Source organism: Polyangiaceae bacterium (assembly GCA_020633235.1).
Taxonomy (GTDB): Bacteria; Myxococcota_A; Polyangia; order Polyangiales; family Polyangiaceae; genus JACKEA01.
This window is the reverse complement of the sequence record JACKEA010000008.1, coordinates 1-55,047: the sequence shown is the minus strand read 5'-3', so window position 1 is coordinate 55,047 and position 55,047 is coordinate 1. Positions and strand designations below refer to the sequence as shown.

Genomic DNA, 55,047 nt, shown 5'->3' with positions numbered 1-55,047 from the left:
CGCAGTCCCGGAGAGCTCGGCCACGAGACCCTCCTTCTCGAAGCTGAGCTTTTCGATCTTCGCGCTGACGCGACCGTTTTCGGGCTTGCCCAGGGCGATCTTCGCCTTGGGTGACAGCGTCTGCCCGGTGATGCTGCCCACACGCAGGCCCTGTAAGTTCGCCTCCCCGCCGTCGGTGTCGAGCAGCAGCGCCACGTCCGCGTAGCTGTAGGCACCGCGGCAGGACAGCGGCGACGTCGACAGAACGAGCCTCTTGTGCGCGGTGTCGTACAGGGCCGCGCGCACGGTCTGCTGCTGCCCTCCGACGCTGAAGCTCAGGTCCTTCTGTGGTCGTGCGGGCCCTGGCGCCGCCGGACCCACGATGCGCTCCGCCACCTCACCGCAGCCCTCCGCCACCACGTCCCCCTTCACGGTGAGCGTCGCGCCACCCCAGCCTCGCAGCTCCTTGTCGATGCTGAGCCGCACGGGCTTCTTCGGATCGCTCTGGGCCACGGGTGTTCCGGACGGAACGCCACCTAGGGAGCTCGTGGAGGCGTAGTAGGTCTCCACCATGCCCCACTCTTTGCCTTTCAGCGATGGCGCCACGATGAAGCGAAACACCGTTTCGTCCTGGGACAGCGAATAGCCGCCTTCCAGGTCCTTGCAGCTGCGAGGGTGCGTCGAAACCAATATCGTCAGAGCTTCGCTGTAGGGGCGCTTGGCCGCCACGGCGTAGCGAAACTTCACCGCGCGCGTTCCGCCCTCCACCGCGAGCACGCCGGGCAGCTCGAAGGCACCCGACTCCTGGGGCGAGGCGCTCGCCGCGGGCGCGCTCGTTGCCTCCCCGGGCACGGGCTTGTTCGAATTGCAGGCGCAAGCAGCGAAAAGCACGAACGCGGCGAGGCGAGATGACATGGCGTCCCCTGTACGCCGTCCACGTGGTCGCTCTTCCTGCCGTTTCCGCGGCGAGCCAACAAACCTGGGATCCGTGGTCAGGTCTTCTTGTCGGTTCGCCGCGGAAGCCATCGCGGGCATGACGTCATGCGCGTCAAGATGACCGCAGGTTCCCCGGGACACGAAATCCGCACCCGGGACTAGCGCGACTCGCGAGCGTAGTTGGGCGGGTGCGTGCCAGCTCCGCCTGGACTAGGCTGGACGCGACCGTGAAAGCACGTTCCCTGTACGACAGCGATGACACCAGCTGGCTCGCGAAACCCGACAGCGAGGTCGAGAGCCAATGGGTGGAACGAAAGCGCTGGACTGACCCCCGTGAGCTTGCGCGGCAGGTCTCCGCGTTCGCCAATGGTGAAGGTGGGCTGATCGTCATCGGCGTCGGGCCCGACGGTAGCATCGCGGGGCTTTCCTCCCGACGTGATGCCACCAACCAGCTGCTCGCGAATCTGGACAACATGCTCTCCGACTGCCCCTACGAACATCGGTTCGTCGACGCCGGCAGCGAGGAGCTTCTCTACATCTATGTTGGATGCCAGCCCGATCGCGTTGTGCGTCTCGCGAATGGCAAGGCTTTCCGCCGCGTCGGCTCCAGCACTCGGGAACTCGGTGCAGAAGAGATCGAGGAATTGCGCTTTGCCCGCGGCGAGCGGGCCTTTGAGGACCGCCCAGCACTGCCGCTCTCGGACGACGTGCTTGACGATGCTCTAGTCGACTCCTTCCTACGAGCACTTCGCGAGCGAAACGGCCTCAAGCTAGACCAGTCTCGCGACGATGCGCTCAGGAACCGAAAGCTGCTCGCGAGACGCGATGGGGTCGAGTACTTGACGTTTGGTGGGGTGCTTGCGCTGGGCCGTGATCCAACGACGGTTCTGCCTGGTGCCCGCCTACGCTTTTTGCGATTCGACGGCGCCGAGGAACGATTCGGTAGTGAGCGAAACGTAGTCAAGGATCAGTGGTTCGAAGGACCGATCCCGCGCATCGTCGAGAAGTTCCGCGAGTTCTTTCGCACACAAGTCCGCGAGTTCGACCGACTTGGGAAGGACGGCACGTTTCGCCGGGACCAAGAGTATCCCGAGGCGGCTTGGGAGGAGGCAGTGGTCAACGCGCTCATTCATCGCTCCTACAGCATCAAGAACGCTTCGGTCTTCGTGCGCATGTTTGACGACCGGCTGGAAGTCGAGAGCCCAGGCGGCTTGCCACCGCCGTTTTCGTCACCCGCAACCATCGACGAGCTCTACAGCAACCCACGAAACGCTAACCTGTGCCACGCGCTGCAATACCTCGACTTGGTGCGACTTGCGCAAGAGGGCACACGTCGCATGCAGCACGAGATGCGAGCGATGGGTCTACCGGACCCGTCCATCGAGGAAGTCGCCGGAGGCATGCGCGTTCGCGTGACGCTCGCAAACGACATCGAGCGGCGACGTGCAAACGTGGACGCGCAGGACGCGCAGCGCCAGTGGTCTGCGATAGCTACCGCACTGCAGGATGACCTTGCGATCTATCGGCGGAAGGCACTCCAGGATTGGCAAAGCCTCCGGGACCGTGGGCTGAAGGTGCCTCGAGCCGTCATTGCTTCAGCACTTGCGAGGCTCCAGACCTTCCAGCCTGCACCAGATTTCAATGAGCTGAGCTGGGTGCTCCAGCTGTTGGCGGCGAAGGACCTGGAGCCGATCGCGCGGGACTTGGTTGCCTGGGCGCTCGACAACCCCAAGGGGCCGCAGGCGGAGCTACTGGTCGACGCCCTCACTCCTCTCGACTCTGTCGCCAACGAAGTGCTAGTGGACCTCGAGCAAGGCGAGATCGGCCCGGAGGGTCAAGGGAGTCACGCCGGCCAAGACCTCGCATTCCGGCTCCTTCGCGCTCGTCTCAAGCGCCTGCCGCTTCCCGATCGCTCCTGGGTTACTCGTGCTTCAGCGGTCGCGCTCCAATACTCCTGCCGGCAAGCGGACGCGCTCTACGAAGACATTCACGGTGCTCCGCCTCGGCGCGACTGACTCGCGCCCAGTGCTATCCTGTCGCGTCATGTCGAAGCCGCAGACCATCGCGGCGGGCGTGGAGTCGTTCGCGGCACGCACGCCGACTCTTCCGCCCGCCACTCACACCCAGAGCTACGCCCTCGGTGAGCGTGAGGTGATCTTGGTGGAGCCGGCCACGCCCTTCGAGGACGAACGGCGCGAGTGGCTCGGCTGGGCTCGAGAGCTCGAGAGCACCGGACGCAGACCGATCGCGTTGTTCCTCACGCACCACCACGCGGATCACGCCGGCGGCGCGGAGTTTTTCGCTCGGGAGCTGGGACTGCCGCTGTGGGCCCACGCCCTGACGGCGGAGCGGCTTTCGAACGTGCGCGTGGATCGCCGGCTCGAAGACGGCGAAGCGCTCACGCTGCAGGGCCCTACTCCGCAAGCATGGGAAGTGCTCCACACTCCGGGCCACGCTCCCGGACACTTGTGCCTGTTCGAGCGACGCCTTTCCATGCTGCTGGTGGGCGACATGGTGGCGAGCGAAGGCACCATCCTGGTGGCCCCGGGCGATGGCGACATGCGGCAGTACCTCGCGCAGCTCGAGCGGCTCGAAGGTCTCGGCGCGAAGGTCGCGCTGCCGGCTCACGGCGGTCCCATCCACGACCCGGGTCAGCTCTTCTCGTACTACGTCGCGCATCGCAAAATGCGGGAAGACAAAGTGCTCGGCGCCGTGCGCCGCACGCCCGGATCGTCGGCCGAGGAGCTCTTGCCGCTGGTGTACGACGACACTCCGAAGGCGGCTTGGCCCTGGGCCCTGATGAGCCTTCGGGCGCATCTCGACAAGCTCATCTCCGAGGGCGTGGTAGAGGACCAGGGCGAGAGGTTCTCCGCCGCATCATGAATCCCGACTCCGACGACTTCTCCCGCGCCTTCGTGGCCGCCAGCTACCTACTCGAGCGGCGCGACACCCAGCTCACGGAGCCGCTCTTGGATCCTTCGAAGCGCGCGCTGGAGCTGGCTCACTCCCTGAACCACGCCGAGCGCCCAGCGCGCGCAAAGCTCCTGGCTGCGGAGCTCGCACGAGTCGTGCGTGCTCTCGCCGCGCGGAGGCTCGCGTGACGCTGCCGCAGGGTCGCGTGCTGCGGGGCGCCACCGAAGCAGAGCCCATTGCCGTGCCTCCGCCCGCGCGCCTGCCCTACGGCCGCCGCGTGGAGCGTGCCGTCGTGGACGCCGAGGCTCGCGCCCGCGAGATCGTCGCCGGAGCGGAGGCGCGCGCGCAAGAGATCTTGGCCGACGCCCGTCGCGAGATCGCGGATCTCAAGCTGCGTGTGGAGTCGGAAGCGCGGGCGGAAGCCGCCGCCACCATCGCCGCGCGGGCGGTGCAGCTCCGGCGGCAAGAAGCGGCCGCCGACGAGCGCTCTCTCGATCGTAGCGTGGAGCTCGCTCGGGTGCTTTCGGAGCGGTTGCTCGGACAGGCGTTGGCGCTGGATCCGGAGCTCGTCACGGGGCTCGCACGACAGGCCCTGTCCGAAGCCCGCGGCGCGCGCCGCGTGCGCATCTTCGCCCACCCGGAGGACGCGGCGATTCTGCGACGAGACGCCAGCACCTTGGGGCTGGCCGAAAGCGCGGTGAGCATTACAGAGGATGCGAACCGCGCCCGTGGTCAGCTACGGCTCGAGACGGACATCGGCGTGCTGGACGCCGAGCTCGCTCCCCAACTCGATCGACTGGCCAAGCGCCTCAGAGAGACCCTTCGTCGATGAGCGATCGCCTCGGAAGCTTCCCGCCGCCATCGTCACCTATCCTGGTGCAACGCGAAGAGCCCGCACCGCGTGAGAGCGAGATCCCGGAGCCCGAGGAGCCGTCCTTCGACTGGCGCACGAACGCGCTGCTCTTCGCCCTCACGGTGCTGAGCGTCTTCTTCGTCGGCCGCAGCTGGACCGCCACCGATGGCACTCAGGGTCTGGCCTCTTGGGCCAGCGCCTGGACCTTCGCCGTTCCCCTGCTCGCGATCTTGCTGTCCCACGAGTTCGGGCACTACATCGCCGCGCGCATCCACCGCGTGCCGGCTTCGCTGCCGTACTTCCTGCCACTGCCGGTGCTCAACCCCTTCGGCACGCTGGGCGCGGTGATCATCATGCCGCGACGCATCCGTTCCGCGAACGCGCTGCTCGACATCGGCGCCGCGGGTCCCCTCGCCGGCATGGTGGTGGCCATCCCAGTGATGCTCTACGGCCTGTCCCTCTCCCACCTGGGGCCCGTCGGAGGCGGAGACGGCACCTACATCCAAGAGGGGCAAAGCCTCCTGTACTGGGGGCTCAAGGCGCTCGTCTTCGGTCACATCCCAGCCAACATGGACGTGCAACTGCACCCCACGGCGCTGGCCGCGTGGGTCGGCTTCCTGATCACCTTCCTGAATCTCATTCCCGTCGGCCAGCTCGACGGCGGACACGTCGCCTACTCCCTCTTCGGCCAACGGCAGAACCGCTTCGCTCGCTGGCTGAAGTTCGCGCCGGTGCTCCTGCTCATTTACAACTTCGTCCTGCACATGCTGCCCGCGCTGCGCCAGGCCGCAGCCGGCGGCATCTCGAGCACGCCAATTCAAGTCTGGATGCCCGGCATCAGCTCGGTGATGAACTGGTTCTTCCTCGCCCTGCTCATCTTCTTCATGGGCCGCGCGGGGGGCGGCAAGCACCCGCCCGTGGACGAGACCCACGCCGAGCTTTCCCCCGTACGCAAGGTCGTCGCCGTCGTGACCCTGCTCCTGTTCGTCGCGCTGTTCATGCCGTCCCCCTGGGTCGTGTACTGAGCGCCGTTCTCGGTTCTCTTGTTGGTCCAACGCGGAACCGCGCGGAGCGTGGTTCCGCGCCGTCCCGACAAGAAGCTGCCCCAAACACGTTCCTGAACGCTGCGGCGGGGCACGCCCGCGCTTTCAGTCCTTCTTGAAACGCTGGCGCAGCGCTTCGCAGACCTTGGGCGGCGCGTAGCGGCTGATATCGCCGCCATGCATCGCGATCTCCCGGACCAGGGAGGCGGAGATGAAACCGTAGTTCGTGCGGGTCGGCAGGAACACTGTGTCGATGTCGGGTCGCAGATCCGCGTTCGCGTGAGCGATCTGCAGCTCGTACTCGAAGTCCGTCCCAGCGCGCAGGCCGCGCACGATGACGCGAGCGCCAATGCGCGTCCCGTAGTCGATGAGCAGCCCGTCGAAGGAATCGACTTCCACGTTCGGGTACGGCGAGCAGATCTCGCGCAGCAAAGCCAGTCGCTGATCCGTCGTGAAGCACGGTGTCTTGGACGGATGGCGCCCGAGCGCGACGATCACCTTGGGAAAGAGGTTCGCCGCGCGTTCGACGAGATCGAGATGGCCGTAGGTGGGCGGGTCGAAGCTACCCGCGTAGATCGCGATGTGGCTCGCACCCATGGCTCAGGGAGCCTTCTTGGGGGCCGGCTTCTTGGGGGCCGGCTTCGGCGCGGGCGGGGCCGGCGCGTCGTCCGGCGCGTCGACGCCTTCTGGAGGCGTGAGCTCGTCGTCCGGGAGCGGCATGGCGTCGTCCGGCGGCGGCCCGGTGGGGATGGCTTCCTGCGGCAGATCCTCGAGCCACATGGTGCGGCCGCCATCCACCAAGGTGACGCGGAAGGGTGCCAGCAGTCCCGAGCCGACCAGGCCGTCGAGGTTGATGTCGAGGCCCTTCTCGAGGTCTCCCACGGGCGCACCATACACGCCGGGCACGTCCGGCAGCTCGAAGGCGCCGAGGCGAAGCAACGGCAGCGTGCCCGCCCGCAGGTTGCCCAGGTTGGGGACGTCCCTCAGGCTCGCCAGCTTCACTCCGGCTTTCTTCCAGCCGCCGTCGTCCAGAGCCAGGGGAAAGCTCATGCTGGTGTCGACCATCAAGGTCGCGAAGGGCGCCGTCTGCTCGGAGCCGAAGGCTCCGCGCAGCATCATGCCCCCACCGCGCACGTAGCTGAGGCGAATGGTGGTGGCGTGGGGGGGCGGCGGCGGCTCGAAGGTGCGGACCACGAACTGTCCGCCCGTGAAGTCGAAGGTGGGGTGCAGGTGGCGGAGCAGGTTCACGCCGATCAGGATCTTGATGGGCGCGTTCAGCTGCCGGGAGATCCCGGAGAGATCCTTGGCCAGCGCGGGAACGTCCTTCACTTCCACGCGCTCGCCGAAGCGCAGCGACAGCCAGGTCGACTCCCCACCGTGACTCGAATCCACGACGGCCTCGGCGGTGCCGGTGGCGATCAGACCGAGCGCGGGCTCGCCGTTCACTTCCAGGGGGACGACCAGAGAAGTGGCGGAGACCTGCGGCATCTCCGACACCGCCAGCAAGCCTCCGCTCAGGGTGAAGGGCTTGCGACCGGTGCCGCGCCGGGCGAGCTTGGCGACCTCCGTCGCCCAGGTGTCCTTCACGTCGGGATCGGCGATCAGCCGCTCGAGCTCGTCAGCGGCCTTCTCGATCTGTCCGTCGTACCAGTAGGCGCGGCCCCGAATCGACGCGGCCTCGCTGGAGTCGATGGCTTCGAGCAGCTGGATCGCGCGGTCGTATTCCAGTCGCGCCAACGCGATGCGAGCGGCCAGCACCCGCACCTTCTCTTCTTGGGGCAGGAGCCGGAGCGCGTTTTCCACCGCCAGCTCAGCGTCCTCCATGTCCGCCGTGCGGTATCCGGTTTCCGCACGATCGAACCATTTCTTGGCGGTCGGCGGCCACGCCGCTTCCCCCGTTGCGGCAGCCCCACAGCCCGCCACCACGACGGCCATCAAGGTGCCGGCCAAGAGCCCGCGAAAAGCCTTTTCCATAGTCCTCTCGAAGCTGCTGGGTGCAGCGGCCGTGGGGATAGCCCATTGCGGCCGCGCGGTCGAGGCCCGAGCCTCGTGCTAAGCTCCCGCCGTGGACGGCAGCCCGCACAGCCCAAGGAACGGTCGGGACGTGCTGTCGCTCCCCGTCTTGCTGCTCAACTTGTACTTTGCACCGGTGAGCGTCACGACGGCGCGGCGAGCCATCGTTCTGCTGTTCGGAGGTTCGGCCCGGGCCCTGGACGAGGCCGGCGAAACCCACGATTTCCTTCGCTGGCGCCACATGCCGGTGCGCGATCTGGACGACGCGCTGCCCATCGTCGGAGGCGCGCTGCGGGTACCGCGGGTCCTGCACTTGGTCCGCTACGACCGTGCGCCCCGACCAGTGGTGCGGCTGACGCGGCGCAACGTCATGTTGCGGGACCAGCACACCTGTCAGTACTGCGGCCGGCGGCCCGGGGTTCGGGATCTGAATTTGGATCATGTCCTGCCCCGTTCCCGCGGCGGCGCCGACAGCTGGGAGAATCTGGTGACCTCGTGTCGCTCGTGCAATCTGCGCAAGGGACGCCGCACGCCGGACGAGGCGGGAATGCGGCTGCTCCACATGCCCCATCGGCCGCGCTGGTCGATGACCGCACAGATCCTGCTCACGGAGCGGAAGCCCTTCAGCGAGTGGGAACCGTTCCTGAAAGCCGGCTGATCTCACTGGTTCACGGGCCGGAAAGGCACCTTCCCCGCTCTGCTGAGAAACCGGGATAAGATGCCCGGCATGCAGGCCTGCACCGTCACTCAGCTCACCACCGGCTTGGTTCTCGTCGCGCTGTTCAGCTTCGGCGGGTGTGCGGAGAAGCAACCTCCACCGGCAGCTGCTCCCCCTCCCGCTACCACCACCGCGGAGACGCCAACGGCTGCCGGAGGCGATGACACGGGGGGCGACGATACGGGGGGTGACGACACGGGCGGCGACGACACGGGCGGCGACGACACGGGCGGCGACGCAGAGACGCGCACCACCGAGGTCATCCGCCAAGTGGTGCTCGCCAACCGCAAGCCCTTCCGCGACTGCTACGAGAAGGGAAAGAAGGACCTTCCTACCCTCACCGGCACCATGACGCTGCACTTCACCCTCGACCCGGAGGGCAAGGTGAAGAGCGCGGAGCTCAACCAAGAGCGCAGTGATCTGAAATCGCCCACGGTGGTCAACTGCGCCCTGGCGGAGCTGAAGAAGCTCAAGTTCCCCGCTTCTTCCCGGGGAATGGAAACGACGGTCAACTACCCGTTCGATTTCAAGCCGTGACCTGAGCTCGTGAGTCCCCAACCCGATAGGCGCTCCAAGGGACGAAACAGTCTCGCGGACGTGGCACGTCCCCTGCACGAGGGCGGCGTGATGATGCGCCGCCGCCCCCTCGAGCCACTGCTCGACAAGCTCGCCAAGCTCCAGATCGCGCGGCCCTGGCTGGTGATCCTGTTGGTCGTCCTGAGCTTGATTCCCGCTGCTTTCGCCGCCTCCCGCCTGGAGCTGCGCACCGCCTTCAGCGAGCTCCTGCCGGACGACAAGGCAAGTGTCGTCGAATTGCAACGCGTGAACAAGCGGCTGGAAGGCATGTCCACGCTGACCGTCGTGATCGAGGGCGGCGGGGTTGCGAAGCTGAAGGCGATGGTGGACGCCGTGTCTCCGCGCATTCGCGCGATGGGGCCCGACAGCGTCAGCGCAGTCGACGACGGTACGCGCGAGGTCCAGAAGTTCTTCGAGAAGAACAAGCACCTGTACGCTTCCCTGGACGATCTGAAGAAGCTGCACACGGACGTATTGGCTCGCTACGACTACGAGGTCGGCCAAGAGAGCGGCATGGATCTCGGGTTGATGGAGGACGACGACGCGCCGCCCAAGATCACGCCGGAGTACCTGGAGAAGCGCTTCGGAAAGAAGGTCGACGAAGCCAAGAAGAAGAGCCGGGGCGTGGATGGCTACTACATCGGCGAGGACGGCAATCTGGCGGCCATCCTGGTGCGGACTCCGCTCAGCAGCGGTGACGAGCAGGCCTTCGAGCTGCGCCAGCGCATCGAGAAGATCCTGAACGAAGAGAAGCAGAAGGTCGGCGACCCCAGCATGACCTTCGGCTTCACCGGCAACCTCATCACCAGCGCGGAGCAGCACCGAGCGGTGAAGAGCGACCTGGCCCACGTGGGCCTGTGGGGCGTGGGCTTGATCTTGGGTGTGGTGCTGCTCTTCTTCTTGCGCTTCCGCACCCTGCTGGCCATGTTCCTGACCATCGGGGTGGGCTGCGTTTGGGCCTTCGGAGCGGCCCGGCTCACGGTGGGCTACTTGAACACCGCGACCGGCTTTCTCGTGAGCATCATCGCCGGCAACGGCATCAATTTCGGCATCATCTTCATGGCGCGCTTCTTGGAGGCGCGGCGCGACGAAAAGCTCTCTACGCCCATCGCCATCCGCGTCTCCCATCGCGACACCCACACCGCCACGCTCGCGGCCGCGGGAGCAGCGATGATCGCCTACGGCTCCCTGGCCTCCACCGATTTCCACGGCTTCAAGCACTTCGGAATCATCGGTGGTGTGGGCATGATCCTGTGTTGGATCGCGACCTACATGTTCTTGCCGGCCTTCCTGGTGCTGAGCGAGCGCTACGCGCCGATGTTCACCGAGAAGGGTCCGGCCTGGCGGGCGCGCATGAAGGGTCTGTACGGCTATCCCTTCGCCATTGCCGCCCGTAAGTTTCCACGCGCCATCGCCATCGGCGGAGCCCTGTTGGGTGTGGGCGCCATCGTGCTCACGGTGCGCTACTTCGCTCAAGATCCGATGGAGTACGACCTGGCGCACGTGCGGAACGAGCGTCTCAGCCCCACGTCTGCGGGGCGTCTGTCGCTCCGGGTCGACAAGATCGTCGGGCGCCTGGGCCAAGACGGCCGCGCCATCCTCACGGACGACATCAGCCAGGTGAAGCCCCTGGTGGCGGAGCTGGAAAAGCGTCGCGACGCCGTGCCCAAGAAGGACCGACCTTTCGACAAGGTCGTGAGCGTCTACGACCTGTTGCCGGATCATCAGGCCGAGAAGCTGAAGCTGCTGCGGGACATCGACGACCGCCTGGAGCGGGCCAAGAAGCACGGCTTCATCAGCGACGAGGACTGGAAGAAGCTCGAAGAGCACATCCCGACGCACCTCGAGAAGCTCACCATCGCAGACTTGCCGGAGCTCGTGGCGCGTCCCTTCACCGAGAAGGACGGCCGTCGCGGCAACATCGTGTACATCGTGCCCACGGAGGGGCGCAGCGTGTACGACGCCCACTACCTCTTGGAGTGGGCCGACAGCTTCCGCACGGTGAAGCTGCCCGACGGCAGCGTGATCCACGGCACCGGAGATCCAGTGATCTTTGCCGACATGCTCATCAACATCGGCGAGGACGCGCCCAAGGCGATCCTGCTCAGCCTGGTGGGCACGCTGCTCGTCATCCTGTTCGCCTTCCGCGGCAAGTCCGCCGGCTGGTTGGCACTGGCCGCGCTCTTGCTCGGCGTCTCCTGGCTCATCGCCTACCTGGCGCTGCGGGACATCAAGCTGAACTTCCTGAACTTCGTGGCGCTCCCCATCAGCATAGGAGTGGGGGCGGACTACGCCATCAACGTGATGAAGCGCCGGCAGATCGAGGGCGACGAAGTGCTGTACAGCGTGCTGGTACAGACGGGCGGCGCCGTGGTGCTCTGCTCCCTGACCACCACGCTGGGTTACGTGGCGCTGCTGCTGTCCATCAACCGGGCCGTCCAGAGCTTCGGCCTGGCCGCGGCCGTCGGCGAGGTGACCACCCTGGTGAGCGCCGTGTTGGTGCTGCCCGCGGTGCTGTTCTGGCGAGCCCGTCGCATGGGGGTGGAGCTCAGTCCCTCCAGCATCGGGCGACCCACCATCCACGACGACTTGCCTTGATGCTTGGCAGGGCGGCGGCGAGCTGAGACATTCGGCGGACCGTCATGGTGGATCCGCGGTCCTCGCTCAGCTTGTCGCCCGAAGCGGACCCCTACAACGATCTCCTCGACCGCACGCGCTCCCTGGCGCAGGAGCATCGTACAGAGCGTGATGCGTGGTTCGGCAACCTCGCCCTCGAAGGCAAGGAAGAGCTCTTGTTCGAGCTCGAGGTGCTGCTGAAGGCAACGGCTTGTTTCGCCAATCCGCGAAACCACCCGGGCGCCCCTCGGCGCTCTCCGGTGGTGGCGATGGACTTCCGCCACGCGATGCTGTTGTACCGCGACGGCATGCAGCGCGCGCTGTCCTTGGTGCGGCAGCTCTTGGGTCCGCGGGACCGCTCGCTGGTCTTTCATCGCTACCTCGAGACGGTGCTGCCCGAGGACAACCTGCGCACGCGCTTGGTGCGGGAAGGCACCGCCCAGAGTGGACCGGAAGAGAGCTTGGTGGCGCTGCGCCAAGCTCTCTCCAGCAATCTCGAAGTGGTGGACGGCATCTTGCGCACGCCGCGAGTTCCGTTTCGCCTGTTCTACGCCGTGCTGGCCACCATGCAGCGCGAGGTCGGCAACAACGCCTACTTCAACCCGCTCACCGCGCTGGAGTTCCGTCCGGAGTTCGATCGCATTCGCTCCGGTCAGGTGCTGGATCTGATCCGCGGAGTGCCGGGCGTGCAGGCCCACCGCCTGGTGGCGCTCACCTTCTTGGCGCTGTTCCGCATGCTGCGCTACCTGCGCCTGCTCACGCGAATCGCCGCGGATTTGGGCGCCAAACGCCGTCGGGCGGCTGGCCGCGCCTACCTGGTATTGAGCGTGCTCCGCTCGGACGCCCGCGCCCTCTCCGACTACCTGCGGCAGCGCGCCGGCTCGCTCTTGGCGGCGAGCTTCGAGCGGGACTTGCTCGCGGTCCCGGCCACGGAGGTGCGGGAACAAGCGGAGCAGCTGCGCATTGCCGCCTATCGTCTCATCGGCATCAAGAGCGCTCTGGAAGGCATCGCCGGAAGCCTGCGTCTGGAAGTGCGGCGCGCCTTCCAGCACGACGTGCCGGCCGCAGACAGCCTGCCGTCGGACGCCGATCTGCGCACTGGCATCTTGCAAGCCATCGCCAACCTTCGTCCTGCGCTGCGCAACGCCATCCTGTTCTTGGGCAAGGCGCTGGGCGTGGCTCTGGAAGAGGACGGTGTCTTCGACGACCAGGCTGCACTTCGCGAAACGAGTGAGCGACTGCGGCGTGACGTGTGGATGTTCGCTCAAATCGTGCGCGCGTTCGCGACCAAGGCGCAGTACTCACCAACGGAAGATCGCTGGGCGCCGATCTACAACTTCCAATACGTGCGCGAGTTCCTCGCGTACTTCCGCGCGATGGGCTACCCGCTCTTGCGAGCGACGGACTACCCGCGCTTCGATTCGTTCATCCAAGCGATGACACGCTTGGAGGACACGGACCTCGTGGATCCAGCCCGCCTGGAGAACGCCATCGACGAGTGCATGGCCTTCCACAGCTTCCTGGTGCAGCTGTTCGAGGACATCTCCAAGCGCGAGGTCCTGGTGGACGTCCCCTTCGATCGCAAGGCCGCGGCGGATACCCTGCGGCTCTACATCAGCGACTGAGCGTCCCGCCACCCACGGGACTTTGACGAGCACGCGAGCAAGCCCCCCGAAGGGCACTTGCTCGCGTGCTCGTGCCGAAATCCCCGGGAACAGCAAGAGCCCTAAGGCTCTGGATCTCTAAGGGATTCCGGTAGAAGGGCCGGACCCGCCAGCGGCGCGTCCGATGCGCCGACCATCGGCGCTCCCTCCCTCTGCCCCGGTGCGAACCCAGTTGCAGTCAGGAGGTCCCAACGCTCCGTAGAGCAAGGGGACCTCCCGGTCCGCGGTGGCTTCACACCGAGCTGCTCGAATCAGGCCTTCTTGGCCCGAGCCTTGCGCTTGGTCGCCTTCTTGGCGCGCTTCTTGGCAGGTGCCTTCTTCGCGGCCTTCTTGGCGGCGCCCTTCTTGGCGCGACGCTTGGTGGTGCGGCGCTTGGCAACCTTGGGTGCCTTCTTCGCTGCGGGCTTACGAGCAGTCTTGGTACGGGTCTTCTTAGCGGCCATATCGATGCCTCCTACGAGCATTGGGATTTCGGACAATGAAGCCCATCCCGCGGTATGTTGCACGACGTATATTGCCACCTATTGTGTTGTGTCAACGAAAAAAGTTCACCTTCGTTTCGCTAACCCTTGACAAGGTCGATCTGAACCCTTGCAACCAATGCAGACGGAGCGCCTGTCTAGTGTACGCATGAAGGGGGTGCCTCGACACGCGTCGAACCCCGGAAAAGTTTTGCGACAACGCGCACTTGACGGCGACAGCCGGGCCACGTTACGGGGGTCGCTCGCCGCGCGTGGGCGGCCCCTGGAGACCGAATCAGAACATGCCTCACACCCCTTTCCACCGGTCACTGAGAATCGTATGGCTGGCCCTGCTCGGGTTGGTGATTACCGCCTGCGGGTACTCGCAGGAGGAGTGGGATCAGAAGGTCCGCGAGAACGAGAGCCTTCGCAACCAACTCGCCGCTCAGCGCCAAGCCCACAAGAAGTGTGAGGCCGACTACGCCGACGCGCTCCACGAGATCGAGGACCTGAAGAAGAAGCTCAAGGAGCGCGGGGTCAATCTCGACAACCTGAGCGCCAGCCTCGAGCAGCAGCGCAAGGCCCTGGAGGAGTACCGCCGCCGCGCGGAGCAGCTCGACCAGATCCGCAAGCGTTTCGAGCTCCTGCGCGACAAGCTCAAGAAGCTGACGCAACTCGGTCTGAAGGTGGAGGTGCGGGACAACCGCATGCTGATCCAGCTCCCCGGCGACGTGCTGTTCGACTCCGGTCGCGACAAGCTGAAGAAGGAAGGCGTCGACATCCTTCGCCAGGTCGCGGAGGTGATCCGCAACGATCCGGATCTCGCCAAGCGTGAGTTCCAGGTCGCTGGCCACACGGACTCGAAGCCCCTCGCAGGCGGCCCCTTCCGGGACAACTGGGGGCTGTCCGCCATGCGCGCCCGCAGCGTTCTCAAGTTCCTCACGGATTCCGTCGAAGACGGCGGGGGCGGCCTGGATCCCACGAATTGGAGCGCCGCGGGCTACGCCGACACGGATCCCGTCGCCAGCAACGACACCGACGAAGGCCGGCAGAAGAATCGACGCGTGGAGCTCGTCGTGCTCCCCAACGTCGAGGAAATGCTGAACCTCAACAGCCTCGCGAAGTGACGCTGACGTCGATGCGGCTCGCCGCCATCGACGTCGGTACCAACTCCGTACTGCTCACCATCGTCGATGGTGAGCTCCGGCCCTTGCTGGAGCGTGCCACGATCACGCGTCTGGGTCGGGGTGTAGACGCGACGCGACGGCTCTCCCCGGAAGCGATCGAACGCACGCTCGCGTGTCTCGAGCGCTACGCGGCGGAGTGCGCCGGGGTGGACGAGCTCTTGGCAGTTGGAACCAGCGCGCTGCGCGACGCCGCTGGCGCCGACCAGTTCTTGGCGCGCGCCGAGCAGACGCTCGGTGTGCCGCTGCGGGTCATCTCTGGAGGTGAAGAGGCGTCCCTGACCTACGACGGAGCCCTCTCCGGAGTCGCCGCCCAGGGCCGGGTGCTGGTGTTCGACGTGGGTGGGGGCAGCACCGAGGTCATCGTCGAGCGCTCCGGCACCAGCCTGGACATCGGCAGTGTGCGGCTGTTCGAACGCCACGCGCCGGAAGATCCGCCAGCACCGACGGACCTCGAGGCGTTGCGCACGGAGATCCGCCAAGCCTTGGAAACGCTGCCTCCCTTGGGCCGCATCGACACCGTGGTAGGCGTGGCAGGAACGGTCACCACCTTGAAGGCCATCGAGCTGCGCCTCGACCCCTATGACGTCACCCGTGTCCATGGCAGCCGACTCACGCGGGGGGTCGTTCGGCAGCTCATCACCCAGCTTGCCGCCCTGCCCATCGCCCAGCGGAGCGAGCTGCCAGGCCTCGAGGCCGGACGCGCCGACGTGATCCTGGTGGGCGCCCTGATCGTGGACGAAATGCTGGATTTTACTGGCAAATCCGAGCTGCTCGTGTCGGATCGGGGTGTCCGTTGGGGTCTGCTTCAGCGGCGTGCCCGCGAGTTGCAGTAGCGTTGGGCATAGAACCTCTCGCTCGGGGGTTGGCTCCATCGGCCAGAAGAGCGTCGTCCCAAGGAGGGAACGCCAACTCTGGTCGGACAAGCTCCCCCGTGAATCCCCGTTCGTTGCAGCGCGTCAAAACCGTGCGACAATTAGTTGACAGAGCGAGGCAATCTGACTAGAGTGCCGCGCCTGGCGACCCCTGACTTCAATTCAGGGGGGCGCCGCCCGCACAGGCCCACGCGCGGTCGACGTGCAGCGACAACTGTCGCGGCAACGCGGAATGAATCACTTTTCCGGTCCGTAGAAAGCGTCTCAGGACGCAGCACAAAACAGTCACGAAAAGGGCCGGACCCGGCTTGGGCTTGTCAGCGTAGGGGCGCTTGAAGTGCGCCCCGCTCGGGGTGCGCACATGTACCCCACTGTCGCATAAGGAGTCATCATGCAGGCAACGCAGGAAGTTGAGTTCAAGGTCGGCGACAAGGCCGTGTACCCGGCTCAAGGGGTCGCGGAAGTCATCAGCATCGACGAGAAGGACATCGCCGGCTCTCGACAGCGCTTCTACGTGCTCCGCATCCTCGACACGGACCGCAAGATCATGGTGCCGGTATCCAACGCCAACGCGGTGGGTCTCCGGCAGGTCATCAGCGAGCAAGAGATCCGAGAGATCTTCGACATCTTGAAGGAACGGACCATCGGTTTCGATACCCAGACCTGGAACCGCCGGTACCGCGGCTTCATGGACAAGATCAAGACCGGGTCCATCTACGACGTCGCCGAGGTGCTGCGCGATCTGTATCGCCTCAAGGCCAACAAGCAGCTGTCCTTCGGCGAGCGTCGCATGCTCGACACCGCGCGTTCGCTCATCGTCAAGGAAATCGCCATCGCGCGGGAGCAGACCGAAGAGCAGGTCAAGGACGAGATCGAAGCCATCTTCTTCTCGAACTGACGACACGCTCAAAGAGAAGAAGGCGCGAAGCGGGCTCACCGCTTTCGCGCCTTCTTTGCATTTGGGCTTCAGTATGTTGGTCCGGCGCGATGCCCGTCAGGAGCCGGCATCTGCGCGTTGCGCGATGGGCGGCAGGGGCGGCAGCTCCACGACGACGCGCCAGCTGCCGTCCTCCAGCACGCACTTCACGGTGCTCCGCTGGGTCGACGGCACCTCTCCCGTCATGGTGACGACGGCCCAGTCCCCCTGCACGTTGGCCGTGTACTGCTTCGGCTCGAAGCGCAGGGAAAAGTGCGATGGCGCGATCATCTCTTCCGGCGCCACCTTGCGCCCAGACAGCGCGCTGGCGCGCTTGGCACGCTCCGCCAAGTTGCGTTGTGCTTCCGACCACAAGAGGTCGTAGGCCGCCCGCGCGCTCTTGGGATTTCCGTGCACGCGCTTCATGCGGTCCACGAAGTTTTGCACCACCTGCTCCGGTTGGTTCTCCGGACCCTTCTTCTCACACGCCGCGAGGGAAAGCACGACCAGCGCCGCGAAGGCATGAGGGGCAAAGCGCGTCATCGGATGGCTGCGTCCGCTTTCATACCCATGGCATCCCGCACGTCCGTCACCATTCTTTGGGCGATGCTGCCGGCGTGCTCCGCGCCCCGCTCCAAGACCTCGAGCTCGCGGTGCAGCACGTCGGCGCGGATCTGGATGGGCGCGAGCGCCTGCAGCTCGCCGGAGCCGGTCGGCTGCATGCCGGAAACGATGCGGGGACGCGACGTCATGCGTGAAGGGACGTAGCCTCGACGCTGGAGCGCGGCAAGCACGCGACGGGGTTCGCGCCGGACCAACACCCAAATGTAAATGGGCGCGAAGTTGGCCCGAGAGCGAGGCGCCTCGGTACGATTTCATCGACGATGCGTGACTCCTCGGTTCGCCTGCATTGGCCGGGCAAGGCTCTCGGGGCTCGACCCTCGGCGGAGGTGGAGCTCGAGCTCACCCGCGCCGGTCATCCTTCGCAGCTGGTGATTTCCGGCGACAACCTGGCGGGGATGCGCGCCCTGGGCAGGCGGGCCGCCGGCGCCTTCGCCCTGGTGTACATGGATCCGCCATTTTTCACCGGGCGGCAGCACGAGCGGGTGGCGCGATCGCGGAACAAGAAGACCGGCGAGGTGGTGCGGCGACTCACCCCGGCCTTCGACGATCGCTGGGAGGGGCTCAGCGAGTACCTGAACGAGCTGGGTGAGCGCATTTCTGCGGCGCGAGAGCTGCTTTCGCCCGAAGGGTGCCTGGTACTGCACGTGGATCCGAAGACCAGTCACTACGCCAAGGTGCTGTGCGACGAAGTGTTCGGGCCCGGCACCTTCGCCAGCGAGATCGTGTGGCGCTATCGCCGCTGGCCGGCGAAGACGGCGAACTTCCAGCGCGTGCACGACGTGCTCTTGCGCTACGTGAAGGACCCGGAGGCAAAGCCCAAGTTCCGGCAGCTGTACGAACCGCTGGCGGCGTCCACCCTGGCGACCTGGGGCGACAAGAAGCAACGCGCGGTGGTGGGCAAGAACGGCCGGCGCGTGCGCTCGAGCAGCACGGAGGAAGCCACGCCGGGAACGCCGCTGGGCGACGTGTGGGAGATCGGCATCGTGGCGCCCATCGCTCGGGAGCGAACCGGATACCCGACGCAAAAGCCGGAAGCCTTGCTCGAACGCTTGGTGCAAGCGGTGACGGATCCGGAGGACCTGGTGCTCGACCCCTACGCCGGCAGCGGCACGACCCTGGCCGTGTGTGCGCGACTGGGGCGGCGCTCCGTGGGCATCGACGCGAGCCCCGAGGCGTTGCGCATCATCCGGCGGCGGCTGCGAGAGCAGGGCGTGCGGCCCCTGGAAGAGAAAGTGCGGGCGGCAGAGCCCAGGGTGCAGAAAGCCCGGGCGGCGGAACGCGACGACGACGCGCGTCTCGCCGGCTGAGTGTGGCCCACCGCTTCGTGCTTCCGAGCGGCGTTCGGGTGGTGCTCGACGGCGCCCGGCTGGAGCTTCGAGACGGCCGCGGGCATCCGCTACAGAAGAGCGAGCTCTCGCTCTCGGACTTTCATTCGCTGACGGCGGTGGCGCGGCGTCTAGGCGTGGAGACGGAAGCGCCGCAGACGATCCGCTGCGGCAATTGTGGGGCGACCTGGGACGTCGTGCCCTGCAGTCGCTTCGAGGTCGGTCCCTACCTCGACGACGAGCTCGATGATCCGGAGCTGGATGCGGACTTCGACATCGACGCGGAGCACGACGCCGGCGGGCTGACGCTTCGCCTCGAGCCGCGCACGGTAGGGCAGGCGCGAGCGCTGCTCGAGGCGCCGAGCCCCCTGGACGTCACGCCGGACGTCGTGCGCGCCCTGGGCGTCGTCGAGCTCGACGGCGAGACGTCTCCCGAGGGCATCGCCCAGCTCTTGGCGGCGCTCGACGACGAGACCTACGCCGGCTTCGCCGACGTCTGGGAAGATGCGCACTATCCGCCGCGGCTGGTCGCGCCGCATCCTTGCCCCGAGTGTGCCGCCGTGGAGTGGCTGCCGATCCCCGCCGAGCGCGAGCTGTCCGTGGGCGCGATGGGCGAAGCCATGCCCGTGCACGGCTTCCCGAGCTTCGACGAAGTGGAAATGTTGGTGCGCGAGGTCGCGCCGGACATCTATGCCCAGCTCGAGATTGGCGAGGTGAGCTTGAGTCTGCTGGACGGCCCCGCGGAGGTGGACGACGCCGGGGAGCCGCTGCTGGGCAGCTATTTGCCACCGGATCCCGACGCGCTCTTGCCCCACGGCGCCGAGGTCCGGCTGTACTACCGCAGCTTCCGCGAGATGTGGCGCAACGAGGGACCGTACGATCTGCGCGCCGAGGTCAGCGAGACCATCGCGCACGAGCTCACGCATCACCTCGGCTACCTGGCGGGGGACGACCCCCTCGACGACGACGAGCGCGCCGCCATCGGCGACGAGCTGGTGCGGCGCGTGGGCCGCAGCGAAGCTGAGCGCCGAGCGACGCACGCCTTCGTGCAAGACCTCACCACCTTCTGGCGCCGCACCTGGGTGGTGTGGGTGATCGCCGCCGTCGGAGCCGTTGCAGCAGCGGTGGCCAGCCGCTGATGGCTCAGCAGGGGCACTTGGTGGTCTTGCAGTTGGTTGCTGCTTCCACCTTCGACCACACCGTCGGATACTTGTCGTTGCATGCGGAAATGCAGCTGGCGTCCGCACAAGCAACACCGCACGCCAGGTACTTCCCCGTGTTCGGATCGCTGTACTGAGCCTTCACTCGGCCTGGGCCTTCGAGGTGCGGCGCATTCCAAGCCTACGCTGCCCTTTGAGTTTCGCAATCTGCTGACGCGCTGTAGGGTGTGCGTCGGTGGTCCGCAAAGCCAAGCCCTCCGAGCCGCCCAACAAGCGCGGCAGCCCCGAAGCCGTGGCCAAGCGCCGCGCCGCTCGCGCCTTCAACGACTTGCTCGATCCCCGCGGCGGCAAGATGGATGGCCGCACCGAGAAGCGAAAGCAGCGTCTGCTGAACGAGCTCGAGAGCGGCACCACCCGCGCCGGCCGAGAGCTGAAGCCCATCGAGATATTGAGTCACGTGCACGAGCTGCTCGAGCTGGGAGAAGATCCGGCCGCCCTGCGTCGCCTGCGCAAGGCGCGCCCAGTGGACACGAGCGAGAACGAGAAGCTCCTCGACGTGCTCGCGGATCTGCACCGCGCCTACGGCTTTCGCGTCGAGGCCTACGCCTTCGTGGGCATCGACGACCAGGCGCTACGCAAGGCCAAGATCCTCAAGCGCAGGCCGCCGCGCCGCAAGCAGGCGGATTCCGTCGATACGCCGCCTTCGCGCCGCCGAAGCTGACCGCGCGGTTTCCGCGGCGGACCGACACCCTTCTGCTGCTGGATGTTGGTTCGCCGCGGAACCTCGCGAATCGCCGAACACTTGGCCCGAAGCCACGGCCTTGGTTACCCCTTTGGCACTGCCATGCGGCCGGGACACGTGACCTTCGACGACTATTGGGCGGCCTTCGTGCTGGAACACTGGCACAGCACGTCGCGGCGGCGCCGCGTGCTCGCCCTGGGGCGGAGCCTTGCGCGGGCCGGGCTCGGCGTGGTCAGTCCGCGGCTGTCGGCACTGCTGAACGTCGAGCGCCCGAACGCGCGCTGGGCGGCTGCGGCGCTGTTGCTGTCGATCGGCAAGAGCTTGGCGCGGACGATGGACCGCGAGGTCGCACGCCTCGCCACCATAGACACCGAAGGTACGACCGACGTCACGGCGCTCGCGCCGCCGGCGGCTCCGCCCGTCACGTCGCCATCGCCCATGCCCGCGGCGGACGACTGGGCCGTCTGGATGTGAGCGGCGGCATTGACGCATGCCGTAGGGCGTGCGCCCCTGTCGCCATGCGCTCTGGCCTCACCCTGTTGGCGCTCGCGGTCGCGGCGGCTGCTTCCGGCTGCAAGAAGGACGACCCCACGCCCCGGCCGGTGGGCGCTCCAACGGCGACTCCCACGCCGCCACCGGCAACGCCGCCTCCCACGGCCACGGCCACGGCCACGGCGCTGCCCACGGCGGGGCGCTGGGACTGCGTGAAGGACCTCGATTGCACGAACTCGTGCGAGTACGGCGCGGTCAACCGCGCCTGGTACACCAAGAACGTCCCCAACGAACCTTGCGAAGACGGCTGCGATGGGCCCTGGAGCGACAACCCTCAGTGCATCGATAGCGGCTGCGTCGCGTTTCAGAACGGCAAGCGCGCGCCGAGCTGCACGCGCCGGTTGCGTGAGTGATGGCTCAAACCACGCGAACTCGAGGCCAGCGCTCACGGTATCGCTTTGTGGACACCCGCGCACGGTAGTTGGCCGCACTCACTCGTCGGGGGTTGCGTCGGACGACCATACCGAACAGATCGTCGAGCCCCAGAGGCGCGACGACCTGGATGGCGTCCGAAGGGTCGAGACGAATAGCGACGCACACAGCGGGCTCCGGCCAAGTTGACGCCGCATGGGCAATGGACTCGAGTGGCTCTACGGAATCGTCAAACACCTCGTGAAACCACAGATGCACGGCGGCCTGGTTCTTCACGTCCCAAGGCAGATCCGGCGCCAGCTCGCATAGGCGCAGGGTGTACATGAACTCGATTTCTTCAGACAGGTCCGCTGCGTCGAAGTACGCGACGTCGATGTCCTTCAGCGTCGAGGGAGTATCGAATCCATGGAGCGCGTCCCACACCGCATTGCGAATGGCTCCTGCGCACACGTGGGCATCGGGAATGTTGGCCGATCGCACGACCCGAAGCGCACGAAGCAGCCATGGTGTGTCACGTACGATGTCACGGAGCTGCTCGACGTGATTCATGAGGTCTGGAGGTGCAGTTGCACCATGTTCTCGGCGAAGCGATAGCTGCCTTCGAGGCGGAACGCGTGCCGCTGAGACACGCCGGCGAACAGCGGCTGGCCCGTACCCAGCGCCACGGGAACGAGGGTGACCACGAGGTGATCGACGAGCTTTGCGTCCAGCGCTTGGCGGATGAGCTCGCCGCCGTCCAGGTACACGTCCGTGCCGCCAGCAGCACTTCGCGCGTGCTCGATCATCTGATGGATGGAGCCCTCGACTGCGTGTACCGATGGGACCTTGGGCTTCAGCGGGCGATGCGTCGCGACGCACACCACGCGCTCGCCGTAGGGCCAGTCGCCTCCGAACGCGGAGACGACGTCGTAGGTCCGCCGGCCCATGAGCAGCGCCCCAACGTCGCTCATGAACGCCTCGAAGCTCAGCGCCCCAGGGCTCGACGCGCTCGCATCCGGCGTAGTGCCGTCTGCCCCGGGTAGCCACGAGAGGTCGTCCTCCGGACCGGCGATGAAGCCGTCCAGAGAGCACGCGATGTAAACGCGAACCCGTCCCGCCATCGAAAAAGCCGTAGCGCGTTTTTTCCTGGGCGGCGAGCGCTTGCCGACCCGACCATCGTCGCTTAGAACCACGGCCATGCGACGCGTGAGTCGGTGGAGCTTGCTGCTCGTTGCGACGGCGCTGCTGGGAGCTCCCTCTGCAGCTGCGGACGGCGACAACGGCGGGGACGTGGTCGTCACGGTGGGCTCGTCCACGATGACGGTGGCGGAGCTCCAGCGCCGTCTGAGCGCGTTCCAACCCTTCCAGCTCACGGGTCTGGGCAAGACACCGGAAGAGGTGAAGAAGAACTTCATCGACACCGCCGTGCTGCCCGAGATGCTGTACGCGGAAGAGGCGCGCCGCCGCAAGCTCGAGGACGAGCCCGGCGTGGCGGATCGGCTCCGAGACGTGTACCGCGCCGTGCTGCAAAACCGCCTGGAAGAGTCGATCGCCAAGGACCACGCGGTCACGATCCAGGAGATCAAGCAGTACTACGACGAGAACAAGGATCGCTTCAACACGCCGCGGCGGATCAAGATCTGGCGCATCCTCGTGGCGGACGAAGCCACGGCCAAGAAGATGCTCGACAGCATCAAGGCGGCCGGAGCGCAGGGTCTCACGCGCTGGGGCGAGCTGAGCCGCAAGGAGTCCTTGGACAAGGCCACCGGCATGCGGGACGGCACCTTGGGTTTCGTCGAGCCGGATGGAAAGACGGACATGCCCGAGGTGCGGGTGGACCCTGCGCTGTTCGCCGCGGCGGACAAGGTGAAGGACGGAGAGCTGGTGCCCGATCCGGTCAAGGAAGGCGAGCGCTGGGCGTTGATCTGGCGGCGCGGCAGCATGGAGGCCGTGCACCGCTCCGTGGCTCAAGAAGAGAAGGCGATCCGCCAGGTGCTGATGCGCAAGAAGCGCGAAGAAGCCATGCGGGAGCTGCTGGAGCGGCTCGAGAAGGAATACGTGAAGGACGAAAACCCCGAGCTCTTGAAGTTCGTCGAGGTCAGCCCCATGGGGGACCTCGCCGCGCGACAGCGCCCGGGGATCGTGCCCCGGGGCAAGCGTGCCCAGCCCGCGCCCCGACGCACGCCGAACGGCCTGAGGTAGTCGGCTCTACCGAACCGGGGGCAGCGACCAGCCGAGCTGCTTGAGGACACCCTTGAGGATGCGTTCCTCCTCCTGAGCGCGCAGCTGGTAGATCAGGAACTTCTCCGCTTTGCCATCCTTGGCGAACTCCGCCGCGCGCTCGTAGTTCTCGAGCACGAGCAAGAGGTGCGGGTGCGCCTGAGTCACCTCTTTGGGCACGATCATGTGACTGGCGGCGTCCACCCGGGCGCTGGCCATCTTGTGCACCACCCGCGCGAGCTCCTTGTCGGACAGCCGAGCACGGAGGAAGTCCGCATCCGTGGCGGCCTGCTGCAGCATCAGCGCGGCGCGATCGAGGTAGCTGCCGGCAAACGCCGGCACGGCCCAACACAGCGTTGCCGTCCCCAGCAGCGCGACGAATCCTCGACGGGTGACCCGGCTCATGGCTCCTCCGCTTGCCACGCGCGCTGCTCCAGGGCAACCCGAGCCGCCGCAAACTCCGCCTGCCGCTTGGATCGCCCGCGTCCGCGCCCCAGCTCGCGATCGCCGAGACGAGCGCTCACCTCGAACCAGCGCTCGTGGTCCGGCCCGCCGCTGTCCACCACCTCGTAGGTTGGCGGCGAGTGTCCCTGGGCCTGTACCCGCTCTTGGAGCTCGCTCTTGGGGTCGCGGCCGCCGCTCACGGCCAGCTCCGCAAGCCCACCTTCCACCACGCGAGCACACGCTGCGCGCGCCGCTTCCAGCCCCACGTCCAGATAGGTGGCGGCGAGCAGCGCCTCCACCGCGTCGGCCAGCACGTTGGTGCTCTCGCGGAGACCACTGCTGTCGGCGCCTCGCCCGAGCAACAGCGCTCCGGCGAGGGCGCTCTCGCGAGCGAAATCCGCCAGCGCGTCGGCGTTCACCAATCGCGCCCGCATGCGCGTGAGCGCGCCCTCGTCCGCGTCCGGGAAGCGCTGGTACAGAAGCTCGCTGCAACAGAACTCCAGCACTGCGTCCCCCAAGAACTCGAGACGCTGGTTGTCTTGGCCCTTGCCCTGCTCGTTGGCGTAGCTCGGGTGGGTGAGCGCTTGGAGGAAGTGGGGGGCGTCCTCCGGGATGCCGAACAGCTCGGCCAAGGCGGCTCGCATGGGCAACTGCTGTAAGTCCGTTTGGCCCGAGTCTCCAGCTCAGGACCATGCCGCATTGCGTCATCGGGAACTCCGGCGCTCCGGGTGCTGTCCGGGCATTCGTGATCTCGCTCGGATATGCTGCGCCGATGGCGCATCTCCTCGCCTGCCCCTTTTGCCGTGAGCTGTTTCCCGAAGGGGAAACCGAGCGCTGTCCTGAGTGCGGGGTGGATCTGCGCAACATGGCCTCGCTGCCGCCCTCTCTGGACGCCCTGGCGGAGGAGATCGAAGCCGGCGAGGTGACGCCGCCGGAGCACCGCCAGCGGCGCTGGAACGCCTTCGACCGCGGGCGCGGCGCGCTGCTGCTGCTCTCCCTCTTGGGTCTCGCGCTGTTCTTCTCGCCCTGGGTGGAGATGCTGAAACCGAACATCGCCAGTATCAGCGCCTTCGATCTGGCGCGCGGGCGCGCCGGGTGGCTGTGGGGCGGCGCCGTGGGGTGGTTCGTGATGTTGCCCTTGGTGTGGACTCGGAACACCGTGTTCAAGCTGCGAGGAGTTCGCATCATCTGTGCGCTGTTCGCGTCCCTCACGCTGGGCGAGGTGGGCATGATGTTGAGCCTGCCGCCCCACGGCAGCCGCTACGTATCCGTCGAGTTCTCGTGGGGTTGGGGGATCTTCGCGAGCGCTCTCGTGAGCCTCGTCGCGGTGATCGTGGCGGCGCGCTTGGGCGGGCGCATCGACGACTTGCCCGCACTTCCCTACACGGACGAAAAGGGCCGGCGCCGCCGCGAATCCAGCACCGGCGAGACATTGCACTGACGCTTCGACGTCTCGCCCCGACCTCGGGCTCGTGGTAACCCTTGAAGGATGGGTGGAGATGCCGCGAAGCGAGCCTCGCCCGCCAGCGAGGAGCCCCAGGGTCGCGACGAGCTCAGCTCCGCGGAGTTGTTCGACGTGCCCGCGGCGGTGGTGTGCGCCACCTGCGGGGACCCGGGCTGCGCCGGCTGTGCCGGCGTAGAAGAGCCCACCCACGGCTCCGGCGTCGTGGCCATCATCCCCTGGGAGCGCCCCGGAGAGGGCGCCCTGCGGCGCTTCTGGAACACCGCCAAGCTGGCCACCACTCAGAGCACGGCCTTCTTCGCCGCCCTGCCGGACGGCGAGGTGTTGCCCGCGCTGCGCTTCGCCATCCTGGCCGAGCTCGTCGCCGCCACGGGACTCTGCGCCGTCGCTGCCGCGGTGCTGCTCGCCATCGCCCCGGGCGCCCTGGACGCGACCCTGGCGGACGCAGCGTTCCGTGACTTGGTCCTGCGCGCGGTGAGCTGGGGCATCCCCACCACGGCCGTCGGCATGGTCGCGGTGCACGCCCTCCATGGCGCCGGCCTCGACTTCGGCGCGCGCCGCATGGGCTCCACGCGACGCTCGAACCGCGGGCTCCGCTTCGGCTTGTACGCCTGCGCCTGGGATCTGCTCACTCTGCCTGTCGGGCTGCTACTGCTCGCCTTGGACGAAGGTCCGCGCGCCGCGCTCAAAGCCGCACCCCTCGCCCTCACGGTGCCGTCTCGCGCCGCCATGGCGTATCTCCGCGGCGTGCATCGCTTGGACGAAACGCGCGCTCACGAAGCGGCGCGCTTCGCCGTGGCCGTCTCCGCCGCCCTGGTGTTCGCGACGATCTTCAGTGTTGCCGCGGGCGTCGTGCTCTACGCGGTGCTGTGACGGGGCTCGCGCCGGACCAACAGAAGAAGACTCAGAACATCGCGCCGGCTTCGAGCACGATCGTCCACTGGCGCTTTTCGCCCTCGAGATCCTTCTTGTCCTGGTCGCTGTTCTGAGCGGCGGAAGGATCCACGATGTCCGTGATGAACTGGCCGCCGATCATCACCATTTCGTAGCGATAGTTGGCGCCGAACATCAGCCGCTGGCGCTCGAGGCGGACCTTGTCGAACACCACGTTGTTGTTGAAATCCAACGGGGAGCCGCCGGTGCACACGGGCTGGCCGTCGGGCTGGCTCTTGTTCGGGTCGAGGTTGCCCGGCACGTTCTGGCCGGCGTAGTTGCAGTAGCCCACGGGGTCCGTGGCCGGCGTCAGATCCACCAGGCCGGAGTCGCCGAAGATCCACAGGTACTGGTAGCCGATCCAAGGCGTGATGATGGACGAGTCGGCGATGGGTAGGGGCTTGGAGATCTGCACGTCCAGACCCACGGTGGTGAGCTGGAACTGCGGCGTGCCCGTGATGGTGCGCACGCCACCGCCCACGGCGATGTCCGGCAAGATGCCGGGGATGCCTTCGCGGAAGCCTTCCAAAAGCGACATGCGCACGTCGGCGCCGCCGCTCACGATGCTGCTCTTGGGCATGAAGCCCACGGTGCCCGTGAGCTCGAGACCGAAGCCGAAGCTCTTGCGGATCTTGGCGGAGTACAGCGCGAGGATCGGCTGCGGGCTGGTGTTGCGCACCGATGCCTTGTTGCTCGAAGGATCGATCGTGCCCTGGGTGCCGTTGTGCCAGTAGTCCGCGCCGTCGTCGATCTTGGTGTACGCCGCCTCGATCGACAGGTGGAAGCCACCGAAGCCGGTGGTGCGCGCCGAGTGCATCGCCGTGGGTGCCAAGGCGAAGCCGTACTGGTTGATGAGCTTCTTGAAGGCGACGTTGTCGGGCGAGCACCAGTTCTTGCCGTTGCCGGAGAACGTCGGGTTGATCGAACCGTTCGCCGTGCGGCAATTGCTGTCGAGCACGAGACGATCCAACGCCGGGTCCATCGGCTCCGCCGATGCCGTCAGGCTCGCCGTGAGCGCCAGAGTCCCAGCCGCTAGGGCAATGAAGCGTGCGGTCAATCCCACGTAATCCAACTCCGCCCGGGCGAGGCTACTTGCCGCCTGGGATTTTCGTCAAGCTCGCGAGACACCCAAGGTTTTTTGTTGTCGCGGGATCGCGCAATCGCGGCAAAAAGGCCCCCTCCCGAAGCTCCGGGGTAGGCTCCCCCAATGGTCGCTGCCACTGAACGCCTGCGTGCCCCGGCGCTGGACCGGCCCTTTCAGGTCGTCCTGGTGGAGCCCGAGATCCCGCCCAACACCGGCAACATCGCCCGCCTGTGCGCGGCCACCGGCGCGCCCCTCCGGCTCGTGGGCAAGCTCGGCTTTCGCATCGACGAGCACGCCGTGCGCCGCGCTGGTCTCGACTACTGGCACCTGGTGAGCGTGCACCAACACCCGACCTTGGCCGAAGCAGAGGCCGCCGCGCAGCGCGATCAGCCCCAAGGCCGCGAGGCACCGCGGAGCTGGCTCTTCAGCGGCAAGGGCACGCGGAGCATGTTCGACGTTCGGTTTCAGCTCGGCGACATCTTGGTGTTCGGCAAGGAGAGCGTCGGCTTGCCAGAAGATCTTTTGTTGGAGCGCCGCGGAAACGTCGTGGCCATTCCCACGCTGGGCGAAGTGCGCTCGCTGAACCTGGCCAACTCCGTCGCGATCGCGATGTACGAAGCATTGCGACAAGTGGGCGCGCTCAGCGTACGTACACCTTCGCCGTCGAGCCGGTGAAGTCGGCGACCACGGTGCGCGTCTGCCCCGTGGACAGCGTGACGGACGCCGACACGCGCTCGCCGAGCAGCGGACTCTCGAACACCACGGAGTGAGGACCGGCGGACAGCTCGAGGCCCATCACCGGCGTCATGCCGCGGCCGCGGCCGTCCACGCTCACGCGCGCCCCGGGCTTTGCCGACAGATTGAGCCGCGCCTTGCCCGCCGGCTCCATCGCGGTGGCGCTGGGCATCGTGTGGGGCTTGGGCACGGGGGCCGCGCTGGCGGAGGGCAGCGCGCTGGGCGTGGGCACGGGCTTCGGCGTGGGCGCGGGCGTGGGGTCCGGCGCCACGGGGACTGCGCTCGGGGCGCTGCTGGCGGCGGGCGCCGGTGGCGTGCTGCCGCGAAAGCGCACCGTGATCACCCCGGCGATGACCACTCCGGCGAGCAGCACCGCAATCAGCCGCCAGCCGCCGCTGCTGCGGCCGCTGGGCGCCGTGCCGTTGCTGGCGGTGGTGGGCGTCGGCTCGTCGGAGGGCGGCGGCACGCTGGGGAGCTTGCGCGTCCATTCCGTCATCTCGCCGCGGGCGGCGAAGGTGCGAGTGACGGCCGGGGTCTCCAGCTTGGCGGTGGAGCCCGGCTCCGCCGTCACGTCCTCGAGGGCGGGGCTCGACGCGAGCAGACGACGACGCGCGCGCCGCACGCGCTCGCCCAAGCGTCGCGCGACATCCCCGAGGTCCGCTTGCTTCACGAAGTCCCGCAGCGGCCGCGCGAAGGCTTCCGCGCTCTCCGGCCGTTCGCGCGCGTCCAAGCTCATGGCGCGGGCAACGAGCTCCGCCACGGGAGCGAGCTCCGGCTCTTCCGCGTCGATCGCCTTGGGCGGCGTGTCCATCGCCGCCAGGCACTCTTCCGGCGTGGAGCGCCGGAACGGCGCGTCGCCGGTCCACGCCTCGGCGAGCAGCACCGCCACGGCGAACACGTCCGTGGCCGGCGTCAGCTCGCCGCCCTCGATTTGCTCCGGCGGCATGTGCCCCGGGGAACCGAACAGGTCCGTCCGGCGCTTGGTCACCGTGGCGGGCGCCGCAATGCCGAAGTCGATCAGGCGCACCGCGCCCTCTTCGTCCAGCATCACGTTCCGCGGTGTGACGTCGCGGTGCACGATGCCGCTCTTGCGATGCGCGTAGTCCAGGGCGCGGCAGATCTCGATGCCCACGTACGCCCCTTCCACGGGGGAGAGCGGCCCCGACTCGTTCAGGATCTCCGCCAGGGTCACCCCGACGCAGAACTCCATCGCGAGGTAGTACACCCCTTGCTCGACGCCGAGCTCGTAGACGGGCACGATGTTGGGGTGACTGAGCTCGACCGCGGTCTTGGCCTCGTCCACGAAGCGCCGCACGAACGCGTCCTCCGAGGCGAGCTCGGGGCGGATCTGCTTGACCACCAGCTTCTTCTCGAACCCCACGGCGCCGCGTAGGGTCGCCAGGTACACCCGCGCCATGCCTCCCGCAGCGATCTCGCGCTCGAGCACGTACTTGCCGAAGATCTGCGGAAACATGAGCCTCGGACATGGTAGCGCCCTCTGTCTGCTACTGCTGCTTTCTGGCTGTGGTTCCGGGGCGGAACCGGACGTGGTGCACCGGGTGGCGCTGCACCTCCCGGAGCGATGTGCCGAGAATCTCGGGCCCTTGAGCATCCAGCTCGAAGCGCTGGGGGACTTCGAAGCGTCGTCTCTGACCAGCGAGACGGTGGCTGGGGATGGCCGGGGCATCGAGCTGCGCTTTCCGGACGGCACCCAGAGCGTGGACGCCCAAGGCGTGGCCGGCCGCAGCAAGTGGCAGGGCATCGGGGATCGAACCCCGGGGGGCGACGTGGACGTGTTGCTGTGGCCGGATCGGAGCGCCTGCCCCCTGTGGCGCGGTTCGGACGCGGACAAGAGCCCCTTCCCCGCCGTGACCGACGGCGTGGCCGTCGGCATCTCGGAACGCGAGCGGCTGCTCTTGGCGGTGGGCGGTCTGACGCCCAGCTCCGACGCGGCGCGCGCCGTGTGGATCCACCTCGACACCGGGGAAGCCGCCGAGGTGGCGGACGGGCTCCTGCCCGGGCGCGCCTTCGCCAGCGTGACGGAGCTGGGCAAGGGCGCCTTGGTGGTGGCGGGCGGCGTGGACCCGACGGTGAGCCAGGACCTGACGTTGTCGCCACCGCTGGACAGCGCCGCGGTGTTCTACGTGGACGAGCGGCGCTTCGATCGCAATCGTCCCATCCAGCTGAGCGTGGCGCGCGCGCGCCACGGCGCCGCGGTGCTGTCCGACGGCTCGACGCTGTTGGTGGGCGGCAGCGGACCGACGGGAGTGGCACTGTCCACCGTGGAGACGATCTCGCCCACGGACCTGGCCGCCAAGGTCGCCGGGCTCGCCACTCTGACGCGGGCGCGCATCTGGCCCACGGTGCTCACCCTGGACGACGGCAGCGTGTTCGTCGGCGGCGGGACGGACAGCACCGGACATCCGGTCCACGTGCTCGAATGGCTGTCCCCGGACGCCAGCGACACGACGCCCAAGACGTCTCTGGGAATCGCGCCGGTCCATGCCTTCGCGGCGCTCCCGGGCGGCAGCGTGGTGGGCGTCGGAGTGTGCGCCAGCGAGTCGAGCTGCAGTGACGACGCGTGCTTGGCCGCCGAGTGCGGCACGGCCGTGACTTGGATTCGCGAGAGCGGCGCGACGGACGCGCTGCCGCCCCTCGACTTCGCGCCCAGCGCCGCCGCGTTGATCGACGCCAGCGACGCCGCGCCGTGGCTCAGCGCCGAAGGACCGAACGGCCGCGTGCTGCTCCGCTTCGATCCCTGGAGCGGTCGCTTCGCGGTGCCGGCGGACCTGCCGGATCGCCTGCCCTCGCCGCTGTCGCCCCACGTGACCACCGATCCGGGCGCCTTCGCCTGGATCGACGACGTGGACGGCACGCCCACGGTGCTCGGCTTCCGCCACGACGTTCGCGGCGTGTTCACCCGGGACATCACGCCGTTGTTCCTGGTGGACGCGACCCATGCCGTCGCCGATCGCGCGCCGTTGGGAGTGCCTCAGACGGGTATTGGTTTTGACGGCGCGGGACTGTCGCTGACGAAGGGAGCACGTGCGTCGGTCACCGAAACCCGGTACGGCGCCCTCACCCTCGAGATCACGGTCACGTCGGGGCCGGCGCCCATCGTGCGGCTGGGCGGCGCCGCCTTCGGCGCCGGCGACTGCCCGTGGCCCAACGGCGACGGCGGCACGCTCACCCTGACGCGCTCGAACCAGTCCGTCACCCTCTCCCGCGACGAAGCGTCCACCACGTGCACGGGACCGTCGGGGCTCACCACCGTAGCCCTCGAAGGCGCCGGCGACGGCGTCACGGTGGTGCGCTCCCTCACGGTGCGCCGCGCGAAGGAGTAGTGAGGCACGTGCAGCGAGGTAGTTCGCCAAATGCCACAATCAGACGCAGTGCCCACGGCGATTCGACCGTCAACATCGGCGAGCCCTCCCCCGCGCGACGCACGCGGGAGAGAGATCGACTTGGCAAAGCTTCGGCCGCTCCTCGACCAGATTATCGCCGCTTGGAGGCCCGATCAGATCTGGTTGTTCGGGAGTCGCGCCCGCGGCGAAGCGGAGGACGTCAGCGACTGGGATCTCTTCGCTGTGGTTCCAGACGACCTGCCAGATGCGGATCTGGATCCCATGGCCGCTTGGAAGCTCCGCAGGGCAGCGCGAATTCGCGCGGACATCATCCCGTGCCATAGGTCCGACTTCCGCACTGGCCGCAACACGCCAAACACCATTGCCTACGACGTGGATCGAGAAGGCGTGCTCATCTATGAGCGCTGAGATCGTCATCGCCAACTTCCTCAGGGTCGCCGGTCAGGATCTCGAAGGTGCCAAGCTTCTGTTGGCGGGGGGCAATCGAAACGCCGCCTATCTTTGCGAGCAAGCGGCCGAAAAGGTAATCCGCGCGGTCCCCACCTCCGAGGGCAAGCACGCAGGTGTCAGACACCAGCTCGACGAGATGGTCGACGCCATTCCGGACGAAAACCCCATCAAGCCGTTGCTCGCCGCCATCCAACACCTCGCGGCCTTTGCCACGACCTTCCGCTACCCCAGCCCTACCGGGAAGATCAAACCACCTCCTTCGGGTGCACAGGTCGAGGCTGACATCGCGAAGGTGCAAGAAGCACTGAGCCAAAGCACTGCCCACTTTGGCGTGGATCTCGGCAAGCCAAACGAACCCGCGGCTACGCCTGGCCCCATCCGGAGTTGACCCCGCGCGGCCGTGGCTGAGTCACTTCTGCCAGGGCTCGAGCTTGGTGGGCGCGACGCTGCGGTCCAGCGCGGGCGTGTGCCACGCGGGCTCGAGGATCTCGGTCACGATGCGGGGCATGTTGAAGAGCTGGGCGCAGTGCGCCTTTTCGTCGTTGCCGCGGAAGCCCCACACGTGGAGCCCGTGATCGTCAACGCCGCTGAGCTGGGCGTAGGCCTCGCCGCCGGGTGAGGCGACGGGCTCTTCCTTCAAAGACAGCTCGTTCAGGAGCGACGCCGCGGTGGTGGTGGTGGACGGGAACACCACCGGATCCACTTCGCTGTGGGTGAGCACAAACAGCGTCTGACCGGCGCGAGCGCGCTTCGCCCAATCGATCTCGTGGCTCACGAAGCGAGGATCGACCGAGTCGATGCTCTGCTCGTGCTTCTTGCCGTACTTCCAGGCGCCGTGCAGGCCATCCAAGATGATCACGGCGTCGATGCCGTCTTGCTTCTGTTTCAAGAGCTTGTCCACCGCGATACCACCGGCGCTCCAGGCGCTGATGGCGAGGTGGCGGATGTGGGCGCGCTCGTCCTTGGAGTGACGGCGGAGCGCCGCCTCGATGGAACGCCGCAAGAGCGGGAACATCTGCGGCGTGCCGAAGGCGTGGGAGTAACTCTTGCCGCTGCCCTTGTCGACCAGCACCAAGGAGACGCCGCCGGCGGTTTGCACCAAGAGCTTGCGCACGGCATCCGCTCCGTTGAAGTGGATGACGACGTCGTAGCCCATGTCCGCGGTGTGGCCGCCCTTCTGCGGGATCAACATGCGACCGAGGGACACGCGTTCGTAGAAGGAGTACGGACCGAGGTCGATCGGGTCGTAGGGGTTGCACTCGGAGAAGCCCTTGTCGCGCAGCTCGTCCGTCAAGGGGGCGATCGTGAGCTTGGGCGGGGGAGCGACGTGTTTGGACGTGATGGCGCCCACGCGCGAGAGCTCCGGTGGAGGCGTTTTGGAGCACGCGCACAAGAGCAGCGCGACGGCCGTCAGGATGGTTCCGCGGCGTGCCGACATGCCCTCGATGATGGCGCTCTCAACGCTTGAAGAACTTGCCGAAGAAGCCGGAATTGGCCTCTTTCCCGCCTTTGCTGCTCTTCGGCGCGCTGGACGGACGCTGGGAGGCCGGACCGCCCTTGCGCATGTTGTAGAGACGCACCTCGCGGGTGGCTTCCAGATTGCGCGGGTTCTGCTGCGCCACCCAGCGGAAGTCCTTGATGGCGAGATCGTTGCGGTTCATCCGCTTGTAGATCTGACCGCGGGCAAAGCGCGCGCGCTCCGCCTTGGGATCCCGGCGAATGGCGCGGTCGAGGAGATCGATGAGATCGTCCATGCGTCCGTTGCCGCGGCGCTGGGCGGCAACGGTGGTGTACAGCGCCACGTAGTCCGCTTGCTCGGGGTCGTCCTGCATCGCGCTCTTGGCGGCGGCCTCTGCCAGATCCATCTGGCCCTTCTTGTAGAAGACCTCCGCCTTCTGGAACTCCGTAATGGCGCGCACCACGGCTTGCACCTGCTCTTGCTCTTCGGCGGTGCCGCCACCATCTGCGATGACCTGATCGTACTCCGCGCGGCGCTCGGCATCCGACAGCACCTGGTGTGCTTCGTTCATGCGCGCGAACATGCCAACGGCGACGCTCTTGAGCTCGGGGTCGTCCATGCCCAGGCGATCGGGATGGAAGCGCTTGGCGAGCTTGAAGAAGGCCGCGGAAATCTGCGCCGTGGGGGCGTCCTGCTCCACGCCCAAGAGCTGGTAGTAGTTCTGCGAGGGCGCCTTCTCCGCGCGCTCCCGCACTTCCGCGACGAGCTCGTGGTTGGCGGGTGGCACGCTGCTCGTGGGGCCTGGGGGCGCCGCCGGCGTGCGGTGCGACTCCGGCATGGTGATGGAGGGCAGCGCAGAGCGGCGGTCCTGTCCGGGCTCGGGCGTGACGGAGCGCAGCGTACGCACCGACGAGGGTGCGGGATCCGACGGGTGCGTGATGGGCGGCTGCGACGCGCGCACCGCGCTCGGCGTGGACGGCGGCGGCGAGGGAGTCAGCGGTGGCAACGGCTGCGGCGCGGCGGCGGACGCAATCGCCCGAGATGGCGCCGGGGGAGGAGGCGCGACCGGTGTGGCGCGGTCTCGAGCGACGGCCTGGGCGGAGGAGGCCACGGGCGACGAGCGCAGCGGTGCGGCCTGGGGCGACGAGCGCAGTGGCGGTGGTGCAGCCTGCGGGGACGATCGATTGGCGGCCTTGGGCGGGGACACCGGCCGCGGACGGGTGGCGCTCTCGGAGCGGCGGGAATTGGGGGAGCGGTCCGAGGCGGCGCCGCCGCTCTGAACGCCGACCGGGCGCGTTCCCGCGCCCAGATCCAGGCTGCGAGTGACGGCCAGGGCATACACCATGCGCTTGATGGTGACCTCGTCGCTGACCCCGCCCCCCAAGAGCTGGGCCAGCGTTTGAGGCCGCGCCCGGATCACGTCCAGCACGCCCCAGTCCCGCGACGCGAAGCAGAAGCGTGACAGCTGCGCTTGGGGATGGAGCCGCAGCTGCCGAGCGCCGACCCGCGCCAGCGTGGCTTCCACGCGCCGGGCGTCCTCGTGGTTGCGCACCCCGCGCCAGATGAGCGACATGGGCTCCAGGGTGATGAGCTCCGGCGCCCCGAAGCGCTCCAGGAAGTTCACGTCTTCGTAGTAGGCGTACACCGTGGCCGGCGGCAGCGTGAACAGCCACAGCACCTTGCGCATCAGCTGCTCTCGGAGCGCGTCCTCCAAGATCGCCTGATCGATCACTTCCTCCTCGATCAGGATCTGACCGTGGAGCCGCCGTTCCTTCGCGCAGCGCGCGAGGGTGCGATTGAAGTCCTCCTCCGAGATCGCCCCCAGCTCCAGCAGCAGGCGACCGAGGTGAATCACGGGATCCGCCGTCTTGGCCTTTGCGGGGGCGCCCTCGTTGAAGAAGACCGCGCTCCGCCCGCCCCCCGGAGGCTCGAAGATCATCGTGCCGGTGAGCCGCTTGTCGAGGGCGTACACGAGTAGGTTCGCCAGGGGCGTCGACTCGAGCGTGCCGCTCGCGGTGGCCTTGGGCTTCGACATGCGACGGGAGCGAAACAGATTAGCAGAGGCTTGGGGCAGAGCGATGCGGGATGTCGGATCAGCAGAAAAACTGCGCGGTGGCGGCATGCCAAAAAGCTCGGTAGCGTCGCAGCATGCCTCGCGGGCACATTCTGATCGTCGACGACGAGCCTTCGATCCTGAACACCTTGAAGAAGGCGCTGTCGCTGGAAGGCTACTCGGTGGACGTGGCGGGCGGCGTGGGCGTGGCCCAAGAACGCCTCGCGAAGCGTAGCTACGACATCTTGCTCTTGGACGTGTCGCTGCCGGACGGCAATGGCATCGAGCTGCTCGAGAAGCTCCGGGGCGCGGGCAACGACGCTCCGGTGATCATGATGAGTGGACACGCAACGGTGGACACGGCCGTGCGCGCGACCAAGCTCGGGGCGCTCGACTTTTTGGAGAAGCCGGTGTCCACGGATCGCCTGCTCTTGGTGCTGGAGAACACCCAGCGCCTGGTGCGCGCGGAAGAGGAAGCCCAGGAGCTCCGAGCGGAGGCCGGATACTTCGAGGAGCTGATCGGTCGCAGCCGTGCGATGCAGGACCTCAGCGCCAACGTCAGCAGAGCGGCCCGGGCCAACGCCAGCGTGTTGGTCACCGGGGAGCGTGGTACCGGCAAGGAGCTCGTGGCGCGCGCCATTCATCGCGCGTCACCGCGGGCCAAGGCGGCGCTGGAAAAGCTGAACTGCGCCGCGGTGCCGGCAGAGCTGATCGAGAGCGAGCTGTTCGGCCACGAGGCGGGTGCCTTCACCGGGGCCACCAAGCAGCGGCGCGGCAAGTTCGAGCGGGCTCACGGCGGCACGCTGTTCCTCGACGAAGTGGGCGACATGCCCCTGAACATGCAGGCGAAGCTCTTGCGCGTGCTCCAGGAGCAGGAGATCGAGCGCGTGGGCGGCAACGAGACGCTGAAAGTGGACGTCCGCGTGGTGGCCGCCACCAATCGCGATCTGGTGCTCGCCTGCCAGAGCGGAGAGTTCCGTCCGGACCTCTACGATCGTCTCAACGTGCTGCCCCTGGAGCTACCGCCGCTGCGTTCGCGGCGAGACGACATCGAAGAGCTCGCGCGCCACTTCCTGCAGCTCGCCGCCAAGAGCAACGCGCGCCCTGGGGTCACGCTATCGGACGACGCCGTTCAAGCGTTGATGCGCCACTCGTATCCCGGCAACGTGCGCGAGCTGAAGAACCTCATCGAGCGGCTGGTGATCCTGTCGCCGGACGACAGCATCACCGCGGGCGAGGTGGAGCGCGCCCTCGGCATGTCGGCATCGCCCAGCAACGCGGGGCTGTATCGCCCCGGCGTACCCTTTCGGGTGCTGGCGGAGGAAGCCGAACGCACCATCCTGGAGGAAGCCATCGCCCACCATGGCGGGCAGATGGCCGCTACGGCGCGGGCCCTCGGTCTCGAGCGCAGCCACTTGTACAAGAAGACCCGCGCCCTCGGCCTGCGCGGCGACAAGGACGACGACAGCGGCTGAAAAGCGTCGCCAGCCGCGGACAATTCGACGAAACGGCCGAAGGCTCGTAAAATTCGGGGGTGAAAGCCAAGAGCTTGCTTGCCGCCGCGATCGCCTCGATCGCGGTCATCGCTTCGATTCCGGCCTGTGGTTCCCGCATCGGCCTACGGGTGGACGAAGACGGCGGCGTCTCCGGCTCCGGTGGAACTAGCGGCACCGGAGGCATTGGCGGCCACGACGGCGGCGCCCCCTGCGGCGACGGCACCTGCGCCGCGAACGAGAGCTGCACCAGCTGCCCGCTCGACTGCGGCCTGTGCGACACGTGCAAGAACGGCGTGTGCGACGCGGGCGAGAGCTGCAGCTCGTGTCCGGAAGACTGCGGCCTGTGCACCGCCTGCGGCGACGGCAGCTGCACTTCCGACGAAACCTGTCTCTCGTGCCCGGAAGACTGCGGCTCCTGCGTCACCTGCGGCGACGGCTTTTGCGAGGATCCGGAGACGTGCCTCTCCTGCGCGCCGGACTGCGGCGCCTGCGAGACCTGCGGCGATGGTCAGTGCAGCGCCGCCAACAACGAAAACTGCTTCACGTGCCAAAAGGACTGCGGCGTGTGCGCCGGCTGCGGCGATGGCAAGTGCACCGGCAGCGAAACCTGCGCCTCGTGTCCCAACGACTGCGGCGTGTGCTCCGTGTGTGGCAACGGCAAGTGCGAAGCGACGGAGTTCGAAACCTGTAGCAACTGCCCCTCGGACTGCGGCGAGTGCGAGCTCCTGAACTGCTTCCAAATCGTGACCTGCGCCCTCGGCTGCGTGGAGCTGAACCAGAATCCGCCGAAATTCTCCGTCAGTTGCGTCGCCAACTGCGTGAGCAAGGGTTGTGCGGACGTGCAGTTCTTCGTGGATCAGGCGCTCAACTGCGCCTTCCAACACCTCGACGACCTGTCGAACTGCAACGGCAGCCCCATCTCCTGCCTCGAGAATTCCTGCGGCCCCGAGCTCTCGGCCTGCCTCGGCGCCAGCTGCTTCTGATTGGGTTTGTCGGTCCGCCGCAAAACCGCGCGTTACGCCGCGTAGCGCAGCACGGCCACGACGTGGCACGCCGTGCCGGCAATCACGAACAGGTGCCAGATCAGGTGATGATGCGGGATGCGCTTGGCGGCGTAGAACGCGACGCCGGCCGTGTACGCCACGCCCCCCGCAACGAGCCAGAAGAGTCCCCACGGTTGCATCAGCTGGATCATGGGCTTGGCCGCGATCAGCACCAGCCAGCCCATGCCGATGTACAGGGCGAGGGATAGCTTCGGATATCGCATGCGGCCGAAGGTCTCGAGCAGCACGCCGGCCAGCGCCAGCGTCCATACCAGTCCGAACAACGTCCAACCCCAGGCGCCGCTCAGCACGCCCAAGGTGAAGGGCGTGTAGGTACCGGCGATGAGCAGGAAGATGGCGGCGTGATCCACGGTGCGCAGCACGCGCTTGGCGGAGGGCGCGGGCAGCGCGTGGTACAGCGTGGACGACAGGTACAAGAGCACCATCGTCGCGGAGAACACGCTGGCGCCGACGATGGTCTGGGCGCTGCCCCCCGAGGCGGCGCTCGCGATCAGGAAGGGCGCCACGGCGATGGCGGCGAGCAGGCCGATGCCGTGACTCACACTGTTTTCGATCTCCTCGCGGGCGGTGGGCCGAGACAGCATACAGACACCCATAACCGTTACAGTGCACACTGTCAACGTTCAGCCGCGGGGTTACCGCGGCGGACCGACAAACCCATGTAGAACGGGAGATTCGGGCTCAGATCTTGAGCTTTTTGACGCGCGGATTGTCGGGGTCGAGCTTGCGCGCCGCCTTGGCGTGCTCCCGCGCTTTGCCGGGGTTCGGCACCATCATGTACGTCTCGGCGAGCTGGGCGTGGAGCTCCGCCTGCTCCTTGGGGCGCGCGGGACACATCAGCGCGCTCTCGAGCTCGTAGATGGCGCGGGGCACCATCTTGAGGTGCGCAAGGGCTTCGGCGAAGAGCGCGTGGGTCTGGGCGCCCTCGAGATCCGCCCACAGGCCCATCTCGCCCACGTCCTTCGCTTCCTTGTAGAGCTTCTTGTCCATCAGCGCGCGCATCAGGCGGCGATAGATGCGACCGTCGTGCTCTTCCAGCTTGGAGAGCTTGCGCAGGCCGTCGAGCTCACCGTCCTTGTCGCCGGTCTTCTTGGCGAGATCCACCAGCGCTTGCAGCGGCTCCGCTTGCGTCGGGTCGAGCTGGTGGGCGCGTTCGAAGGCTTTCTTCATCCCGGCTACGTCGCCCTTGGCTTCGGAGATGTCCGCCAGGGCCATCTGCACCATGTAGCCGTCGCTCTTCTGCGTGAGCTTTTGCAGCAGCGTGCTGGCGCTGGCCATGTCGCGCTTGGACATGGCCAGGCGTGCCTCGAGCCACAGCGCATCCGGGTAGTCCGGAGAAGCGGCGAGGGCCGCCTCGAGCGCCTTGTGCGCTTCCTCCACCTTGCGCTCGCGCAGCGCGGCCAGGGCGAAGGCGGCCTGCTTCGCGGGATCTTTCGGCGCTTTTTCCGCGGCTTCTTTCGCCTTTTCGTAGCCCCCGGTGCGGGAGATGGGAACGAACTGCGTCTTGTAGCGCGCGAGCTTTTGGTCGGCCCAGGTGCGAAACTCGGTATCGAAGGCGTCCGTGGACATGCCCAGGGCGGTTTGCACTACCTCTGGCGTGCCCTTGCCCTCGCCCCACAGCTTCAGCATCTGATCCGCTGCGGGCATGCCGTGCTTGTCCACCAGCATCACCATGATCTGGCTCGACGCGTAGTAGGCCGTCGCCACGTCGCTCATCTCTTCCGCGCGGGTGAAGGCTTGGCTCATGGCGCCCACCTTGGGCAGCCGCCCGCTACGCAACGCCTCGTACAGCGCGGGATCGTGCTCGCGGCTCCACTCCGGACGCTCCGCCAGGGTTTCGTACTCCGCGAGCCCCTCGGTGAACCAGCGGGGCACGTGGCTCTTGGACATCTGGATGTGGAACACGTGGGCGAGCTCGTGCCACACCGTCATGCCGATGTTGAACTTCTCTTCGTGTGGGCTCATGGCCGCCAGCGTCTTGCCGAAGCACACACCCTGAATCGCGGTAGACGGGAGGCCGCTGGTGCGGATCGCGAAGTTCTCGCGCTCGCCGTAGAGCTCCACGCCAATGGGCGTGGACGGGGTGAACGCGTACTTCTTCGTGAACTTGCGCCAGGCGCTGTCGAGGAGCCCGGGAATGTAGCGTTCGAGCAGATCCTTCTCGTCCTTCCGATAGCGGAAGGTGAAGGTCTTGTGCGCGACGGTGACGTAGTCCTTCGGGATCACCTTTTCGTAGAGGTTCAGCGTGTTGTACACGCGCACGTTGAAGGGATCCTTGTCGAAGGCGGTGTTCAGCGCCTGCACGCCCTCTTTGTCGTTGCCGGCGCGGATCAGGTTCAGGCCCAGCTGGGCGTAGGCCTTGGCGTCGTCCGGATCGATCTGCACCGCCTTCTTCATCATCGCGACGATCTCGTCGTAGCGGTGCTCCCAATCGGCAAACTCCCCGATGATCTGATACATCCGCGAGTACTGGGGATTGAGCGCGAGCACCTTCTGCGTGGCCGCGTTGAAGCCAGCGGTGTCGTCCGCCAAGAAGCGCGCCGTGGCGTGCATGCTGAGCAGATCCAGGTCCCGCGGGTTCACCGCCAGGCCGAGCTTCACTTCGTCTTCGGCCTTGGCGAGGTCCATGTCGCGCAGCGCGATGCCCGCCAGCACGAAGTGCGCGGAGGTGATCTTCGGGTTGATGGACAGTGCCTTCTTCGCCAAGCGCTCCGCTTCGTCGAAGTCCAGCGCCTGGGCCAGCTTCACGTGGGCCATCCACACCAGCGCTTCCGGCCGGTTCGGCGCCTTGGCCAGCACCTCTTTGATGACTTCTTCTGCGTGGCCCGGGTCGTACTTTTCGAGGAACAGCTCGCCGCGCCAGAGCAGCGTCTGTACGTCGCCGTCCTTCGCGCGCTCGGCCTGGTTGAAGGCGTCGTTCGCGTCTCGCGGCGAGCGCAGCAGGTGCGCTGCGCGGCCCACCATGGCCAGACCCGGACCGTCCGTGTCCTTGATCTTGTCGTCGTTGTAGTCCTCGATGATGGTCATGAGGACCGGGGTGGCGTCCTTCTGCTTGCCGCGCTCGAGCAAGAGCTCTCCGAGCTCGAGCCGCGCTCGCCGCGCTTCCGGCTCGCTCTCCACCTTGCGCAAGCGCGCCTCCGCCTCCGCGAGCTTGCCCTGACGGCGCAGCGCCTCCGCACCAATCCACGCCGAATCGAGCTTGGCTCCCTTGATGCCGTCCGCCTGCTGCGCCGTCTTCAGCGCGTCGTCGTAGCGCCCGGTCTCGAGCTGCAAGCGCGCCAGCGCCACCAGGGCGTCGCCCCGTTGCTTGCCCACGGCCGCGCCCTTGAGCAGCGGCTCCGCTTCGGAATAGCGCGTCCCCTCCAGTGCTTCGATTCCCGCCGCGAGCTTGTCCGCGGGGGAGCGCGCCGGCTTCTTCGCCGCCGTGGATTTGGCGGCAGGCGCTGCTGCGGGGCGCGCCACCGCGGGGGAGCACGCCGCGAGGGAAACGACGAGAGACAGATTGAGAGCGAGGGCTCGCATGTACGGCATCTTTACCGCCGATCCGCGCGTCGGCCAGAGGTTTCTCGGCTTCAGACGACGCGCACTTCCGCGCCCACGCGCGCGCTGAGCAGCGCGCTCGCATTGCCCTCGCGACAGGCGATTTCCAGCGTGTCGAAGGAGCTCGTGAGCGCCAGGAGCTCGCCCACGGCCACGTCGGAATAGGTTCCGCGCACCGGGATGCGGCGCCCCGCGATCTCCACCGCCACGGCGCCGTCGGCCTCGAGGTCCGTGATCAGGTTTCCGAAGTGATCCACGACCATCACGCGCCCCTTGGCCGCGGGCGGCAGCTTCACCGGCTCGTGCGGCGGCCCCACCTCCGCCGGCGCCACGCGCCCGCTGGCGATCTCCGCGCCCACCGGCGCGAACAGGTCGCGGCCGTGAAACGTGCGGCTCCGCGGCGCGATGCCCATGTCGATGCGATGCACCCGCGCTCCGCTGAACAGCGGCGTGCACAAGCCATTGTCCGGCGCCACGAACACGTGCCCCTGTGCCTCCACCACGATGCCCGCGCGCTCGCTGCCCACGCCCGGGTCCACCACCGCCACGTGTACGCTCCCCGGCGGGAACCACTCGTAGCTGCGCGCCAGCAGGAAGCTCGCTTGCCGCACGTCCTGCGGCTGCACGCCGTGCGTCAGGTCCACGATCTTCGCCTCCGGACAGCGCGAGAGGATCACCCCGTGCATCTGCCCCACGAAGGGATCTTCCAGCCCGAAATCCGTGAGCAAAGTGATGATGGCCATGCCCTGCTTGGATCGTAAGTTTGTTTGTAGCGGCGCGGAACCACTCAACGCAGCGCGAGGGTATCCCAGCAAGCGGATTCCGCCCCTGCGATGGCCGCGTCGTCGAGCGGGATCCGACCCTCCCACTGCGCTCGGATCATTCCATTGAACGCGCCGAACACGAGCTCCATCAAGAGCTTCGCGTCGAGGGGCTTCACGACGCCTCGAGCCTGAGCATTCGCCACCATGAGCTCGGCGAAGTCCTTGATGGCGTGATCCACCGCGCGGCTCTCGTCGTCCAGGTAGCTGCTGTGGTTGTGGAGCTCGATGAAAGCGAAGGCCTTGGGATGCTCTTGCGCGAATGCGACCATCTCGTGCCACATCACGCGGAACTGTTCCCGCGGAGGCGCGCCGTGTTGGAACGCAGCGAGCACCCGCTCGGACACGGCCCCTTTCCACTTTCGATAGAGCACGTTGACCAACGCCTCCTTGCTCTCGAAGTAGTGGTACAGCGTGCCGGTCGCGATCTCGGCGCGCTTCGCGATGTCCGGGATCACCGTCCCGTGAAAGCCGCGTTCCACGAAGCAGGCCAGGGCGGCGTCGAGGATCGATTCCCTCCGGTCGAGGAGCCGCGGCGGTCGACCCCGCTTCTTGGTCCCTGCCTTCCGCTGCGCCATTTACCGAATGATTATTCGAGTATTGTCGCTGGGTTGTCAAGCTGGGGAGAAGTACTGGTTGACGGCGTAAATACGGCAAGTACCAATTACCGAATGAACGTTCAATCCTTTACCGATTGAGCGTTCGATAGGGAATGCGCTCTTCTCGGCGGCAAGGGGGTCGGCGGTGAGGAGCGCCCAATCAGAAAGACGAATCCGACATGAAACGCTCCTATCGCTTCATTGCCATCTCTGCGCTGTCCGCCATCACGCTGGTCGCATGTGACATGCCCAAGGGGGACATCAAGGACCCGCACACCTGGGGCAACTACTTCCTCGAAAAGTTCGCGAGCGAGCGAGCCGCAGCGATGAACCTCGAGCCAGGGCACACGCCACCCGCGACGCCACGCACCGTGTTGCTCATCACGGGTGTGACGATCCCCGCGGTTTGGTTCGACCCGATCAAAGCGCGCCTGCAGCGCGACGGCTTCAACCCCGTCGTGTACGAGCCGCCGGAGCTGCTGAGCGGTGACCTGACGGAGAATTCACATGCGCTCGCCAAGGTCGTCACGGGTCTCCTGGCCAAGACCGGCGAGCAGCGCCTCGACATCCTCGCCGAGTGCACCGGCGGCCTCATCGCCCGCGAGTACGTCCAAGCGCTGGGCGGTGAAGCGCACGTGCGTCGCCTGGTCACGTTCATCTCTCCGCAGCACGGCCTGCCGAAGGCACCGTGGGCGAAGTCCATCGTCGGTTGGGACGCCCTCGACGACCTGACGCCGGGCAGCGCGTTCCTCCATGAGGTCAACGACGCGCCGCTCCCAAAGACGGTGCCGATCACGTCCATCTACACGTGCACCGACGAGTACATCCAGCCCTACGAGACCTCCAAGATCCCCGGCGCCAAGAACATCGAGGTGTGCAACGGCTTCGTCGGTCACTTCCAGTTCTTCTACGACCCGAGCCTGTACGACATCATGTGGAACGAGCTCACGCTCCCGGCGCCCACGGACGCGACGGATCCGGGCGATCCTCCCGCTCAGACCGATCCGCCCGCCGATCCCACCGATCCGACGGCTCAGACCGATCCTACCGATCCGACGGCTCAAACCGATCCCACCGATCCGGCGGCTCAAACCGACCCGGTCGAGGATCCCGTCGACCCATCGCTGGATCCCTCGGCAGATCCGGGCGAGCCCCCGGCAGCGGGCTGCTCGACGACGAGCGGCCGGCAACCCAGCTGGTTCGGGCTCGTGGGGCTGGCGGCATGGGTCGGACTCGGCGCACGCCGGCGTCGTCGGCTTCACGCATAGCCGAACCGAGCGCGGCGGCGATCGCAACGTTCGCCGTCGCGCGTCTCGCCTATTCGGTGTCCAAGATGTGCTTCACGTTGTGTTGCGTTCGCTGCCCGGTGGTCACCATCAGGTACGCGGCGCTGCCCAGCACGAGCACGATGAAGATCCAGAACAGCGGGCTCGACTTCTTTGGCGTTCGATTGCGAAAGGCTTCCTCGACGTCGAGCTTCATGGAGGCTTCGCGCCGAGCGTTGGTGACGTTGGGCGTACCCTGCAGCACGATCCAGAAACGCCGCGCCTTCCGGTCGAGAGCCGCCGCGTCGAACGTCAGCTCGGCCCCGTACACCTGCTGCGCCGTGTGCGTCATCATCCGGAGCCACGAGGGTGCCGGCATGGTGGGCATCGGCGCGCCGCACTTCTGACAGAAGACCTGCCCCGACTCCCCGGGCTCGATCTGCGGCACCGGCGTGTCGCACTGCCGACAGAGCGGCTCCGACAGCACCCAGGCGCAGGCGAGCTGCACGCCTTCCGCGTCCACCCGCACGCCGGAGCCTTGTCCCTCGCCGACCTGAAAGCTCAGCTCGTCGATCTCGCGCAGCAGCTTGGCCCACGCCAACGGCGGGATCTCCACGTTCGTCTGACACGCGTTGCAGCGGGCCTCGCGCACCGGTCCTGCGAGCTCCACCGTGGCACCGCAGTGGGTGCAGCCGACGGCCGCGTCGAGCCGCACCGGCCGCGGCCGCGCCACACGCTCGCCGAAGCTCATTGTCGGGAGCTTAGCGCTTCAGGGCAGCGGCGTCGGGCTCTTGAAGTACTGAGTAACGGCGTTCTTGAACTGGCCGCCGTCGGTCGTGATGTAGGTCTGGTTGCCGGCGCCGGTGCCGAACACCGCGCCCAGGCCGCCCGCCGCCACGAACTCGTCGGTGTGCTCGAACAGGTACTTCACGCGGTTGTCGCGGTACTTGCCGGCGCTGCCGCCGGGCGTCGAGCTGGGCACGCCGAAGGGCATCTGCCACCACAAGATGGGCCGCCCCACGCCGGTGCCGATGCTCTTGGCCCAGGCCAGGTGCTCTGAGAAGTTCGGGCTCGTCTTGTTGGTCTCGTCCCAGTACCACGGGCCGTCGTTGCGTTGACAGTTCGGATCGACGTGCTCTTCGAAGCAGCCGGCATCGCGATCCAGGGTCTCGAGCACGACGATGTCGGCTTCGCCGGCGCCGATGTCGACCAAGAACTTCGCGACCTTGCTCGCATCAGGATCTGCCCAGCGTGAAGCGTGGAAGCCGATCACGGCCTTCGGTGCGTACTTTCGCGCGAGCGCCACGAGACAATGCCCCATGCCGACGAGGTTGTCCGGTTGCCCCGAGCAGTCAGCAACCAGGCCGCTCACGTGGACCGGCAACGAGCTCGGGTTCCCCTTCGAAGCCTGTTGCGCATAGGCCCAGAAGTCCGGTTCGAAATGCACCACCGCGGGGTCGCCGAACGCACCCAGCCGCTCGAAGAGCAGCTTCGCGCCGTCCCAATAGGGTTGCATGTACTGGTCGTTCACCAGCGTGTCGGTGTTGGCTTCGCCCCAGGCGGCCATCGAGTACAGCGTGAACATCGGCGTCACGCCGTGCTTCTTCGCGCTGTCCGTCAGGATGTTCACGAACGTGCCGTTCGCGTTCCAGTCGGGCCAGCCCCCCTGCCCCTTCAAGCCCACCAAGTAGGCGTAGTGCAGGTCGAGGGTGACGCCGAGGGTGTAGGCGCCGTCCTTGTCGTGGTCGTTGTCGAGATCGTTGCCCATCCCGATCAAGAAGTTCGGGCTGCGTCCGAGCTTCGTCGCCACGTCCCGCGCCTGGCTGGACAGCCCGCCGCCACTGCCGCCCGCGCCGCCGGTCGCTCCGCCCGTACCCGCCGCGTTGCCGCTGCCGCCGGTGCCGCCACCGGTCCCTGCCGCGTTGCCGTTGCCCCCGGAGCCCGATGCGTTGCCGCCACCGCCGGAGCCCCCCGATGCGCCGCCTCCGCCACCGCCGCCGTCGCTGCTTCCGGAATCACTGCAGCTCATGCTCAGACAAGCCGCCACCAACCCGACACTCGCCCAGCGCATCATGCGTCCTCCAACTGCTGCGGTCAGGCAAGAAACGGTATCACTCCACCGTGCAAGCGTCCACGCGCCGCCCTCACGCGGCGCGCACGGTGTCGACGATGATCTCCGCTAGACGCGGACCGGACACTTCTTGCACGAAGTGCCCACCACGAACCGTGTGATGGCCCAAGAGCGCCGCCCCCGGAATGCGTCGTTGCAGTGGGCGATCCAATCCCCGTGTGATCGGGTCTCCATCGGAGAATGCGGTCACGAAGGGCTTGTTCCAGCGCTCCAGTACCTTCCATGCCGCGCGATTCGCCGCCACCGCGGGGTCCCGCGGCGAGATCGGCACCAACCTGGGAAAGGCGCGGGCGCCGGCCAAGCTCGCTTCGTCGGTGAAGGGCGCATCGTAGGCGCGCCGTTCTTCCCGGCTCAGCTTTCGCCCTGCGCCGATGCTCACCACCGCCGAAGCGCGAAACCGCGGCGTGTAACGCGCAAAGGTCCGCCACGCGAAGAACGCTGCGATGTTCGCCATGCCCTTCACGCCCGCCGCCATGGGTCGACCATCCGGCAAGAAGCCGTTGCTGATCACGATGGCAGAAAACCGCTGCTCCATCTCCGCCGCCAGCCGCAGGCCGATGAGCGATCCCCAATCTTGCGCAAACAGCGTGATGTCCTCGAGCTCGAGCGTCTCGATCAACGCACGCACCCAGTCGCAGTGCAGCGCGTAGCTGTAGTCGTCCACGCGCGTGAGCTTCGACGACTTGCCGAAGCCGACGAGATCCGGCGCGATCACCCGGTGCCCCGCTTTCACCAACGGCGGGATCATGAAGCGATACAGGTACGACCACGACGGCTCGCCGTGCAGCAGCAGCACCGGACGTCCGTCCCGCGGCCCTTCGTCCACGTGGTGCATGCGAATGCCGCGCGCATCCACCTCCACGAAGTGCGGCGCAAAGGGATAGTCCACGAGCCCCTCGAAACGATGGTCCGGCGTATCCACGATCTGCATGGCCTTCCACCTTATGCCGGTCCGCCGCGGAACCAAGGTTCGCGGCCGTCCCACGCCGTCACGCCGAAGTCGCGTTCGTCCGCGAGGTTCCGCGGCGGACCGACATGGGTTCGATGAAACCGACGCGGCAGGGTTGAGCTTTGCGCAATTTGCCGGCATTCTCTCGCGGGCCGGCTAGCCGACCCATGGAGGAGATGATGAGAACGGGCAGACGCGTGGTGGGCGCTCTCGTCGCGTGCGCGGGCATCGCGAGCGTGGCGGCGTGTGGAAGCTCGTCGGAGGGCGGCGCGACGCAGCACGACGCGGGCAGCGACGGCAGCGCGAGTGGCGGCACTTCGAGCGGCGGCAGTGGCGGCACTTCGAGTGGCGGCACTTCGAGTGGCGGCACTTCGAGTGGCGGCACTTCGAGTGGCGGCGTGGCCGGCGTGTCGGGCAGCGGCGGCAGTGTGCTCGACGCGAGCACCGACGCCGCGGGCGGCGCGGCGGGGTCGGCCGGAAGCGGCGCGGACGCCGGACCCCTCGGCGTCGGCGGCTGCAGCGCGGATCCTCCGGTCGGCGCGCCGCAAGCACCGGACCCGCCGGCGTACAGCGGCGGCACTTGCCCCGCACTGCCCACCACGGCCGACGCGGCCGGCGCGAACAATCCGATCACGATCAAGACGTCGGGCAACAACCGCACCTTCCTGCTCGCGCTCCCGCACAACATCTTGCCCACGGAGAAGCTCCCGATCATCTTCTTGTGGCACTGGCTCGGAGGCAGCGCGAAGAGCTTCTACGACAAGGGCGAGGTGCAGGCCGCGGTCGACGCGCAGCGCTTCATCGCCGTGATCCCCGAAGCGGATCCGTCGTCCCTGAACGTGTTCAAGTGGCCGTACTCGCTGATCGCGCTGCCGCAGCAGGTGCAGGCCGAGCTCACATTTTTCGACGACATGCTCTCGTGCGTGTCCCAGCAGTTCAACGTGAACAAGAACTGCGTTTCGAGCGCGGGGGTGAGCGCCGGCGCGCTGTGGACGGACCAGCTCGTAGGTCAGCGCAGCCAGTACCTGTCGAGCTTCCTGTCTCTCTCGGGGGGCGTCGGCACGCCGCAGAACCAGACCATCAAGCCGTGGACCAAGCCGGTCCATCCCATCCCGGGCATGGTGCTGTGGGGCGGCCCGCAAGACATCTGCGTGCTGCAGCAGTTCCAGGTGCTGAGCCTGACGCTGGAGCAGAACCTGACGCAGGACGGCTCCTTCTTCCTGGAGTGCATTCACAACTGCGCGCACGCCGAGCCGCCCTTCGAGCCTCCGGCGGGCTACAGCAAGTACGCCGGTCTGTGGCAGTTCGCCCTGGACCACCCGTACTGGCTGCCGAAGGGCTACTCGCCCTACACGTCCCAGGGCTTGCCCGTCTCGGTGCCGCCGTGGTGCGGCATCGGTGCCGGCAGCGCCACGCCCCGCACCGGCGCGTGCCCGCCGCCCTCGTGCCCGATCTGAGTGCGCGCTCAGCTCGGCGGTGTTCCTGCGCCGAGGGAGTCCAGGCGAATGCGGACGATGGTGCTCACGTCATCCGGGAACTGCGCCGGCGCGTCGAAGCAACGAGCTGCGAGTCCCGCCCACGTGACCGAGTGTAGCGGAAGCGAGGCGTGAGGTTCCGCGGCGGGCCGACATGCTGCTGGAAAAATCGGGGGAAGAGGCGGAGCATGGAGGCGTGACGTATCGGGTGTTTGCGCAGCGCACGGAGCCGCGGGTGGATCTCGCCGCGCTGGTGCAAAACGCGCGGAAGTATTTCGAAGCGCGGGTGGAGGTGCTGGCGGAAGAGGGCGCGCGGGCGACGCTGCGGCTCGAGAGCGCGAAGTACGGCTATGTGCAGGAGCTCGCGGTGCACGCGCGGATGCGCACGGCGGCGGACGTGGAAGACGCGCGGGCGGCGGAAGTGCGTGGGCGCGCGGGCGGCATGGCGGCACTGGCGGAGCGCTGCGGCGTGGTGTGGGAAGTGCACCCGGTGGGCGACGCGACGGAGCTCTCCGTCTTGACGCTGTGCGCGCTGCTCGCGGCCACGGGTCTTGGGCCCGTGTTGCCGCCGGACGGCTCCACGCTGTTCGGCGTGCGCGGATCCCGCGAGCGCATGGAGGCCCTGGGCGGCGGCCGCACGCTGTCGCGCTGACGCCGATCGTTCAGCGGATCAACTCGAGCATGTGCGCGAGCAGCGCTTCGATCTCTACGGCGCCCTCCTCGGACGGCGCGGGCGCTTCCGACAGCACGATGAGTCTGCGACTCCAGCGCGGATCGAGCTCGTGGGCGCAGCGGGTCACGCGGGCATGGCCCAGATCCGCGAGGGAGGTTCCGATCACCACGAAGTCCGGCGGACGCGTGGAGCAGATGCGGCGCAGGGCCTCCGCCCCGGAGTCCGTGTTGCTGACCATGAAGTGATTGGCCAAGGACGCCTGCAGCCGGCCGGCGGTGGACGGAGCGCAGGCGAGCAGTAGCTCGGGCAGCAGCCCGATCTTGCGCACGCCGGAGCTGGGCCCTCGGGGTGCAGGGCCACGCCGGCGCGGAGAGGCAACCCAGTGGCGCACGAGCTTCACCAGCGCCGAGGCGTCGTCGGTCTTCTCGAGCCAGTCGTCCGCTTTCCATTTGCGGGCCAGCTCCGCCAGCTCGAGGCGCGGCGTCGACGAATGGAGCAACACGACGGTGTCGTGCAGCGCCGGGTGCCGTCGAACCCCCGCGATCACGTCCTCCGCGGAGAGGAGCGGCATGTGAATGTCCAGCACCACCACGTCGGGGCGCTCCCGCAAGATGGCGGCCAGGGTGCCGACGGCCATCGTGCGCGTGACGACCTCGAAGCCCGCCTGCTTCAGACCGGCGCCAGAGGAGCCGTCGTCGACGACGAGGACCTTGCGCGGTCGAGCCTGGGAAGCGGCGGCGCTTCTGGACATCAGATGGCTTGGTCTACCCGGCCCAGGGGCGCCGAGCCATAACCCCTAGGGGTGAAGGTGACGCAGGTCAGTACGCCGGGGCGGCGGTGTAGGTGCGGTGCTTCTCGAGGAAGTGCCCCTCGTGGAACGCCGTGGGGCTGATCTCGCGGATGCCGTCTTCCGTCATCTCCAGGATCCGCGTGGCCACGCGGTCCACCATGTTGCGGTCGTGGGTGATGAAGATGGCGGTGCCCTCGTACACGCGGAGCGCCTCCGTGAGAGCGCGGATGGCTTCCAGATCCAGATGGTTCGTGGGCTCGTCCAGCATGAGCACGTTGGGCTGCTCCAGCATGAGCTTGGCCAAGATGAGGCGAACCGTTTCGCCACCGGACAGCACCTTGGTGGGCTTGAGGGGCTCGTCCTTGCGGAAGAGCAGGCGGCCGAACAGCGCGCGCAGGTTCTCTTCGTCACACTCCGCCTTGAAGCCCCGGAGCCAGTCCCGCGCGCTCACGTCCGAGCGCTCGATGACCTCGGAGTGCTCCTGCGGCATGTAGCCGATGCGGGTCTCGTAGCCCCACTCCACGTCGCCGCTGTCACGCTCGAGCTGCTCCAGCATCAGTCGCATCATCGTGGTCTTGCCGATGCCGTTGCGACCCACGATGGCGATCTTGTCGCCGCGCATGACGCTGAGGTTGAAGCCTTTGCAGATCTCGAGGTCGTCGTCGAAGGTCTTGCTCAGGTTGATCACGTTCAGCGGGTTCTTGCCGCTGGCGCGCTCCTGCTCGAAGCGAATGAAGGGCCGCTCGATGTTGGAGCGCTTGAGATCGACCATGGCCTTCTTCTCGCGCTCCAGCGCCTTCTCGCGGGACTTCACCTGGCTGGCGCGGGAGCCCGCGCGGAAGCGCTGCACGAACTCCTGCAGCTTGGCCACCTTCTTCTGCTTGGCGTCGTTGGCCAGCTCCAGGGACGAGCGCGCCTCCGCCTTGGCGCTGATCATGTCGTCGTAGCCGCCGGGGTAGACGATGATGGTCTCGTAGTCGATGTCCGCGATCTTGGTGCACACCTCGTTGAGAAAGTGGCGATCGTGGCTGATCACGATGAGCGCGCCGTCGTAGGCCGCCAAGAAGCCTTCCAGCCAGCGGATGCTGGCGATGTCCAAGGTGTTCGTGGGCTCGTCGAGCAGCAACGTGTCCGGATGACCGAAGAGCGCCTTGGCCAGCAGCACGCGCACGCGATCTCCACCTTGTAGGATCTCGAGCTTCTCCGTGTGCAGCTTCTCGGGAACGCCGAGGCCTTCGAGCAACGCGGTGGCTTCGTTCTCGGCGGTGTAGCCGTCTTCCTCCGCGATGGTGACCTCGAGCTCCCCGAGGCGCATGCCCTCGTCTTCCGTGATGTCGTGACCCTTCTCGAGCAGCTGGTGCTTCTCCGAGAGCGCCTCCCACAGCTTGGGATTGCCCATCAGCACCACGTCGATGATGCGGTCGTTCACGTACAGCGAGTGGTCCTGCTCCAACACACCGAGACGCCCGCGATGAGTCACGTGCCCCGAGGTCGGCTCGGCGACGCCGGCGAGGATGCGCATGAACGTGGTCTTGCCCGCGCCGTTGGGCCCCGAGAGGCCATAGCGCTCACCATCGTTGAAGGTGACGCTCACGTGATCGAAGAGGACCTTGCTCCCGAATCGCATCGTTACGTCGTTGGTCGTCAGCATTTCGTGCTCGCTTCTCGGGCGACTCGCACCGGGCGGCGCGAGCGCAGGGGGTCGACCTGGCTTTTGGGTGCGTCGGGAGGGATGGGACGCGGGTGCCGGTCGTGGAGGCGGCGGAACCTATCAGAGGCTGGCGACATTTCCAGGAACCAATCGAAAATCCCGCAGTTTTCAGGGCAAGCCTTGACGGAATTGGACGGCGCCTTAATATGACTGACTAGTCAGTCATATTAATCATGGCCCGCATCGACTCGAAGACGAAATCCGAAACCCGCCTCCGCCTGCTGGAGGCCGCCGCCGCGCACTTCGCCACTCACGGCCTCGACCGCGCGAACCTGGACGAGCTCACCCGCGCCGCCGGCGTGGCGAAGGGCACGCTGTACAACTACTTCCCGTCCAAGGAAGAGCTGTTCTTCGCCGTCATCGCCGAGGGCGCCCGGCGCGCCGCCGAGCGCTACGCCACGGTCGAAGATCGAGGTTCTGCGCGCGAGCGCCTGCGTGCGTTGGCAGAAGCCGACGTGTCCGTGCTCCGCGAGGAAGAAGCGTTCATCAAGGTCGTGGTGCGCGAGGCAATGAGCTTCCGCGAAGAGACGTACCCGAAGATCTTGGAGCACCTGGGACCTTACGTCGCGCGGGTGGAGAGCGTGATCGCCGAGGGTGCGCGGGACGGCGAGCTGCGACAGGACGTTCCCTCGGTGCAGCTCGCGCTGATGTTCGTTGGGACGCTCACCATGCTGTACGTGCAGCACTGGGGAAGTGACGGAGCCTGGCCCGCCCTGGACGACGTGCCGGACCTCGCCGTGACGGCATTCGTGGAAGGAGCAGGGAAGAGATGAGCAGCTTCGTTTGGATGAAAGTGTTGGAGTCCACGCCGGAGAGGTACGACCGCGGCGTGCGCATGCTGTCCCGCGGGCGCATCGCGGCGGTGTACGAGCGCATTGCCGAGATCGCCGCAGCGCCCGGGCGCCGCGTGTTGGACGTGGGCACCGGCACCGGAGCCGTGGCCCTCGCCTGCGCGGCCCGCGGCGCCGACGTCATGGCCATCGATATCGACGCCGGAATGCTGGAAATGGCGCGCCAAAAGGCAGACTCGCGGCGGACCGACATCCAATGGAAACAGGCGAGCGCTGCCGAAATCGAGGACGTCGTGCCCGAGCGCTCCCTCGATGCCGTGGTGAGCTGCCTGGCCTTCAGCGAGCTGTCGCAGGACGAGCAGAGCTACGCGCTCCGGGTGGCGCGCACGCGCCTTGTGCCGGGCGGCGTGCTGGTGATCGCCGATGAAGCGAAGCCTGAGGGCGCCCGAGGTGCGCTGCACGAGCTCGCGCGCTTGCCGCTGGCCGCTGCCACCTACTTGCTCACGCAGACGACGACGCGACCGGTGAAGGGCCTCGTGGAGCGCGTGCGCGAAGCGGGCTTCGTCGACGTTCGCGAGGAGCGGCGCTGGGGCGGCTCCTTCGTGATCGTGGAAGGGCGGGCGCCATGATCCGCGATCTGCTCTTCGGCATGCTGCCCCACCGCGCGCGCACCGGCCTCTTGGCCATTGGCAACCCGGGGCGCGACGCCCCGGTGCTGCTCACCGGAAACTACACGGAGACGATCCGCCAAATGCGCCGCGCGCTGGCGGGCCAGGACGTGTGGCTCCTGTGTGCCAACAGCAAAGGCATCAACGTGTGGTGCGCCGCCGGCGGTGGCCACCTGACCCATCACGACGTGATCAGCGCGCTGCGTACCAGCGGCGTGGAGGAAAAGGTGGATCACCGCGAGCTGATCTTGCCGCAGCTGGCAGCCACCGGCGTGGAGCGCACGGTGATCACCGAGCGCACCGGCTGGGAAACCCGCTGGGGTCCTGCGCGCCTCGAAGACTTGCCGGCGTTCCTCGCCCGCGGGCGCCGCGTGCACAAGGGCGAGCGCTTCATGCGCTTTCCCCTGGGCGAGCGGCTGCGCATGGCCGTGATGTGGGGCACGCCCATGTTGCTCGTGGCAGGTCCCATCCTCGGGTTTCTTGGGGGTTTGCGCGTCGCGGCAGCCGGCGCGGTGTGCATCCCGGTGCTGGTCGCCGGTCCCTTCGTCGCGCTGCCCAAGCTGGGGCTCCGGCGGCGCTGGGTGTCGTTGGGACTCTTCGCCCTGTGCGGCGTTGCCGCGGGGAGCGGCGTGCTGCTCTCGTTGTCGGCGCTGACGCCGGGGAGCCTCGCGACGCTCGCCATCACTGGGGCGATCCTCGCCGGCATTCTCTCGGTCGACATTGCCGGCACCACGCCCTGGTATCCGTCGACCGTCGCGGCCGGCAAGAACCCCGCGACCATCGAGCTGGTGGAAGATCGCTGTACCGGCGCCGCAGATTGCGTCCAGGTCTGCCCGCGCGAGGTGCTGCGCATGAACGGTCAGCGTCGCAAGGTCGAGATCACGAAGCCGGAGCAGTGCATCCAGTGCGGCGCGTGCATCGTCCAGTGCCCGGACGACGCCCTACGCTTCCGCTACCGCGACGGCAGCGTCGTCGAAGCGGACGTGATTCGCCGCACGCGCATGAACATGCTGGGCAAGCGCAAGGAAATGCTTCGCTAAGCCCACTGTTCGCCTGGGTTGACCATCACGGACGCCACCCCGGCGAGAGCGCTGACGGCCGCGCGTGGCAGCAAACTCGACCGAGCCGCGCTGGACCAAGGGCGTGGGCTTTGCCGGGGTAGACCCGCGGAATTGATGGGGTCTGGGGTGCACGGAAATCGGTTTACATAGCAACTGATCTGGGGGCGTCCGAAGCCCCTGATCGTTGCATTCGACAGGGTTCGGCAGGCTAGAGAAGGGCAGAAGGGGGTCGCGCGGGGGTCTTTGGCGCAGGAAAATCAGTTTACATAGCAACCGATTTGGGGGCGACCGATCCCCCCTGATCGGC

At 67.2% G+C, this 55,047-nt stretch carries 56 protein-coding genes (1 of these 56 only partly in view); 32 read left to right on the top strand and 24 right to left on the bottom strand.

What is annotated here, in order from left to right; all coding sequences use genetic code 11:
- On the bottom strand, nt 1-894 hold the 5' portion of the coding sequence (locus H6717_36325) for a hypothetical protein (protein MCB9582561.1). 24 nt of this gene lie to the left of the window's left edge; the window shows 894 of its 918 coding nt (coding positions 1-894); it begins with the start codon at nt 892-894; its stop codon lies off the left edge, out of view.
- Between the two features lie 248 nt (nt 895-1,142).
- Here H6717_36325 and H6717_36320 point away from each other — a divergent pair, with 248 nt between their 5' ends.
- The 5 genes from H6717_36320 to H6717_36300 are packed head-to-tail and all read left to right on the top strand — an operon-like array spanning nt 1,143 to nt 5,706.
- A complete protein-coding gene (locus tag H6717_36320; GenBank protein MCB9582560.1) occupies nt 1,143-2,930 on the top strand; it encodes a putative DNA binding domain-containing protein in 1,788 nt (595 codons plus the stop codon).
- A 28-nt stretch (nt 2,931-2,958) separates the two neighbouring features.
- Nucleotides 2,959-3,798, top strand: a complete 840-nt coding sequence (locus H6717_36315) for an MBL fold metallo-hydrolase (GenBank protein ID MCB9582559.1) — start codon at nt 2,959-2,961, stop codon at nt 3,796-3,798.
- Nucleotides 3,795-4,016, top strand: coding sequence for a hypothetical protein (locus H6717_36310; GenBank protein ID MCB9582558.1), 222 nt, complete (start codon nt 3,795-3,797; stop codon nt 4,014-4,016). The genes H6717_36315 and H6717_36310 overlap by 4 nt, the downstream gene beginning before the upstream one ends.
- Nucleotides 4,013-4,660 (top strand): hypothetical protein, encoded by a 648-nt coding sequence (locus tag H6717_36305; GenBank protein MCB9582557.1) that lies wholly within the window; start codon nt 4,013-4,015, stop codon nt 4,658-4,660. Before H6717_36310 ends, H6717_36305 begins: the two co-directional genes overlap by 4 nt.
- Nucleotides 4,657-5,706 carry a site-2 protease family protein gene (locus H6717_36300; GenBank protein MCB9582556.1) on the top strand — a complete coding sequence of 350 codons (1,050 nt, stop codon included), beginning with the start codon at nt 4,657-4,659 and terminating at the stop codon, nt 5,704-5,706. Before H6717_36305 ends, H6717_36300 begins: the two co-directional genes overlap by 4 nt.
- A 123-nt stretch (nt 5,707-5,829) precedes the next feature.
- Here the strand turns inward: H6717_36300 and coaD are convergent, their stop codons facing one another.
- Nucleotides 5,830-6,321 carry a pantetheine-phosphate adenylyltransferase gene (gene coaD / locus H6717_36295; protein MCB9582555.1) on the bottom strand — a complete coding sequence of 164 codons (492 nt, stop codon included), beginning with the start codon at nt 6,319-6,321 and terminating at the stop codon, nt 5,830-5,832.
- A 3-nt stretch (nt 6,322-6,324) separates the two neighbouring features.
- Nucleotides 6,325-7,698, bottom strand: a complete 1,374-nt coding sequence (locus H6717_36290; GenBank protein MCB9582554.1) for a hypothetical protein — start codon at nt 7,696-7,698, stop codon at nt 6,325-6,327.
- Nucleotides 7,699-7,849: 151 nt separating this feature from the next.
- Here H6717_36290 and H6717_36285 point away from each other — a divergent pair, with 151 nt between their 5' ends.
- The 4 genes from H6717_36285 (at nt 7,850) to H6717_36270 (ending at nt 13,272) form a co-directional block, all read left to right on the top strand.
- A complete protein-coding gene (locus tag H6717_36285) occupies nt 7,850-8,395 on the top strand; it encodes an HNH endonuclease (protein MCB9582553.1) in 546 nt (181 codons plus the stop codon).
- A 69-nt stretch (nt 8,396-8,464) separates the two neighbouring features.
- Nucleotides 8,465-8,992, top strand: coding sequence for an AgmX/PglI C-terminal domain-containing protein (locus tag H6717_36280; protein MCB9582552.1), 528 nt, complete (start codon nt 8,465-8,467; stop codon nt 8,990-8,992).
- Nucleotides 8,993-9,052: 60 nt separating this feature from the next.
- Nucleotides 9,053-11,629, top strand: a complete 2,577-nt coding sequence (locus H6717_36275) for an MMPL family transporter (GenBank protein MCB9582551.1) — start codon at nt 9,053-9,055, stop codon at nt 11,627-11,629.
- A gap of 44 nt (nt 11,630-11,673) precedes the next feature.
- Complete coding sequence (locus H6717_36270) at nt 11,674-13,272, top strand: hypothetical protein (protein MCB9582550.1); 1,599 nt, start codon at nt 11,674-11,676, stop codon at nt 13,270-13,272.
- Between the two features lie 290 nt (nt 13,273-13,562).
- Here H6717_36270 and H6717_36265 read toward each other — a convergent pair whose 3' ends face one another.
- Entirely contained in the window at nt 13,563-13,754 is a 192-nt protein-coding gene (locus H6717_36265; protein MCB9582549.1) for a hypothetical protein, read from the bottom strand.
- Between the two features lie 320 nt (nt 13,755-14,074).
- Between H6717_36265 and H6717_36260 the strand changes: the two genes are divergently transcribed.
- From H6717_36260 to H6717_36250, 3 genes are all read left to right on the top strand, one after another.
- The gene (locus tag H6717_36260; protein ID MCB9582548.1) at nt 14,075-14,899 is read left to right on the top strand and encodes an OmpA family protein; all 825 of its coding nucleotides are present in this window, start codon (nt 14,075-14,077) and stop codon (nt 14,897-14,899) included.
- A gap of 11 nt (nt 14,900-14,910) precedes the next feature.
- Nucleotides 14,911-15,792 carry a Ppx/GppA family phosphatase gene (locus H6717_36255; protein ID MCB9582547.1) on the top strand — a complete coding sequence of 294 codons (882 nt, stop codon included), beginning with the start codon at nt 14,911-14,913 and terminating at the stop codon, nt 15,790-15,792.
- Nucleotides 15,793-16,222: 430 nt separating this feature from the next.
- A complete protein-coding gene (locus H6717_36250; GenBank protein ID MCB9582546.1) occupies nt 16,223-16,729 on the top strand; it encodes a CarD family transcriptional regulator in 507 nt (168 codons plus the stop codon).
- A 96-nt stretch (nt 16,730-16,825) separates the two neighbouring features.
- Here H6717_36250 and H6717_36245 read toward each other — a convergent pair whose 3' ends face one another.
- Both H6717_36245 and H6717_36240 read right to left on the bottom strand, forming a co-directional pair.
- On the bottom strand, nt 16,826-17,290 hold the full coding sequence (locus tag H6717_36245; protein ID MCB9582545.1) for a hypothetical protein: 465 nt from the start codon (nt 17,288-17,290) through the stop codon (nt 16,826-16,828).
- The gene (locus tag H6717_36240; protein MCB9582544.1) at nt 17,287-17,499 is read right to left on the bottom strand and encodes a hypothetical protein; all 213 of its coding nucleotides are present in this window, start codon (nt 17,497-17,499) and stop codon (nt 17,287-17,289) included. The genes H6717_36245 and H6717_36240 overlap by 4 nt, the downstream gene beginning before the upstream one ends.
- A gap of 132 nt (nt 17,500-17,631) precedes the next feature.
- On the opposite strand from H6717_36240, the gene H6717_36235 reads away from it, so the two are divergent.
- Both H6717_36235 and H6717_36230 read left to right on the top strand, forming a co-directional pair.
- Entirely contained in the window at nt 17,632-18,678 is a 1,047-nt protein-coding gene (locus H6717_36235) for a site-specific DNA-methyltransferase (protein ID MCB9582543.1), read from the top strand.
- A 2-nt stretch (nt 18,679-18,680) separates the two neighbouring features.
- Complete coding sequence (locus H6717_36230) at nt 18,681-19,835, top strand: metallopeptidase family protein (protein MCB9582542.1); 1,155 nt, start codon at nt 18,681-18,683, stop codon at nt 19,833-19,835.
- A 4-nt stretch (nt 19,836-19,839) separates the two neighbouring features.
- On the opposite strand, the gene H6717_36225 is transcribed toward H6717_36230, so the two are convergent.
- Complete coding sequence (locus H6717_36225) at nt 19,840-20,001, bottom strand: hypothetical protein (GenBank protein ID MCB9582541.1); 162 nt, start codon at nt 19,999-20,001, stop codon at nt 19,840-19,842.
- A 90-nt stretch (nt 20,002-20,091) separates the two neighbouring features.
- Between H6717_36225 and H6717_36220 the strand changes: the two genes are divergently transcribed.
- The 3 genes from H6717_36220 to H6717_36210 all read left to right on the top strand — a co-directional run bounded on the left by H6717_36220 (nt 20,092) and on the right by H6717_36210 (nt 21,503).
- On the top strand, nt 20,092-20,577 hold the full coding sequence (locus H6717_36220) for a hypothetical protein (GenBank protein ID MCB9582540.1): 486 nt from the start codon (nt 20,092-20,094) through the stop codon (nt 20,575-20,577).
- A gap of 123 nt (nt 20,578-20,700) precedes the next feature.
- Complete coding sequence (locus H6717_36215; protein MCB9582539.1) at nt 20,701-21,072, top strand: hypothetical protein; 372 nt, start codon at nt 20,701-20,703, stop codon at nt 21,070-21,072.
- 44 nt (nt 21,073-21,116) lie between these two features.
- Nucleotides 21,117-21,503, top strand: coding sequence for a hypothetical protein (locus H6717_36210; GenBank protein MCB9582538.1), 387 nt, complete (start codon nt 21,117-21,119; stop codon nt 21,501-21,503).
- A 4-nt stretch (nt 21,504-21,507) separates the two neighbouring features.
- Here H6717_36210 and H6717_36205 read toward each other — a convergent pair whose 3' ends face one another.
- Nucleotides 21,508-22,071, bottom strand: coding sequence for a nucleotidyltransferase family protein (locus tag H6717_36205; GenBank protein MCB9582537.1), 564 nt, complete (start codon nt 22,069-22,071; stop codon nt 21,508-21,510).
- The gene (locus H6717_36200; protein ID MCB9582536.1) at nt 22,068-22,622 is read right to left on the bottom strand and encodes a dihydrofolate reductase; all 555 of its coding nucleotides are present in this window, start codon (nt 22,620-22,622) and stop codon (nt 22,068-22,070) included. The genes H6717_36205 and H6717_36200 overlap by 4 nt, the downstream gene beginning before the upstream one ends.
- A 76-nt stretch (nt 22,623-22,698) precedes the next feature.
- On the opposite strand from H6717_36200, the gene H6717_36195 reads away from it, so the two are divergent.
- A complete protein-coding gene (locus tag H6717_36195) occupies nt 22,699-23,703 on the top strand; it encodes a peptidyl-prolyl cis-trans isomerase (protein ID MCB9582535.1) in 1,005 nt (334 codons plus the stop codon).
- Between the two features lie 6 nt (nt 23,704-23,709).
- Here H6717_36195 and H6717_36190 read toward each other — a convergent pair whose 3' ends face one another.
- Entirely contained in the window at nt 23,710-24,126 is a 417-nt protein-coding gene (locus H6717_36190; protein MCB9582534.1) for a hypothetical protein, read from the bottom strand.
- On the bottom strand, nt 24,123-24,809 hold the full coding sequence (gene rnc, locus H6717_36185) for a ribonuclease III (GenBank protein ID MCB9582533.1): 687 nt from the start codon (nt 24,807-24,809) through the stop codon (nt 24,123-24,125). The genes H6717_36190 and rnc overlap by 4 nt, the downstream gene beginning before the upstream one ends.
- A gap of 128 nt (nt 24,810-24,937) precedes the next feature.
- On the opposite strand from rnc, the gene H6717_36180 reads away from it, so the two are divergent.
- Nucleotides 24,938-25,606, top strand: a complete 669-nt coding sequence (locus H6717_36180) for a hypothetical protein (protein ID MCB9582532.1) — start codon at nt 24,938-24,940, stop codon at nt 25,604-25,606.
- A 48-nt stretch (nt 25,607-25,654) separates the two neighbouring features.
- Nucleotides 25,655-26,500 carry a hypothetical protein gene (locus tag H6717_36175; protein ID MCB9582531.1) on the top strand — a complete coding sequence of 282 codons (846 nt, stop codon included), beginning with the start codon at nt 25,655-25,657 and terminating at the stop codon, nt 26,498-26,500.
- 31 nt (nt 26,501-26,531) lie between these two features.
- On the opposite strand, the gene H6717_36170 is transcribed toward H6717_36175, so the two are convergent.
- Entirely contained in the window at nt 26,532-27,617 is a 1,086-nt protein-coding gene (locus tag H6717_36170; GenBank protein MCB9582530.1) for a hypothetical protein, read from the bottom strand.
- A gap of 150 nt (nt 27,618-27,767) precedes the next feature.
- On the opposite strand from H6717_36170, the gene H6717_36165 reads away from it, so the two are divergent.
- Nucleotides 27,768-28,319, top strand: a complete 552-nt coding sequence (locus H6717_36165; protein ID MCB9582529.1) for a tRNA (cytidine(34)-2'-O)-methyltransferase — start codon at nt 27,768-27,770, stop codon at nt 28,317-28,319.
- On the opposite strand, the gene H6717_36160 is transcribed toward H6717_36165, so the two are convergent.
- Nucleotides 28,285-29,853: a serine/threonine protein kinase gene (locus H6717_36160; protein ID MCB9582528.1), complete on the bottom strand. Its 1,569-nt coding sequence runs from the start codon at nt 29,851-29,853 to the stop codon at nt 28,285-28,287. The genes H6717_36165 and H6717_36160 overlap by 35 nt on opposite strands.
- On the opposite strand from H6717_36160, the gene H6717_36155 reads away from it, so the two are divergent.
- From H6717_36155 to H6717_36145, 3 genes are all read left to right on the top strand, one after another.
- Nucleotides 29,852-31,723 carry a hypothetical protein gene (locus tag H6717_36155; GenBank protein ID MCB9582527.1) on the top strand — a complete coding sequence of 624 codons (1,872 nt, stop codon included), beginning with the start codon at nt 29,852-29,854 and terminating at the stop codon, nt 31,721-31,723. The two genes, H6717_36160 and H6717_36155, sit on opposite strands and share 2 nt — an antisense overlap.
- Before the next feature lie 120 nt (nt 31,724-31,843).
- Complete coding sequence (locus H6717_36150; GenBank protein MCB9582526.1) at nt 31,844-32,152, top strand: nucleotidyltransferase domain-containing protein; 309 nt, start codon at nt 31,844-31,846, stop codon at nt 32,150-32,152.
- A complete protein-coding gene (locus H6717_36145) occupies nt 32,142-32,582 on the top strand; it encodes a HEPN domain-containing protein (protein MCB9582525.1) in 441 nt (146 codons plus the stop codon). Before H6717_36150 ends, H6717_36145 begins: the two co-directional genes overlap by 11 nt.
- Nucleotides 32,583-32,603: 21 nt before the next feature.
- Here the strand turns inward: H6717_36145 and H6717_36140 are convergent, their stop codons facing one another.
- Together H6717_36140 and H6717_36135 are read right to left on the bottom strand one after the other, a co-directional pair.
- Nucleotides 32,604-33,632 (bottom strand): hypothetical protein, encoded by a 1,029-nt coding sequence (locus H6717_36140; protein ID MCB9582524.1) that lies wholly within the window; start codon nt 33,630-33,632, stop codon nt 32,604-32,606.
- Nucleotides 33,633-33,651: 19 nt separating this feature from the next.
- Nucleotides 33,652-35,688 carry a DnaJ domain-containing protein gene (locus H6717_36135; protein MCB9582523.1) on the bottom strand — a complete coding sequence of 679 codons (2,037 nt, stop codon included), beginning with the start codon at nt 35,686-35,688 and terminating at the stop codon, nt 33,652-33,654.
- A 113-nt stretch (nt 35,689-35,801) separates the two neighbouring features.
- On the opposite strand from H6717_36135, the gene H6717_36130 reads away from it, so the two are divergent.
- Together H6717_36130 and H6717_36125 are read left to right on the top strand one after the other, a co-directional pair.
- Nucleotides 35,802-37,181, top strand: coding sequence for a sigma-54-dependent Fis family transcriptional regulator (locus H6717_36130; GenBank protein MCB9582522.1), 1,380 nt, complete (start codon nt 35,802-35,804; stop codon nt 37,179-37,181).
- 59 nt (nt 37,182-37,240) lie between these two features.
- Nucleotides 37,241-38,185, top strand: coding sequence for a hypothetical protein (locus tag H6717_36125; protein ID MCB9582521.1), 945 nt, complete (start codon nt 37,241-37,243; stop codon nt 38,183-38,185).
- A 32-nt stretch (nt 38,186-38,217) separates the two neighbouring features.
- On the opposite strand, the gene H6717_36120 is transcribed toward H6717_36125, so the two are convergent.
- The 4 genes from H6717_36120 to H6717_36105 form a co-directional block, all read right to left on the bottom strand.
- Entirely contained in the window at nt 38,218-38,850 is a 633-nt protein-coding gene (locus tag H6717_36120) for a hemolysin III family protein (protein MCB9582520.1), read from the bottom strand.
- Between the two features lie 97 nt (nt 38,851-38,947).
- On the bottom strand, nt 38,948-41,788 hold the full coding sequence (locus H6717_36115) for a tetratricopeptide repeat protein (protein MCB9582519.1): 2,841 nt from the start codon (nt 41,786-41,788) through the stop codon (nt 38,948-38,950).
- A gap of 50 nt (nt 41,789-41,838) precedes the next feature.
- Nucleotides 41,839-42,549, bottom strand: a complete 711-nt coding sequence (locus tag H6717_36110) for an SAM-dependent chlorinase/fluorinase (protein MCB9582518.1) — start codon at nt 42,547-42,549, stop codon at nt 41,839-41,841.
- A 44-nt stretch (nt 42,550-42,593) separates the two neighbouring features.
- The gene (locus H6717_36105; protein ID MCB9582517.1) at nt 42,594-43,205 is read right to left on the bottom strand and encodes a TetR/AcrR family transcriptional regulator; all 612 of its coding nucleotides are present in this window, start codon (nt 43,203-43,205) and stop codon (nt 42,594-42,596) included.
- A 200-nt stretch (nt 43,206-43,405) separates the two neighbouring features.
- On the opposite strand from H6717_36105, the gene H6717_36100 reads away from it, so the two are divergent.
- Nucleotides 43,406-44,494 carry a hypothetical protein gene (locus tag H6717_36100; GenBank protein ID MCB9582516.1) on the top strand — a complete coding sequence of 363 codons (1,089 nt, stop codon included), beginning with the start codon at nt 43,406-43,408 and terminating at the stop codon, nt 44,492-44,494.
- A gap of 49 nt (nt 44,495-44,543) precedes the next feature.
- On the opposite strand, the gene H6717_36095 is transcribed toward H6717_36100, so the two are convergent.
- From H6717_36095 to H6717_36085, 3 genes are all read right to left on the bottom strand, one after another.
- Nucleotides 44,544-45,242, bottom strand: coding sequence for a hypothetical protein (locus H6717_36095; GenBank protein MCB9582515.1), 699 nt, complete (start codon nt 45,240-45,242; stop codon nt 44,544-44,546).
- Nucleotides 45,243-45,260: 18 nt separating this feature from the next.
- On the bottom strand, nt 45,261-46,562 hold the full coding sequence (locus tag H6717_36090) for a hypothetical protein (GenBank protein ID MCB9582514.1): 1,302 nt from the start codon (nt 46,560-46,562) through the stop codon (nt 45,261-45,263).
- A gap of 73 nt (nt 46,563-46,635) precedes the next feature.
- Nucleotides 46,636-47,553, bottom strand: coding sequence for a haloalkane dehalogenase (locus H6717_36085; protein MCB9582513.1), 918 nt, complete (start codon nt 47,551-47,553; stop codon nt 46,636-46,638).
- Nucleotides 47,554-47,750: 197 nt separating this feature from the next.
- On the opposite strand from H6717_36085, the gene H6717_36080 reads away from it, so the two are divergent.
- Together H6717_36080 and H6717_36075 are read left to right on the top strand one after the other, a co-directional pair.
- Nucleotides 47,751-49,028 carry a hypothetical protein gene (locus H6717_36080; protein MCB9582512.1) on the top strand — a complete coding sequence of 426 codons (1,278 nt, stop codon included), beginning with the start codon at nt 47,751-47,753 and terminating at the stop codon, nt 49,026-49,028.
- Between the two features lie 172 nt (nt 49,029-49,200).
- On the top strand, nt 49,201-49,698 hold the full coding sequence (locus H6717_36075; GenBank protein MCB9582511.1) for a hypothetical protein: 498 nt from the start codon (nt 49,201-49,203) through the stop codon (nt 49,696-49,698).
- A 10-nt stretch (nt 49,699-49,708) separates the two neighbouring features.
- Here the strand turns inward: H6717_36075 and H6717_36070 are convergent, their stop codons facing one another.
- Nucleotides 49,709-50,470, bottom strand: a complete 762-nt coding sequence (locus H6717_36070) for a response regulator (GenBank protein ID MCB9582510.1) — start codon at nt 50,468-50,470, stop codon at nt 49,709-49,711.
- Nucleotides 50,471-50,537: 67 nt separating this feature from the next.
- A complete protein-coding gene (locus tag H6717_36065) occupies nt 50,538-52,160 on the bottom strand; it encodes an ATP-binding cassette domain-containing protein (GenBank protein ID MCB9582509.1) in 1,623 nt (540 codons plus the stop codon).
- 233 nt (nt 52,161-52,393) lie between these two features.
- On the opposite strand from H6717_36065, the gene H6717_36060 reads away from it, so the two are divergent.
- Genes H6717_36060 through H6717_36050 form a run of 3 tightly spaced genes read left to right on the top strand, consistent with a single transcriptional unit; the run spans nt 52,394 to nt 54,719 of the window.
- Complete coding sequence (locus H6717_36060; GenBank protein ID MCB9582508.1) at nt 52,394-52,993, top strand: TetR/AcrR family transcriptional regulator; 600 nt, start codon at nt 52,394-52,396, stop codon at nt 52,991-52,993.
- Complete coding sequence (locus H6717_36055) at nt 52,990-53,640, top strand: methyltransferase domain-containing protein (protein MCB9582507.1); 651 nt, start codon at nt 52,990-52,992, stop codon at nt 53,638-53,640. The genes H6717_36060 and H6717_36055 overlap by 4 nt, the downstream gene beginning before the upstream one ends.
- The gene (locus H6717_36050) at nt 53,637-54,719 is read left to right on the top strand and encodes a 4Fe-4S dicluster domain-containing protein (GenBank protein ID MCB9582506.1); all 1,083 of its coding nucleotides are present in this window, start codon (nt 53,637-53,639) and stop codon (nt 54,717-54,719) included. The genes H6717_36055 and H6717_36050 overlap by 4 nt, the downstream gene beginning before the upstream one ends.
- Nucleotides 54,720-55,047 lie beyond the last annotated feature (328 nt).

Excerpts from the sequence above, each read along its gene's own strand:
- H6717_36190 (MCB9582534.1), bottom strand. The coding sequence starts at position 24,126 with ATGAGCCGGGTCACCCGTCGAGGATTCGTCGCGCTGCTGGGGACGGCA.
- H6717_36145 (MCB9582525.1), top strand. The coding sequence starts at position 32,142 with ATGAGCGCTGAGATCGTCATCGCCAACTTCCTCAGGGTCGCCGGTCAG.
- H6717_36195 (MCB9582535.1), top strand. The coding sequence starts at position 22,699 with ATGCGACGCGTGAGTCGGTGGAGCTTGCTGCTCGTTGCGACGGCGCTG.
- H6717_36240 (MCB9582544.1), bottom strand. The coding sequence starts at position 17,499 with ATGACGTCGCGTCCCCGCATCGTTTCCGGCATGCAGCCGACCGGCTCC.
- H6717_36255 (MCB9582547.1), top strand. The coding sequence starts at position 14,911 with ATGCGGCTCGCCGCCATCGACGTCGGTACCAACTCCGTACTGCTCACC.
- H6717_36310 (MCB9582558.1), top strand. The coding sequence starts at position 3,795 with ATGAATCCCGACTCCGACGACTTCTCCCGCGCCTTCGTGGCCGCCAGC.
- H6717_36075 (MCB9582511.1), top strand. The coding sequence starts at position 49,201 with ATGCTGCTGGAAAAATCGGGGGAAGAGGCGGAGCATGGAGGCGTGACG.
- H6717_36070 (MCB9582510.1), bottom strand. The coding sequence starts at position 50,470 with ATGTCCAGAAGCGCCGCCGCTTCCCAGGCTCGACCGCGCAAGGTCCTC.
- H6717_36135 (MCB9582523.1), bottom strand. The coding sequence starts at position 35,688 with ATGTCGAAGCCCAAGGCCACCGCGAGCGGCACGCTCGAGTCGACGCCC.
- H6717_36210 (MCB9582538.1), top strand. The coding sequence starts at position 21,117 with ATGCGCTCTGGCCTCACCCTGTTGGCGCTCGCGGTCGCGGCGGCTGCT.
- H6717_36140 (MCB9582524.1), bottom strand. The coding sequence starts at position 33,632 with ATGTCGGCACGCCGCGGAACCATCCTGACGGCCGTCGCGCTGCTCTTG.
- H6717_36155 (MCB9582527.1), top strand. The coding sequence starts at position 29,852 with ATGAGCCTCGGACATGGTAGCGCCCTCTGTCTGCTACTGCTGCTTTCT.
- H6717_36105 (MCB9582517.1), bottom strand. The coding sequence starts at position 43,205 with ATGGCGCAGCGGAAGGCAGGGACCAAGAAGCGGGGTCGACCGCCGCGG.
- H6717_36175 (MCB9582531.1), top strand. The coding sequence starts at position 25,655 with ATGGGTGGAGATGCCGCGAAGCGAGCCTCGCCCGCCAGCGAGGAGCCC.
- H6717_36085 (MCB9582513.1), bottom strand. The coding sequence starts at position 47,553 with ATGCAGATCGTGGATACGCCGGACCATCGTTTCGAGGGGCTCGTGGAC.
- H6717_36205 (MCB9582537.1), bottom strand. The coding sequence starts at position 22,071 with ATGAATCACGTCGAGCAGCTCCGTGACATCGTACGTGACACACCATGG.
- H6717_36290 (MCB9582554.1), bottom strand. The coding sequence starts at position 7,698 with ATGGAAAAGGCTTTTCGCGGGCTCTTGGCCGGCACCTTGATGGCCGTC.
- H6717_36245 (MCB9582545.1), bottom strand. The coding sequence starts at position 17,290 with ATGACGCGCTTTGCCCCTCATGCCTTCGCGGCGCTGGTCGTGCTTTCC.
- H6717_36160 (MCB9582528.1), bottom strand. The coding sequence starts at position 29,853 with ATGTTTCCGCAGATCTTCGGCAAGTACGTGCTCGAGCGCGAGATCGCT.
- H6717_36090 (MCB9582514.1), bottom strand. The coding sequence starts at position 46,562 with ATGCGCTGGGCGAGTGTCGGGTTGGTGGCGGCTTGTCTGAGCATGAGC.
- H6717_36165 (MCB9582529.1), top strand. The coding sequence starts at position 27,768 with ATGGTCGCTGCCACTGAACGCCTGCGTGCCCCGGCGCTGGACCGGCCC.
- H6717_36130 (MCB9582522.1), top strand. The coding sequence starts at position 35,802 with ATGCCTCGCGGGCACATTCTGATCGTCGACGACGAGCCTTCGATCCTG.
- H6717_36060 (MCB9582508.1), top strand. The coding sequence starts at position 52,394 with ATGGCCCGCATCGACTCGAAGACGAAATCCGAAACCCGCCTCCGCCTG.
- H6717_36265 (MCB9582549.1), bottom strand. The coding sequence starts at position 13,754 with ATGGCCGCTAAGAAGACCCGTACCAAGACTGCTCGTAAGCCCGCAGCG.
- H6717_36095 (MCB9582515.1), bottom strand. The coding sequence starts at position 45,242 with ATGAGCTTCGGCGAGCGTGTGGCGCGGCCGCGGCCGGTGCGGCTCGAC.
- H6717_36050 (MCB9582506.1), top strand. The coding sequence starts at position 53,637 with ATGATCCGCGATCTGCTCTTCGGCATGCTGCCCCACCGCGCGCGCACC.
- H6717_36080 (MCB9582512.1), top strand. The coding sequence starts at position 47,751 with ATGAGAACGGGCAGACGCGTGGTGGGCGCTCTCGTCGCGTGCGCGGGC.
- H6717_36315 (MCB9582559.1), top strand. The coding sequence starts at position 2,959 with ATGTCGAAGCCGCAGACCATCGCGGCGGGCGTGGAGTCGTTCGCGGCA.
- H6717_36180 (MCB9582532.1), top strand. The coding sequence starts at position 24,938 with ATGGCGCATCTCCTCGCCTGCCCCTTTTGCCGTGAGCTGTTTCCCGAA.
- H6717_36065 (MCB9582509.1), bottom strand. The coding sequence starts at position 52,160 with ATGCTGACGACCAACGACGTAACGATGCGATTCGGGAGCAAGGTCCTC.
- H6717_36215 (MCB9582539.1), top strand. The coding sequence starts at position 20,701 with ATGCGGCCGGGACACGTGACCTTCGACGACTATTGGGCGGCCTTCGTG.
- H6717_36100 (MCB9582516.1), top strand. The coding sequence starts at position 43,406 with ATGAAACGCTCCTATCGCTTCATTGCCATCTCTGCGCTGTCCGCCATC.
- H6717_36055 (MCB9582507.1), top strand. The coding sequence starts at position 52,990 with ATGAGCAGCTTCGTTTGGATGAAAGTGTTGGAGTCCACGCCGGAGAGG.
- coaD (MCB9582555.1), bottom strand. The coding sequence starts at position 6,321 with ATGGGTGCGAGCCACATCGCGATCTACGCGGGTAGCTTCGACCCGCCC.
- H6717_36115 (MCB9582519.1), bottom strand. The coding sequence starts at position 41,788 with ATGCGAGCCCTCGCTCTCAATCTGTCTCTCGTCGTTTCCCTCGCGGCG.
- H6717_36200 (MCB9582536.1), bottom strand. The coding sequence starts at position 22,622 with ATGGCGGGACGGGTTCGCGTTTACATCGCGTGCTCTCTGGACGGCTTC.
- H6717_36270 (MCB9582550.1), top strand. The coding sequence starts at position 11,674 with ATGGTGGATCCGCGGTCCTCGCTCAGCTTGTCGCCCGAAGCGGACCCC.
- H6717_36235 (MCB9582543.1), top strand. The coding sequence starts at position 17,632 with ATGCGTGACTCCTCGGTTCGCCTGCATTGGCCGGGCAAGGCTCTCGGG.
- H6717_36300 (MCB9582556.1), top strand. The coding sequence starts at position 4,657 with ATGAGCGATCGCCTCGGAAGCTTCCCGCCGCCATCGTCACCTATCCTG.
- H6717_36110 (MCB9582518.1), bottom strand. The coding sequence starts at position 42,549 with ATGGCCATCATCACTTTGCTCACGGATTTCGGGCTGGAAGATCCCTTC.
- H6717_36250 (MCB9582546.1), top strand. The coding sequence starts at position 16,223 with ATGCAGGCAACGCAGGAAGTTGAGTTCAAGGTCGGCGACAAGGCCGTG.
- H6717_36260 (MCB9582548.1), top strand. The coding sequence starts at position 14,075 with ATGCCTCACACCCCTTTCCACCGGTCACTGAGAATCGTATGGCTGGCC.
- H6717_36120 (MCB9582520.1), bottom strand. The coding sequence starts at position 38,850 with ATGCTGTCTCGGCCCACCGCCCGCGAGGAGATCGAAAACAGTGTGAGT.
- H6717_36280 (MCB9582552.1), top strand. The coding sequence starts at position 8,465 with ATGCAGGCCTGCACCGTCACTCAGCTCACCACCGGCTTGGTTCTCGTC.
- rnc (MCB9582533.1), bottom strand. The coding sequence starts at position 24,809 with ATGCGAGCCGCCTTGGCCGAGCTGTTCGGCATCCCGGAGGACGCCCCC.